This window comes from Desulfovibrio sp. (assembly GCF_035644575.1).
In the GTDB taxonomy this organism is placed as follows: Bacteria; Desulfobacterota; Desulfovibrionia; order Desulfovibrionales; family Desulfovibrionaceae; genus Desulfovibrio.
Map to the genome: position 1 here is coordinate 1 of NZ_DASQOG010000007.1, position 48,147 is coordinate 48,147.

Annotated in this window: 41 protein-coding genes, 1 tRNA gene and 1 riboswitch; of the genes, 17 read left to right on the plus strand and 25 right to left on the minus strand. The window is 57.4% G+C overall.

What is annotated here, in order from left to right; genetic code table 11:
* Window positions 1-2,002, plus strand: a 2,002-nt coding sequence (locus VEZ52_RS00180) for a methyl-accepting chemotaxis protein (RefSeq protein WP_324835016.1), incomplete at its 5' end; no start/stop codon positions are given.
* 179 nt (window positions 2,003-2,181) lie between these two features.
* Here VEZ52_RS00180 and VEZ52_RS00185 read toward each other — a convergent pair.
* Both VEZ52_RS00185 and VEZ52_RS00190 read right to left on the minus strand, forming a co-directional pair.
* Window positions 2,182-2,934 (minus strand): translation initiation factor 2, encoded by a 753-nt coding sequence (locus VEZ52_RS00185; RefSeq protein WP_324835017.1) that lies wholly within the window; start codon window positions 2,932-2,934, stop codon window positions 2,182-2,184.
* Window positions 2,935-2,947: 13 nt separating this feature from the next.
* Window positions 2,948-4,186, minus strand: a complete 1,239-nt coding sequence (locus VEZ52_RS00190; protein WP_324835018.1) for an HD domain-containing protein — start codon at window positions 4,184-4,186, stop codon at window positions 2,948-2,950.
* A 369-nt stretch (window positions 4,187-4,555) separates the two neighbouring features.
* Between VEZ52_RS00190 and rplM the strand changes: the two genes are divergently transcribed.
* The 12 genes from rplM (at window position 4,556) to nrdG (ending at window position 19,173) form a co-directional block, all read left to right on the plus strand.
* Complete coding sequence (gene rplM / locus VEZ52_RS00195; RefSeq protein ID WP_324835019.1) at window positions 4,556-4,990, plus strand: 50S ribosomal protein L13; 435 nt, start codon at window positions 4,556-4,558, stop codon at window positions 4,988-4,990.
* 13 nt (window positions 4,991-5,003) lie between these two features.
* Complete coding sequence (rpsI, locus tag VEZ52_RS00200; protein WP_192111562.1) at window positions 5,004-5,396, plus strand: 30S ribosomal protein S9; 393 nt, start codon at window positions 5,004-5,006, stop codon at window positions 5,394-5,396.
* A gap of 172 nt (window positions 5,397-5,568) precedes the next feature.
* Entirely contained in the window at window positions 5,569-7,383 is a 1,815-nt protein-coding gene (locus VEZ52_RS00205; RefSeq protein WP_324835020.1) for a YcaO-like family protein, read from the plus strand.
* A 117-nt stretch (window positions 7,384-7,500) separates the two neighbouring features.
* Window positions 7,501-8,646, plus strand: coding sequence for an ABC transporter substrate-binding protein (locus tag VEZ52_RS00210; RefSeq protein WP_324835021.1), 1,146 nt, complete (start codon window positions 7,501-7,503; stop codon window positions 8,644-8,646).
* Window positions 8,647-8,769: 123 nt separating this feature from the next.
* Entirely contained in the window at window positions 8,770-9,663 is an 894-nt protein-coding gene (locus VEZ52_RS00215; protein ID WP_324835022.1) for a branched-chain amino acid ABC transporter permease, read from the plus strand.
* The gene (locus VEZ52_RS00220; protein ID WP_291442551.1) at window positions 9,663-10,700 is read left to right on the plus strand and encodes a branched-chain amino acid ABC transporter permease; all 1,038 of its coding nucleotides are present in this window, start codon (window positions 9,663-9,665) and stop codon (window positions 10,698-10,700) included. The genes VEZ52_RS00215 and VEZ52_RS00220 overlap by 1 nt, the downstream gene beginning before the upstream one ends.
* Window positions 10,697-11,518 carry an ABC transporter ATP-binding protein gene (locus tag VEZ52_RS00225; RefSeq protein ID WP_324835023.1) on the plus strand — a complete coding sequence of 274 codons (822 nt, stop codon included), beginning with the start codon at window positions 10,697-10,699 and terminating at the stop codon, window positions 11,516-11,518. The genes VEZ52_RS00220 and VEZ52_RS00225 overlap by 4 nt, the downstream gene beginning before the upstream one ends.
* Window positions 11,519-11,674: 156 nt before the next feature.
* Entirely contained in the window at window positions 11,675-12,397 is a 723-nt protein-coding gene (locus tag VEZ52_RS00230; RefSeq protein WP_324835024.1) for an ABC transporter ATP-binding protein, read from the plus strand.
* 267 nt (window positions 12,398-12,664) lie between these two features.
* On the plus strand, window positions 12,665-15,280 hold the full coding sequence (locus VEZ52_RS00235) for a pitrilysin family protein (protein ID WP_324835025.1): 2,616 nt from the start codon (window positions 12,665-12,667) through the stop codon (window positions 15,278-15,280).
* Between the two features lie 605 nt (window positions 15,281-15,885).
* A riboswitch (cobalamin riboswitch) is annotated at window positions 15,886-16,064 on the plus strand.
* A gap of 122 nt (window positions 16,065-16,186) precedes the next feature.
* Complete coding sequence (locus VEZ52_RS00240) at window positions 16,187-18,442, plus strand: anaerobic ribonucleoside triphosphate reductase (protein ID WP_414649493.1); 2,256 nt, start codon at window positions 16,187-16,189, stop codon at window positions 18,440-18,442.
* Between the two features lie 52 nt (window positions 18,443-18,494).
* The gene (gene nrdD, locus VEZ52_RS00245) at window positions 18,495-18,665 is read left to right on the plus strand and encodes an anaerobic ribonucleoside-triphosphate reductase (protein WP_034605181.1); all 171 of its coding nucleotides are present in this window, start codon (window positions 18,495-18,497) and stop codon (window positions 18,663-18,665) included.
* A complete protein-coding gene (nrdG, locus tag VEZ52_RS00250) occupies window positions 18,658-19,173 on the plus strand; it encodes an anaerobic ribonucleoside-triphosphate reductase activating protein (RefSeq protein ID WP_324835045.1) in 516 nt (171 codons plus the stop codon). The genes nrdD and nrdG overlap by 8 nt, the downstream gene beginning before the upstream one ends.
* A 91-nt stretch (window positions 19,174-19,264) precedes the next feature.
* On the opposite strand, the gene VEZ52_RS00255 is transcribed toward nrdG, so the two are convergent.
* The 8 genes from VEZ52_RS00255 to VEZ52_RS00290 form a co-directional block, all read right to left on the minus strand.
* Complete coding sequence (locus VEZ52_RS00255; RefSeq protein ID WP_324835027.1) at window positions 19,265-20,269, minus strand: bacteriohemerythrin; 1,005 nt, start codon at window positions 20,267-20,269, stop codon at window positions 19,265-19,267.
* A gap of 33 nt (window positions 20,270-20,302) precedes the next feature.
* Entirely contained in the window at window positions 20,303-21,562 is a 1,260-nt protein-coding gene (locus VEZ52_RS00260; protein WP_324835028.1) for an HD-GYP domain-containing protein, read from the minus strand.
* 249 nt (window positions 21,563-21,811) lie between these two features.
* Window positions 21,812-22,966, minus strand: a complete 1,155-nt coding sequence (gene nifS / locus VEZ52_RS00265) for a cysteine desulfurase NifS (RefSeq protein WP_324835029.1) — start codon at window positions 22,964-22,966, stop codon at window positions 21,812-21,814.
* A gap of 5 nt (window positions 22,967-22,971) precedes the next feature.
* Entirely contained in the window at window positions 22,972-23,808 is an 837-nt protein-coding gene (gene nifU / locus VEZ52_RS00270) for a Fe-S cluster assembly protein NifU (protein WP_297147991.1), read from the minus strand.
* Window positions 23,792-24,235, minus strand: coding sequence for an RrF2 family transcriptional regulator (locus VEZ52_RS00275; protein WP_297147990.1), 444 nt, complete (start codon window positions 24,233-24,235; stop codon window positions 23,792-23,794). The genes nifU and VEZ52_RS00275 overlap by 17 nt, the downstream gene beginning before the upstream one ends.
* Window positions 24,236-24,276: 41 nt before the next feature.
* Entirely contained in the window at window positions 24,277-25,212 is a 936-nt protein-coding gene (gene metA / locus VEZ52_RS00280) for a homoserine O-acetyltransferase MetA (protein WP_324835030.1), read from the minus strand.
* Window positions 25,213-25,420: 208 nt separating this feature from the next.
* Window positions 25,421-26,128 carry an ATP-binding protein gene (locus VEZ52_RS00285; RefSeq protein ID WP_324835031.1) on the minus strand — a complete coding sequence of 236 codons (708 nt, stop codon included), beginning with the start codon at window positions 26,126-26,128 and terminating at the stop codon, window positions 25,421-25,423.
* 1 nt (window position 26,129) lies between these two features.
* Window positions 26,130-26,792: an HAD family hydrolase gene (locus tag VEZ52_RS00290; RefSeq protein ID WP_324835032.1), complete on the minus strand. Its 663-nt coding sequence runs from the start codon at window positions 26,790-26,792 to the stop codon at window positions 26,130-26,132.
* A 262-nt stretch (window positions 26,793-27,054) separates the two neighbouring features.
* Between VEZ52_RS00290 and VEZ52_RS00295 the strand changes: the two genes are divergently transcribed.
* From VEZ52_RS00295 to VEZ52_RS00305, 3 genes are read left to right on the plus strand one after another with little or no spacing between them, the layout of a single operon-like run.
* Window positions 27,055-27,948, plus strand: a complete 894-nt coding sequence (locus VEZ52_RS00295; RefSeq protein ID WP_324835033.1) for an ornithine carbamoyltransferase — start codon at window positions 27,055-27,057, stop codon at window positions 27,946-27,948.
* 3 nt (window positions 27,949-27,951) lie between these two features.
* Window positions 27,952-28,854, plus strand: a complete 903-nt coding sequence (locus tag VEZ52_RS00300) for a threonine/serine exporter family protein (protein WP_324835034.1) — start codon at window positions 27,952-27,954, stop codon at window positions 28,852-28,854.
* Complete coding sequence (locus VEZ52_RS00305; protein WP_324835035.1) at window positions 28,851-29,360, plus strand: threonine/serine exporter family protein; 510 nt, start codon at window positions 28,851-28,853, stop codon at window positions 29,358-29,360. The genes VEZ52_RS00300 and VEZ52_RS00305 overlap by 4 nt, the downstream gene beginning before the upstream one ends.
* 201 nt (window positions 29,361-29,561) lie before the next feature.
* Here the strand turns inward: VEZ52_RS00305 and VEZ52_RS00310 are convergent, their stop codons facing one another.
* The 10 genes from VEZ52_RS00310 to VEZ52_RS00355 form a co-directional block, all read right to left on the minus strand.
* On the minus strand, window positions 29,562-30,536 hold the full coding sequence (locus tag VEZ52_RS00310) for a rhomboid family intramembrane serine protease (protein ID WP_324835036.1): 975 nt from the start codon (window positions 30,534-30,536) through the stop codon (window positions 29,562-29,564).
* Between the two features lie 57 nt (window positions 30,537-30,593).
* Entirely contained in the window at window positions 30,594-30,803 is a 210-nt protein-coding gene (gene rpmB, locus VEZ52_RS00315; RefSeq protein ID WP_027180796.1) for a 50S ribosomal protein L28, read from the minus strand.
* A 257-nt stretch (window positions 30,804-31,060) separates the two neighbouring features.
* Window positions 31,061-31,588: a nitroreductase family protein gene (locus VEZ52_RS00320; protein WP_324835037.1), complete on the minus strand. Its 528-nt coding sequence runs from the start codon at window positions 31,586-31,588 to the stop codon at window positions 31,061-31,063.
* A gap of 112 nt (window positions 31,589-31,700) precedes the next feature.
* Window positions 31,701-34,889 (minus strand): chemotaxis protein CheA, encoded by a 3,189-nt coding sequence (locus tag VEZ52_RS00325; RefSeq protein ID WP_324835038.1) that lies wholly within the window; start codon window positions 34,887-34,889, stop codon window positions 31,701-31,703.
* 69 nt (window positions 34,890-34,958) lie between these two features.
* Window positions 34,959-35,327 carry a response regulator gene (locus VEZ52_RS00330; RefSeq protein ID WP_022658680.1) on the minus strand — a complete coding sequence of 123 codons (369 nt, stop codon included), beginning with the start codon at window positions 35,325-35,327 and terminating at the stop codon, window positions 34,959-34,961.
* 111 nt (window positions 35,328-35,438) lie between these two features.
* Window positions 35,439-36,140 carry a chemotaxis protein CheW gene (locus tag VEZ52_RS00335; protein WP_324835039.1) on the minus strand — a complete coding sequence of 234 codons (702 nt, stop codon included), beginning with the start codon at window positions 36,138-36,140 and terminating at the stop codon, window positions 35,439-35,441.
* Window positions 36,134-36,910 carry a ParA family protein gene (locus VEZ52_RS00340; protein WP_324835040.1) on the minus strand — a complete coding sequence of 259 codons (777 nt, stop codon included), beginning with the start codon at window positions 36,908-36,910 and terminating at the stop codon, window positions 36,134-36,136. The genes VEZ52_RS00335 and VEZ52_RS00340 overlap by 7 nt, the downstream gene beginning before the upstream one ends.
* Before the next feature lie 10 nt (window positions 36,911-36,920).
* Window positions 36,921-37,757 (minus strand): CheR family methyltransferase, encoded by an 837-nt coding sequence (locus VEZ52_RS00345; RefSeq protein WP_298997542.1) that lies wholly within the window; start codon window positions 37,755-37,757, stop codon window positions 36,921-36,923.
* Between the two features lie 692 nt (window positions 37,758-38,449).
* Window positions 38,450-40,381: a HEAT repeat domain-containing protein gene (locus VEZ52_RS00350; protein WP_324835041.1), complete on the minus strand. Its 1,932-nt coding sequence runs from the start codon at window positions 40,379-40,381 to the stop codon at window positions 38,450-38,452.
* A gap of 23 nt (window positions 40,382-40,404) precedes the next feature.
* Window positions 40,405-41,469, minus strand: coding sequence for a protein-glutamate methylesterase/protein-glutamine glutaminase (locus VEZ52_RS00355; protein ID WP_240825599.1), 1,065 nt, complete (start codon window positions 41,467-41,469; stop codon window positions 40,405-40,407).
* 126 nt (window positions 41,470-41,595) lie between these two features.
* Between VEZ52_RS00355 and VEZ52_RS00360 the strand changes: the two genes are divergently transcribed.
* Window positions 41,596-41,673: transfer RNA gene (locus VEZ52_RS00360), tRNA-Pro, on the plus strand.
* A gap of 325 nt (window positions 41,674-41,998) precedes the next feature.
* Here VEZ52_RS00360 and VEZ52_RS00365 read toward each other — a convergent pair.
* The 5 genes from VEZ52_RS00365 to VEZ52_RS00385 form a co-directional block, all read right to left on the minus strand.
* The gene (locus tag VEZ52_RS00365; protein WP_324835042.1) at window positions 41,999-43,225 is read right to left on the minus strand and encodes an LL-diaminopimelate aminotransferase; all 1,227 of its coding nucleotides are present in this window, start codon (window positions 43,223-43,225) and stop codon (window positions 41,999-42,001) included.
* Between the two features lie 14 nt (window positions 43,226-43,239).
* Window positions 43,240-44,097 (minus strand): diaminopimelate epimerase, encoded by an 858-nt coding sequence (gene dapF / locus VEZ52_RS00370; RefSeq protein WP_022658687.1) that lies wholly within the window; start codon window positions 44,095-44,097, stop codon window positions 43,240-43,242.
* 325 nt (window positions 44,098-44,422) lie between these two features.
* Window positions 44,423-46,615, minus strand: coding sequence for a glutamine synthetase III (locus VEZ52_RS00375; RefSeq protein ID WP_324835043.1), 2,193 nt, complete (start codon window positions 46,613-46,615; stop codon window positions 44,423-44,425).
* 48 nt (window positions 46,616-46,663) lie between these two features.
* On the minus strand, window positions 46,664-47,002 hold the full coding sequence (locus VEZ52_RS00380; protein WP_022658689.1) for a P-II family nitrogen regulator: 339 nt from the start codon (window positions 47,000-47,002) through the stop codon (window positions 46,664-46,666).
* Between the two features lie 29 nt (window positions 47,003-47,031).
* Window positions 47,032-48,147 (minus strand): ammonium transporter (locus tag VEZ52_RS00385; RefSeq protein ID WP_324835044.1); only part of this gene is annotated, 1,116 nt, incomplete at its 5' end.

Below are 48,147 nucleotides of genomic sequence, written 5' to 3' on the forward strand. Positions count from 1 at the left end.
CGGATCGCTATTCGGCGCGCTGATTACATGCTGTGGCGTTGTGCTTTTTGTCTCAATCTACTTCATGAAAGTTCCGATCGAAGACGAACTGAACAAGGGCATCGTAAGGATGCAGCAGGTCATCAGTTCTGCCAATGAAACCACAGCTCAAAAGTTTTTACAAAGCGCTGACCTTATTGCTGAAGATGACGATTTTGCCCGGGCTGTCGCTGAAAAAAACACTGATGCGGCGGTCAAGCTCGGCTCAGTCCTGATGAAAAAGGCCGGGTCGGATTTTATGACCATCACCGATGAAAAGGGGATAGTCATAGGCCGTGGGCATTCCAAAAAGCACGGCGACAGCGTTACCAATCAGGAAACGGTGGTTATTGCCCTTACGGGCAAGCCAGCCGTGGCCGTGGTGGCTGGTACAGAGGTGCCGTTCACCATCCGGGCAAGCTTTCCTGTAATGCACGATGGCAAGCTTGTGGGCAGCGTATCTATTGGCACCTCGCTTGTCACGCCAGCCTATCTCGACTGGCTCAAAAAGCTTTCTGGCGTCAACGTCACCATTTTCAAGGGTGACACGCGCGTCATGACAACCATCATGCTGCAAGATGGAAAACGCGCCATTGGCACCAAACTGCAATCGCCTGAAATTCTCAAGGCAGTGCTTGAGCGTGGCGAAACGGTGTTCTCCCATAACAATATCCTTGGTATTGATTACAATTCTGCCTACTGGCCGGTCAAAGACGCCAATGGCAAAATCGTGGGCATGTGGTTTGTGGGTATGCCCATTGATGAATTGCAGCGCCTGGAGCGCGTGGCCATAAGCAATTCCATATGGATTGGCGTGGGCCTGCTGGTCTTCCAGCTGATTCTTTCGTTTGTTCTCGGCCTCAAGATCAGTGCCCCCATTCGCAAAATAACCGCCTATGCGCAGGCTGTGGCCGATGGCAACAACGAAGCCCAGCTTGACGTGTACAGCCGTGACGACATGGGCCAACTGGCAGATTCTTTGCGCACGATGGAAGATAATCTGCGCAAACTGGTGCGCGATGCCAGCGAAAAGGCCGACGAAGCCCACAAGATGGGCGAAGAAGCCAAGCTCGCCATGGAAGAGGCCCGCGTTGCCCAGGCACAGGCGGAGCAGGCCAAGCGCGAGGGTATGATCAGCGCTGCGGCCCAGATAGAAGAGGTAGTGGGGCAGCTGAACGCCTCCATCAATGATATTTCCGAGCAGGTGGAAAACACCAGCGGCGCTCTTGACCATGCCGCAAGCCGATTGGCGGAAACCGCAACCGCCATGGAAGAAATGAATTCCACGGTGCTTGAAGTCGCCAAAAATGCCGGCGGGGCGTCTGATATCTCCAACGCCGCCAAGCGCAAGGCCGAGGTCGGTTCCGAGATTGTGTCCAGAGCCGTGGTGGGCATTCAGGAAGTGCAGCGGCAGTCGCAGGCCCTCAGGGACGGCATGACCCAGCTGGACGACCATGCCAAGGCCATCAGCCAGATCATGGGCGTCATTTCCGATATCGCGGATCAGACAAACCTGCTGGCCCTGAACGCGGCTATTGAAGCCGCCCGTGCGGGCGAGGCCGGGCGCGGATTTGCCGTGGTGGCTGATGAAGTGCGCAAACTGGCGGAAAAGACCATGTCTTCCACCACCGATGTGGGCAACGCCATTGCGGCCATTCAGCAAAGCGCCGGTCAGAGCATTCAGCAGGTGGAAAAGGCCGTTGGCAACATTTCTGAAGCTACGGAGTATTCCAACAAGTCTGGTGAGGCTCTGAAAGAAATCGTCGGCATGGTGGATCAGACAGCAGATGAAGTGCGGGCCATTGCCGCTGCAAGCGAGCAGCAGTCTGCCACCAGCGAAGAAATCAACAGGTCTGTTGCCGATGTTAACCACATTGCGGCCAGCACTTCGCAATCCATGCAGGTTGCCATGAAGGAACTGGAATCCCTGCGCGCCCTGGCCCGCAGCCTCATGGATCTTATCGAACATATGAAGAAGGCCTAAGCCCCAGCGGCTTACCCGTCATAACGTATAAAGGCTCTGTTCCCTGAGGAACAGAGCCTTTGCTTTTGAGGGAGGCGTTCTCCGTCCAGTTCTGGCTGTCAGGGCAAAAGAGATTGCAGCGTATGTCGCCGCCTCCCGCTTCCGCTCAGCTTTTCCCGTTAACCTGCGCCTGTCTTGGTCTATTTACGCAGAATTGTTTTCAATGTTTCAGACTCTGCCCCGTTGCAGTTTTTAAGAAACTGCTCAAGGCGGGCTTGCACGGCAGGGTGCCTTGGGGCGAGGTCGTACAGTGAGGCCGCTGCTGCGGCGCTGCCGGAAAATGTGTCGTCATTGCGCAGCCCTTCTGAATTCAGCTTGGCGTAGCGCAGGGCCGCGCGGATAATGGCATCCAGAAATTCATTGCTGCCAGAGGCCATAAAGGCTGCCCAATACATCTGCAATACGGATTTCTCCGAGTAGATGTCCCAGTTGGTCAACGGGGCGGGGCTGTGCCGAATCTGCTGGAGCAGCAGCTTTTCCTCCGGTTGCAACAGGGTGGCAAGCAGCTCTTCCTCATCAGGCAATTGAGCAAGATGGGCCATCCAGGCCAGAGTGCGCCGCCCATCGCGGCTCAGGCCGGGCTGTGGTGGCAACAGGCGTTGCCGGGCAGAGGGATCATCGCGCAGCACCTGCGCCAGAAAGGTTGCCAGCATGATCTGTTTGAGGCTGTCTTTCAGCACTCCTTGCCCGTCAAACGTGCGTAAAATGCCTGGCAGCGTCTCGGTGCGGCGGTGCTGGTAATAATATTCCAGGTCGTTGGCATAAAAGGACAATCCCTTGGAAATGGCAAGCGCATTGCAGGGGCGCGGCCATGCAGCGGGCAACAGGCAGGCAAGGGTTGCCGCCATAAGCAGAAAAACCGCAAAGCGGGCAGGGGGAGTGGCAATTTTCATAGGTGGGGGTGGGTTAATCAAAGTCGGCAAGCAGGGCATCCAGCCCCAGCACATTGGGCGAACTTTCGCGCAGGCGGTTCAGCAGGCGCACGCGGGCTTCCAGCAGGTGGGGGGAGGACACGCCGTTGCGGATGGAACTGTGCGCCTCCAGAAAAGCCGCCAGATTGTCGCAGACCTTAACAAGCTGGCCGTCCTTGGGATCAAGGTCGTCCCGGTTGCATGCGGCAAGAGCCTGAAAGCCCTCAACTGCCCGAACTGTGCCGTTTTCTCGCACGCATTCCTGAAATTCGGAGCCGACTGCCGCGCCAAGGTAGTATTCAATGCGCTCTACCAGCGAGGTGAAGCCCTCAGCGCGCAAGGGGCCATACACACGGCGTTCAAGCTCTTTATCCTCGTATTTCTTGATGATTTTTGGCAGGTCTGAAATGGACTGCTTGACCGGCGAGATAATGTCGCGGGTAAGCACTTCGGGCAGGTCGTGGAACAGTCCGCAGAAAAAGTTGTTGTTGGCGCGCGCCGGGCAGGCATCGACGGCAAGGCTGAAACAGTAAGCGTAGCTGGCAACAATAAACATATGCCCGAGAACAGACGTGGCAGGAATGCGCGGGGCCTGCGTCCACCGCACCTGAAAGCGCAATTGCCCGCACAGGTTGGCAAGGCGCGAGAGGGCCGTGCCCTGACTACGCATGGAGGCAAGGCCGCGCAAATCCGTGAACGTATCCAGCCGATCGGGAAACGACTGGCCTATGTCGCCCATTTCATCATCAAACGGCGCGTTAAGCGGCTCTATGAGTCTGAATTCCCACTGCGAGGCAAAGAGGTGGGCAGCAGTAAGAATGCGGCGCGCAAGGGTGTTGTCATCCGGGCTGGTGTGCCACTGGCGCATTCGTTCCCAAAAGGGGCCAAGAGGCGCAAGCGAAGGCTCAAGCCTGTCGAGCACGTGCTCGGTCAACTGGCGGAACTGCTCGGGGTTTTCCTTGATTTTGTAGAAGATGGGAGGCTTGATGTCGGTGATAATGAGCCGGTAGAAATAATCAAACAGCCCACCCTCAATGATCTCGGTTGCAAGCGCAGTGCGTTCCGGGTCAGCCATGTGGCGGGAGTTTTCGTGCCAGAGCACGCAAGCCAGGAGCATTTTGTGGGCCTGCTTGTCAATTTCAAGCAGCTCCACTGGCCGCAGCTTGTCATTCCAGCGTAACAGGTACGCGCCGGAAAAAATAAGCTGTAGAAGATTCTTGCGAATTACAGGCATGAAAAGCCTCCCCAAAAATGGCTGCGCAAAAAACAGTTTGCACTATAGGGCGGAGTGGGGTAAAGCTCAAGGGCTTCAACGCTGTTGCCGGGAAAAAGCCGCATATGCCAAGGGCATGTGGGGTTGCGCCCCGATTGAGATGAGCGGTTGCGTCTGCAACCTGCGAGTTCTGGTGCTGCGGTGTACCGCCAAAGTCGTCAGTTTTTCATCCCCGCTGGGGGCGGATGCTTGACAGCTGTTGGCGTTTATAGTATTGAGGCTGCCTTTACTGCGATATTGTCGTCATCCCCGTTCGACGGCACATCGCGCAATGGATCTTTTTGCTGCCGTTATGGCCGCTGATATTTGCAGATGTGAGGAGTCACTCCGATGAAGACGTTCAGCCCCACCCCCAAAGACATCAACCGTGAATGGTTCGTGGTTGACGCTCAGGATCAGGTGCTCGGTCGTCTGGCCAGCCAGATAGCCCACCGCCTGCGCGGCAAACATAAGCCCGAATTCGCTCCCCATATGGATAACGGTGACTTTATCGTGGTTGTTAACTGCGAGAAGATTAAAGTTACCGGTAAAAAGTTGACTGACAAAAAGTACTACCGGCACTCTGGCTGGGTGGGCGGCCTCAAGACCACCCAACTCGGCGACATGCTGGCCGACAAGCCCGCCCGCGTGCTGACCGCTGCGGTGCGCGGCATGCTGCCCAAGAATCGTCTGGGCCGCGCCATGCTGAAGAAACTGAAGATCTACGCCGGGACCGAACATCCGCATACGGCCCAGAATCCCCAGCCGCTGACGCTGCCGCATTAAGGAGTAAAGAGCCATGAGCGAGAAATTTGAATACGGCACTGGCCGCCGCAAGACCGCTACGGCCCGTACCCGCATCTACGCCGGTTCCGGCGGCATCACGGTAAACGGCCGCAACTTTGAGGATTATTTTCCTCGCAAGACCCTGCAGATGATCATCCGTCAGCCCCTGGTTCTTGCCAAGCTGTCCGACAAGTTTGACATCCGCGTGAACGTTGCCGGCGGCGGCGTTACCGGTCAGGCCGAAGCCGTGCGCCACGGTATTTCCCGTGCGCTGCTTCTGGTTGATCCGGCCCTGCGCCCCATGCTCAAGAAAGCTGGCTTCCTTACCCGCGATGCCCGCAAGAAAGAACGTAAAAAGTACGGCCTGCGCGCTGCCCGCGCCCGGTACCAGTACTCCAAACGTTAATATGCCTTTATGGAAGCCCTCTTTATGGGAGGGCTTCCTTTTTGCCTTTGAGCGGGTCGCATGTCGGCCCGCTTTTTTTTGGCGGAGTTCCCGAGCAGTTTTGTAGGAATGCTCGTACCGCTCCCGCTTCAATCCCGGCTGCTCTGCGGAGTGCCACATCTGTGGTGGTGTTATGGAAAACGACAATACTTCAAATTTTTCTTCCGCATCAGATGTGTTGCCGATGCTGGATTATGCCTACACCCATGAGCAGACGCAGGCCACTACCGGTTATTTTTCCTGTGTTCCGCCAGAAAATCTGGATTTTGACCGTGCGTTGAAACGGCTTGAAGCCGCGCCGATGGACGATTTTCTGCATCTGCACCTGCTAAAGCTTCTCGCCAGCAAGGCGCAGGATGAGCTGAACCTTCTGGCCGCCAGTTGTTATGACGCTGCCAGCAACGAGTTTACCCGGCCAGTGCTGGCGGCCCTGCTGGCAGAGTGCGCCTTGCTCGGTGCGGAGTCGCCCGAAAAGGGCCAAGGCTTTTGCGCGTCTTTTCCGCCTGATGCCGCAGAGCGGCTGGCAGCTTACAGCCCCGCCGTGTATCTGCGTGCTGCAACCCTGCCTGACCACGCCATTGCCGCTGCCTGGAGCTCCCTGTTCCGCGCCAATATTTGCGAGCACCATTCCCTGCCGCGCCCGGACGAGGCTGGCATAGCACCCCTTTTCAGCGGGGAACTGCTCGATGCCACAGCACGGCGCATGGCGGAGCATGCAGACGCTCTGGCCCGGCAGCATGAAAAACTCAAGGCCGAAGCCTGGGAACCCTGGCAGCGGCCCCCGGCGCAGGAAACATACCTGCGCGCCGTGGACGCGCTGATGGAAAATGGCATCGTGGATGGCCCGGAAATGCGCCATGAGGCTTCGCTTTCGCCCATTGCGCTGCTGCGCGGCTGGCAGTTGGATATTGCCGTGACCAGCGGTTCCGTGCGTCACACCTTGCGGGGCAAGGCCACTGCCTACGGGCGCGGCCTGTCCCTGGCAGCGGCCCGCGCATCCTACGCCATGGAAATTGTGGAGCGCGCCAGCACCTATGTGAGCGTTGGGCCGGGGGACGGCACTGCCGCCCATGCCGGAACAATCCTTGACCGCAAAACAGAACTGCCCCTGACGCTTGCGCGTTTTTCCGAGCTGGCGGAGCAGGGCAGAGCGGCGCTCGACCCCAATCTGCTGCCTCTGGAAGCTCCTTATACTGATGCCCCCCTGCACTGGCTCCCCGCCGCAGACGCGTCAGGCGCGACCGTTCTTGTACCTGCGCAGGCGGTTTTTCTGTTTTGCAATCTGGACGAGCAGGCTCTGTTTATTGCTGGCGGCTCCACCGGTCTTGCATCTGGCAATATTATGGATGAAGCTGTGGTTGCCGCCCTTATGGAAATTGCCGAGCGCGACGCCGAGGCCACAACTCCTTACAGCCGTACACGCTGTTTTATGCTGCGCAGCCGTGATCAGCTCATTCAGTCACTGCTTGACGACTACGCGGCCTGCGGCATCCGCGTGCAGTTTCAGGATCTGACCACGGAGCTTGGGCTGCCTGTGTACCAGTGTTTTGTCACCGGGCGCGACGGTGCTGTCGCGCGGGCCACAGGAGCCAATCTTTGCGGCGCGCGGGCTGCTCTGGCGGCGCTCACCGAAACCCCGTGGCCTTATTCAACGGCGCAAAACAAGCCGCCATGCCCTTCAGCTCCAGGACTAGCGGGACTGCCCGTTCGTGTGTTAGAAGATTTGCCGGATTACAGCCTGCCCTCCCCCCGCGCCAACCGCCGCCTGTTAGAGTCGGTGCTGTCGGCGCACGGCAGAAGTCCTCTCTATGTGGATCTGACCCGCAAGGATTTTGATATCCCCGTGGTCAGGGCCATTGTTCCCGGTCTTGCCCTCACGGCAGAGTGGGACAGGTTCTCAAGGCCGGACGCGCGCCTTTTTGCGCGTTATGCCGCGTGTTGTCTATGAGTTGCCGTAAGTACAGCTAATTACAATTGCAGCCCGGCGGCAACTCGGGTATAGTAGGGAGCGACCGGCCCATAAGTGAACAGGCCGCTCTGAACGCACAACCTTTGGAGGGTTAGGATGAAACTGGGTAAATTTCTTGCCGCGCTGGCTGGTCTGGCGCTGACCTTCGGCGTTGCTGGCCAGGCGCTTGCCGCTGATGCCGGTCCCATCAAAATCGGCGTGTACCTTCCTCTGACCGGGCAGAATGCCTTTGGCGGCCAGCTCGAACTTGAGGGCGTGCGTCTCGCCCATAAGGAAATGCCCAAGGTTCTTGACCGCCCCGTTGAACTGGTGGTGGTTGACAACAAGTCTGACAAGGTCGAATCCGCCAACGCCGTGAAGCGCCTTGTGGAACGCGACAAAGTCGTGGCCCTTATCGGCACCTACGGTTCCTCGCTGGCCATGGCTGGCGCCGAAGTGGCTGAAAAGGCCGCTGTCCCCGGCGTTGGCACCTCCTGCACCAACCCCCTTGTGACCCAGGGCAAGAAGTACTACTTCCGCGCCTGCTTCATTGATCCTTACCAGGGCGCTGCCGCCGCTACCTATGCCTATGAAACCCTCGGCTTCCGCAAGGCCGCCGTGCTCATGGACATGACCAGCGACTACGCCGTGGGCCTCTCCAGCTTCTTTACCCGCGATTTCAAGAAGCTCGGCGGCGAAGTTGTGGCGACTCTCAAGTACAGCTCCGGCGATCAGGACTTCACCGCCCAGCTGACCGAACTTATTGCCAAAAAACCTGACATCGTCTTCATGCCCGCCTACTTTGCCGAAGGTGCCATCATCATGAAGCAGGCCCGCGAACTGGGCGCCAAGTTCCGCCTCATGGGCGCGGACGCCATGGACAACCCCGACACCCTCAAGCTGGGCGGCAAGGCTGCGGAAGGCTTCCTGCACACCACCTTCCCCTACGACCCCGCCATGCCCAACATGAGCCCCGAAGCCAAGCGCTTCACCGAAGCCTGGAAGGCCGCCTATCCTGACAAGGAAACCAACGTTAACGGCGCTCTTGGCTACAACACCTATTTCCTGATTCTTGACGCCATCAAGCGCGCCAACTCTTCTGATCCCAAGGCCATTGCCAAGGCTCTGGCTGAGACCAAGGATCTGCCCACCGCACTGGGCCTGCTGAGCATCAACAAGACCCATGACGCAGAAATGCCCGTGGGCATCATTGAATACAAAGATGGCAAGCGCGTTTACGTGGGCGAAGTTACACCCAAATAAGTAAACAACAGATTAACCCCGCGGCGATATTCGCCGCGGGGTGCTTTTTTCATTTTTTTGCCGCTGTTCGAGCGGAAGGGCCAAGTGTGGCCTTTTGTCCGTTGCGAGGCGCTGAGGTGGCCCATGAGCCTTGATATGTTTTTGCAGCACTGCTTTAACGCCCTGACCCTTGGGTCGCTGTATGCGCTGATCGCCATCGGCTACACCATGGTTTACGGCATCCTGCGCCTGATCAACTTTGCCCACGGCGATATCCTGATGATCGGCGCGTACTTTGTATTTTTCGGCACGTTCGCCTTTGGCTGGCCCTGGGGTGTAGCCGCTGTTGTCGCCGTTCTTGGCGCCAGCGTGCTCGGCATCCTTGTAGAAAGGATAGCCTACAGACCCTTGCGCGACGCCCCTCGTATTTCGGCGCTTATCAGCGCCATTGCCGTATCATTTTTTATTGAAAGCCTCGCCGTGGTGGTCTTTACAGGCCAGCCTCGCCCCGTGTTGCAGCCCGAATGGCTGGTTTCTGAATGGCAGATTGGCGGCCTGCGCATTCTGCCTCTCACGGCCTTTGTGCCGATCATGACCATCGTGCTTGTGGCCGTCCTTCTGTATGTGGTGTACCGCACAAAGCCCGGCCTCGCCATGCGCGCCATTTCAAAAGATATTGAAACCACGCGTCTTTTGGGTGTGCGGGTGGACAACATCATTGCCCTCACGTTTGGCATTGGCTCTGCGCTGGCGGCGGCCTCGGGCATCATGTGGGCCTTGCGCTACCCGCAGGTGCACCCCTACATGGGCATCATGCCCGGCCTCAAGGCCTTTATCGCGGCAGTGTTCGGCGGCATCGGCTCCATTCAGGGCGCGGTTATCGGCGGTGTTGCCCTTGGCTTTGTTGAAATAATGACCGTGGCCTTCATGCCTGAGCTTTCGGGGTATCGCGACGCCTTCGCCTTTGTGCTGCTGGTGTTCGTGCTGCTGTTCAAGCCCACAGGGCTGCTGGGTGAGCGAATGGAGGAGAAAATCTAATGCGCCTGAACAGAAGCACCATTCTGAGCATCATGGTCATGCTGCTGTTTGGCCTTGTGCTCTCCCAGGCAGAAAGCTTTCTCGGCGACTACCAGATTTATATCGCCAAGCTCATTTTCATCAACGCCATTCTGGCGCTTTCGCTCAATCTGATTTACGGATTTACCGGGCTCTTTTCGCTGGGGCATGCAGGATTTATCGCCATCGGCGCGTATGTTTCGGCCCTGTGCATCCTGAGCCCCGAGCAGAAAGAGATGATGTGGATTCTTGAACCCATCATCTGGCCTTTCTCCGACCTGTTCACGCCTTTCTGGGTTTCTGCGCTGGCCGGCGGGCTGGTGGCCACCATCTTTGCCTTTATTATCGCCGTGCCTGTGCTGCGGCTTGGCGATGACTATCTTGGCATTGCCACCCTCGGCTTTGCAGAAATCATCCGCGTCCTCATCGTCAACGCCACCTCCATCACCAACGGTTCGCTGGGCATCAAGGGCATTCCAGGGCATGCCAGTCTGCTTTCGTGTTACATCTGGATGCTCTTTACGCTCATAGTGCTTTCGCGGCTCATATTCAGCAATTACGGAAACGTGATGCGCTGTATACGCGATAACGAAATCGCCGCCAGGGTCATGGGCATCAACGTGTTCCGCTACAAGGTGCTTTCGTTCTGCGTGGGTGCGTTTTTTGCCGGTGTGGGCGGGGCGCTGCTTGGCTCCCATCTTTCCACCATCGACCCCAAGATGTTCAACTTTCTGCTGACCTTCAACGTCCTCATGTTCGTTGTGGCCGGCGGTCTTGGCTCGTTGACGGGCAGCCTGCTTGGCGCCACGGTCATCACCATCCTGCTTGAATGGCTGCGCGCCATCGAAGAACCCATGGATCTGGGCTTTGTTGAAATCCCCGGCATCCCCGGTATGCGTATGGTGGTGTTTTCGCTGGTGCTGCTGGCCATTATTCTTTATCGGCGCGAGGGCATCATGGGAACCCGTGAGCTGACCTGGAAATCAATGGGTGCGTTCTTCAGGAGGGGTAAGGCATGAGCGGTTTTAATCTGCCCAAGGCTCCCAATTACGAGGGCGCACTGCTGCTGGCCAAGGACGTAACCATGCGTTTTGGCGGCGTGACCGCCGTGAGCGATCTTTCCATCGCTCTGCCCAAGGGCGCTATTGCGGGCATTATCGGCCCCAACGGCGCGGGCAAAACCACCGCGTTCAACGTCCTGAGCGGTTTTTACACGCCTCAGGAAGGTGATGTGGTTTTTAACGGCAAGAGCGTGAAGGGCCTTGGCCCCTCGGAAATCTGCCGCATGGGCATGGCCCGTACTTTCCAGAACATCCGTCTGTCGCAGCAGATGACCGTGCTTGAAAATATCATGGTCGGCTGTCATGTGCGCCGCCGCTGCCCCTGGTGGATGGCCCCTCTGGGCATCCCCGCCTTTTATAAGGAAGAAGCGGCCATTGTGGAAAAAAGCAAGCAGCTTGCCGATCGGGTAAACCTGAGCGGCAACCTTAACGATCAGGCGGGCAGCCTGCCTTACGGCGCGCAGCGCAGGCTTGAGATTGCCCGCGCTCTGGCCACCGAGCCAAAACTGTTGCTGCTTGACGAACCCGCAGCGGGCATGAATCCCCAGGAAAGCCTGGATCTCATGCATTTTATCGGCCATATCCGTGACGAATTCGACCTCACCATCCTGCTGATCGAGCATGACATGAAGGTCGTCATGGGCGTGTGCCAGTACATCTGGGTCATGGAATACGGCGCCTTGATCGCCGAGGGCGAGCCGGAATCCATCCGCAACAACCCCGTGGTCATCCGCGCCTATCTGGGTGAGGACGCCACGCTGGAAAAAGTCATTTAGCCGCGGCCCGGGCGGCGGAGCCTCGCTCCGGCTGCCCGTAGCGGCTTGCAAAGGCGCTGTTTGCCGCTCCTGTGCAGGAGTAAACGGCCATTCGCAGCAGATAGACATGCCCGGAAAGCTCTTCCGGCGCAGACCGACATATGGACAGGGTGCATCATGCTTGAAATTCGTAATCTCCATGTGCGCTACGGCGGCATTCAGGCCGTTCAGGGCGTAAGCCTGAATATCCCGCGCGGCAGCATTGTGACGCTTATCGGGGCCAACGGCGCGGGCAAGAGCAGTATCATCCGCTCCATTGCCGGCCTGAATAAAACCATCAGCGGCGACATCCTGCTGACCCGCCACGAGGGCGACGCCCCGGAATCACTCATGGGCCTCAAGCCCGAAGACATGGTGCGCAAGGGCATTTCTCTTTCGCCGGAAGGGCGGCGTATCCTGCCCCATCTGACGGTGGAGGAAAACCTGTACCTTGGCGCGTATTCGCGTAGTGACAAGGCAGAAATCGCCCATGATATCGAGTGGGTGTACAGTTTGTTTCCCCGGCTCAAGGAACGCCTCTGGCAGAAGGGCGGTACGCTTTCCGGCGGCGAGCAGCAAATGCTGGCCGTGGGCCGCGCGCTCATGAGCCGCCCCGATCTGCTCATGCTTGACGAACCTTCGCTGGGGCTTGCCCCGCTGCTGGTGCGCGAGATTTTCGACATCGTCAAGCGCATCAACGAAGAAGGCAAAACAGTCCTGCTGGTGGAGCAGAACGCCTTTGCGGCGCTTTCTGTGGCGCACTATGCCTACATTCTTGAAGTTGGCAGGGTTGTGCTTGAAGGCCCGGGGCGTGAACTGCTTGAAAACCCCAAGGTCAAGGACGCCTACCTCGGCGGCTAGACTTTCTCCTGATTTCAGACCGAGTTGATCTGGTCAGCGCTCAAACCGGCAATCATATGACTGCCGGTTTTTTGTTGCTGAAAGTATCGGCAAATCCCGCAAGTCGCGAGCTCATAAAGCAGACCGCCGGGGCAGGCAAAATGCTGCGGCTTGCCACCCCGTGCCGCGGGTATTAGTATTCATGTTGGTTAAAAACAGTCCGGGGAGCAGGGCGGTTACTGCCTTTGCCTCTGCCTTCTTGCGACTGCAAATCCATAAGGAGCAAACATGCAACGCATACTTCTGTTATTGCCCCTCCTGCTGGCCTTGCTGGCTGGCGCGGCCTCTGCCGCACCGGGCGAACAGCGAACCCTGACCAAACTGCCCAACGGGCTTTCCGTGTATATCATCAAGGACAGCCGCTTCCCTCTGGTAGCAACGCGCCTTTACGTGCGCACCGGGTCGGCCAATGAAGACGTCAAGCAGGCTGGCATCAGCCATTTGCTTGAGCACATGGTCTTCAAAGGTACAGAACATCGGCCCAAGGGTCAGGTGGCGCGCGATGTGGAAGCCCTTGGCGGCTACCTCAACGCAGCCACCAGCTTTGACAAAACATGGTACATGACGGACATGCCCGCCGCCCACTGGCGCATGGGCATGGACGTGGTGAAAGAAATGGCCTTTCAGGCCGCTCTGGATCCCAAGGAACTGGAGTCGGAAAAAGAAGTGGTGATTTCCGAGCTTGAGCGCGATCAGGATTCGCCCATGAGCAGACTGTTTGAAAGCCTGCAGGTATCCACACTCCAGAACACCCCCTATGGGCGGCCCATCATCGGCTTTAAGGAAACCGTGCGCGCCATCACCGCCGACGACCTGCGCGCCTATGTACAGCACTGGTATCAGCCGCAGAACATGATGTTGCTGGTGGCGGGCGATATTGATCCGCAGGCAGTGCTGCAACACGCGCAGGAACTTTTTGGCGGTATGGCCAACACCAACGATGCTGTTACGCCGCCCCAGGTAGATTTGCTCACGGCCCCCGGCGGTCAGCGCGTTGAAGTGGTGCGTGGCCCCTGGAACAAGGTCTATCTGGGCATGGCCTTCCCTGCGCCAGCCCTGCGCGACCTGCGCTCTGTGGATCTGGACGTGCTGAGCTACCTGCTTGGCGGCGACGGCACTTCTCTGCTGAGCCGCAAATACGAGTATGAAAAGCAGCTAGTGGACAGCATCAGCGTGGGCAACATGAGCCTTGAGCGCGCGGGCATGCTGTACATTACAGCCAATATGGCTCCGGAAAAGCTGGAAGCCTTCTGGCAGGGGCTGACCGCAGACCTTGCCAAGCTCAAAGCCGCAGACTTCAAACCCGAGGCCCTCAAGCGCGCCCGTTACAACCTTGAAGACAGCATGGACCGCTCGGCGGAAACGCTCAACGGCCTTGCCTCCTGGCTGGGCAGCGTCCAGTTTGAACTGGGCGGCGATGTGGCGGAACAGAATCTGCGCTTCACCCAGCGTAATGTTTCTCAGCCGCAGGTACAGCAGGCCATTGACCTCTGGCTTGACCCCGGCAGGGCCCGGGTGCGTGTGCTCGCTCCTGAAAATGCCAAACTGCCCGATCTGGAAGCCGTGCTGCAAAAGAACTGGCCCGGCAGTGCCGCCGCCAAGGCTGCGCAGCAGGCTGCATCCACGGCGGGGCAGCAGGAAGTGGTCGACCTGGGGCAGGGGCGTACCGTCATTCTTATCCCTGATGCCACAGTGCCTTACGTGGCGGTCGATCTCATGCTGCCCGGCGGCAACGCCCTGCTGAAGCCCGACCAGCAGGGGCTGGCAGAACTGACGGCCAGCACCCTCGGCGATGGCAGCGGCAAGCTGGACGCCCAGGCCATGGAACGCTATTTCGCTGACCGCGCGGCTTCTCTTTCCGCCAAGGCGGGCCTGCAAACCTTTACCGTGTCTCTGACCGGCCCGGCCCGGTTCAATGCTGATTATTTCTCCATGCTGGGCGAGGTGCTGGGCAAGCCCCGCTTTGAAGCCAAGGAAATCAAGCGTGAAGCGGAAAACATGAAGGCCGCTATCCGCCAGCGGGCAGACAGGCCTACCTCCTTCCTGTTCTCACGCGTGAATCCCTTCATCTTCCCCGGCGGTCAGCCCTACGGCTACGATAGTCTGGGTACGGAAGCGAACCTTTCCAAGTTTACGGCCAAGGATGTGCGCTCGTTCTGGGACAAGCAGCTCGTGCAGCCCTGGGTGCTGGCAGTGGCAGGCGATTTTGACCGCGAGGCCGTGCTGGCCTTTGCCCGCACATTGCCCGCACCAGACAACAAGGATTTCTCCTTGCCCGCCCCCTCATGGGGTGATGCCCGCAACCTTGATCTGCATCTGCCGGGGCGCAATCAGGCCCACGTACTCCAGATGTTCAAGGCTGTGCCCTACACCAGCCCGGATGCTCCGGCGCTCATGCTTTTGCAGTCTGTGCTTTCCGGGCAGAGCGGCCTGCTGTTCAGCCAGATGCGTGACGAGCAGGGCCTCGGATACACGGTCACGGCCTTTTACCGCGCCATGCCTCAGGCTGGCATGATGGCTTTTTACATTGGCACAACGCCTGACAAGGTGGCGCAGGCACGTGAAGGCTTTGCCAAGATTATTGCCGATATCAAGGCAAAACCTTTGCCTGCGGAATTGCTTGAAGCCGGGGCCAACCGCCTGCTTGGCGAATACTACCGCGACAAGCAGAGCCTTGATTCCCGCGCGGGCGTGGCCGCCACAGATGCAGTGCTGGGCCTGCCCCGTGATTTCAGCAAGTCGCTCATCGACAAGGCGGCCAAGCTGACCCCTGCGGATATTCAGGCCGTGGCGCAGAAGTATCTGGACGACAAAAACCTCTACAACATGATCCTGCTGCCGTAGACGGCGTTTCGGGTTTGTTGACGGGCCGCATCGGATATCCGATTACGCTTCCCTGCAAAATGGCGGTGGAAGCGGCGTTGGGCCGATGCGGCCCCTTGTGTTCATTGGTTGTTACGGAATGCTCAAACCCCGTTTGCGTGTACAAAAAAAGTTTTTATAAACGATATCTTCGGCAAGGGGCGGGCAAATAAAAATGTCAAGTCCGAGGTAAGTCCCCTTACGTGGGGGAGGCCGTCTTGAAAACCCGGCGTGGGTAGAGTAAGTTCTTGCCTGCGTTACGGGAACTGCTTTCCGAGGAAAGCTCGCCAGGTGTCGGCTGCGGTCGCAGTGCCGGGGCCTGGGCGGCAGCGCCATGTGGGCATGATGCCTGAATTCATGGCGAAATGTTTCAGCAGCGCCAATCAAAGCCACACATGTTGCGGGTCAGGTTGCCTGATCTGGCTCTAGCCAGGGCGAACATTTTTGTTCACGCCCTCGCTGTTTTGCGGCCTAGATGTAGTGAAAAATTGGGCAGGCAAGAAAATTCAATAGTGAATTCGCAGTGTTGCTACGGCACTAGGAGAGCTTTTTTGCGTGCATTTATTGACAGGGTGTAATTCTTTTGAGATTTTCTAGACATTGAAAGCGCCATGGAGCTTAATAGGGAATTCCCGTGAAATTCGGGAGCGGACCCGCCGCCGTGAGCCTGTTCAACACCGCTTTTCCACGAGTGCCACTGGATAAAACCGGGAAGGCCGAAAAGCGGCAGGCAAGCCGGAAGACCTGCTTTCAACCGTTCTAAGAAAGTGGAGCATCTGCAACGGGCTTTTGCAGATGAACCGTCAGAAAAGGGCCATTGATGGTCTCTCCGCCCGTTTTGTTCGGGCGGCCTTTTTGTTCATAGCCCACACGTTTGGAGCGAAGTTCATGCTCGCCAGCATTATTAAGCGCGACGGCACGGAAGTGCCTTTTGATTCGATCAAGATTCTCAATGCCATCACCAAGGCCAATCAGGCCGTTGGTGGTGAAGACATGTCCCCCACTGACCTGCTGTTTGTCACTGAAAAGGTGTGCAAAAAGCTGGAGTCGCGCAGCCTCAAGCATGTGGAAGAAATTCAGGATGTTGTTGAAGAAACCCTGATTCAGTACGACTACGCCAAAAGCGCCAAGGCTTATATTCTGTACCGGGCCGAGCATACGAAAATCCGTAATGCGGAATCGTATCTCATGGATATCTATAAAAAACTTACGTATTCCCCGGCCCTGCAGGAAGACATCAAGCGCGAGAACGCCAATATCGACGGCGATACGGCCATGGGCACCATGCTCAAGTATGGTTCCGAGGGCTCAAAATTCTTCATCGACAACTACATTCTGCCCAAGGATGCCTCTGCCGCGCACCTTAACGGCGATATCCACATTCACGACAAAGATTTTTACATGCTCACGGAAACGTGCTGCCAGATTGACCTTATCCCCTTGTTTAAAAATGGCTTTTCCACGGGGCACGGGCATTTGCGCGAGCCCAATTCCATTGAGAGCTATTCGGCCCTGGCCTGCATTGCCATTCAGGCCAACCAGAATGAAATGCACGGCGGCCAGAGTGTGCCGCATTTTGACTTTGCCATGGCCGAAGGCGTTATCAAAACCTACCGCAAGGAATATGAGCGCGCCTTTGCCGCATTTTTGCGCATTGCCCAGAACCTGGAAGAACAGGCAGCCATTGACGCCGCCAGAGAAACCATCGCCTTGTTGCCCGAAGGCCCGCGCCTTGGCACCTGCGACGCCTTTGGAGAAGCCCTTGTGGCGGCAGCCCCCGAGGCCCGGCGCGAGCTTGTGACTCGCGCGCATGCCTACGCTGCCGGCGAAGCCCTCAAATACACCGAGCGCCGCACCTATCAGGCCATGGAAGCCCTGATCCATAACCTGAACACCATGAATTCGCGCGCGGGCGCACAGGTGCCTTTCAGTTCCATCAACTACGGCACGGATATTTCTGCCGAGGGGCGCATGGTTGTTAAAAACCTGCTGCGCGCCACCAAGGCCGGGCTTGGCAATGGGGAAACCTCCATCTTCCCCGTGCAGATATTCAAGGTGAAGTCCGGGGTCAACTATAATCCTGAAGATCCCAACTACGACCTTTTCAAGCAGGCCATGGATGTTTCCGCCATGCGGCTTTTCCCCAATTTCAGCTTTCTTGATGCGCCGTATAACCTTCAGTACTACCGCCCGGGCGACTACAATACGGAAGTTGCCTACATGGGCTGCCGCACACGCGTGCTTGGCAACGTGTACGACAAGGACAGGCAGGTTACGTGCGGTCGCGGCAACCTGAGCTTTACGTCCATCAATCTTCCCCGGCTTGGCCTGGATGCGCGCGGTGACATCAGCCGTTTTTACGCCCTGCTGGACGACAGGATCGACCTGGTGTTCCGCCAGCTGCTGCATCGGCTCAAGATCCAGAGCGCCAAAAAAGTGCGCAACTACCCCTTCCTCATGGGCGAGGGCATCTGGCTTGATTCCGACAAGCTTGGTTGGGACGACAGCATTGAAGAAGTGCTCAAGCACGGCACGCTGACCGTGGGCTTTATCGGCCTTGCCGAAACGCTCAAGGCTCTTGTGGGCCAGCACCACGGCGAAAGCGAAGATGCCCAGAAGCTTGGCATCGAGATTGTTACGCATTTGCGCAAGCGGTGCGACGACGAAGCTGAAAAGACAGGGCTCAATTTTTCACTCATCGCCACCCCGGCGGAAAGCCTGAGCGGGCGCTTTGTCAACCTCGACAAGGAAAAGTTCGGCAGCATCCCCGGCATCACTGACAGGGATTATTACACCAACTCGTTCCATGTGCCGGTGTACTGCCCCATCAAGGCCTTTAAAAAGATACAGATCGAGGCTCCGTACCACGCGCTGACCAATGCGGGCCACATCACCTATGTGGAGCTGGATGGCGATACCTGCAAGAACCTTGAGGCCTTTGAGAGCATCATCCGTTTTATGCACGATAATGGCGTTGGCTACGGCTCCATCAACCACCCCCTGGATCGCGACCCTGTCTGCGGCTATGTGGGGGTGATCAACGGCGCCTGCCCCCGCTGCGGCCGTAAGGAAGGCGAAGGCGTGAGCGCCGAGCTGCTTAAAGAACTGCGCAAAAAATACCCGCACACCCCCAAGTGGGACTAGCGGTCATATACAATTCTTATAAACTTTTGCTGATAGAACAAGGAGAGCGAAAATGCTAATGAAATCGCGTCTGTTCGAGGAAACCAAGCCCGCGCAGAAACTTGTGGGCCAGGATGTGGGCTTTGAACGTACCCGCCGCATCACCGGTTACCTTGTGGGAACGCTTGACCGTTTCAACAATGCCAAGCGCTCGGAAGAGCGCGATCGTGTCAAGCATGCCTGAATCCGGTAATGCCGGGGTCATGCGGCTGTCAGGCATTGTGGAGGAATCCATAGTGGACGGCCCGGGCCTGAGGTATGTCTTGTTCACGCAGGGTTGCCCGCATCACTGCAAAGGGTGCCACAATCCGCAGACGCACGACTTTGAGGGCGGCTTTCCGTTTACGGCGGAGGCCGCCCTTGCCCAGATTGGGGAGAACCCTCTTCTGGCGGGTGTGACGCTGTCTGGCGGGGAGCCCTTTGAGCAGGCCCAGGCGCTCTGCGCCGTGGCCGAGGGTGTGCAGGCCATGCGCAAAAATGTGATGACCTACACGGGGTACACATTTGAAGCCCTGCTTGCCCGCAATGACAACTGGACAAACCGGCTGCTGGAACTGACGGATGTTCTCGTGGACGGCCCCTATGTGGAAAGCCTCCGCGATCTTGAGCTGCAGTTCAGGGGCAGTTCAAACCAGCGCCTTCTTGACCGAGCTGCCCGAGAACGAATAGCGGCGGAGTTGTTCAGCCATTGAACTTTTTGCGAGTCCTGACAGGTTGTTTTGCCGGTCACGTCTGTTCCCCGCTTTAAGCGGGGTTTTTTATTGGGGGGTGGCTGCAGAAGGCTTACTGCTCTGGTGTGGGGTTTGTGCCGATCACATAGGAGGCAAAACCCACATCCATCTGCTGTATATGATCCACCAGCCAGGTCTTCAGGTATTCCAGCAGGGCAATATCAATAAAGGCCTTGTCGTCAAGCACTGCCTCCCTGAGTTCTGTCACTGTTTTTCTGAAACCATGGTGCACTTCAATGTGTCGTGCCGTGAGCGGATAAGCCGTGCGGCTGAAGAATATTTCTTCTGTGGCAAAATGGCTGAAGGCATAGCCCGTCAGATCATCAAGAATTTCCAGCAGCAGCTTTTTATCGCAGCCCTTCTGCATGCCACGGTGCAGCTTGTTGATGTACGAAAGCAAGAGCTTGTGCTGGCCGTCAATGACAGGAATGTTCGTGTTGTAACGGCTATCCCAGGGGAAAGCCTCTGCAAGCGTAGTAACTGCTGCATCATTGTCAGTGTCAGCTGTACCCAAAAGCTGGCTGGCGTGCAGCAATATGCATTCGCTATGGTGCAGCACCGCAGAAAGGTCAAGAATTTGCTCCCTGATGTGCGGGCGGTCCACAGGCAGCCCACTGTCCGCATCAGCAGCAATAGCCAGATCATTCAATTCAGATTGGGCTTTGCGTAACGCCTCAAGGACCGTCTGCTGCGTCTGCATGTCCACAACGCGCCTTTCGCGCAGTTCCTGAATTTCCTGCCGGAGTTTGTCTGCTGTTTCGCGCGCCTCGGCAAGATCGTGGCGAAGTGTGGCTTCTCTGGCATTGAGGCTGTCTTCCAGAGCGCGCACAATATCGCAGGCCGTGGGTATGGACGGGATTTCAGCGCAGCCTGGCTGCGCGAGGGCAGCTACGAATGTGCGCAAGGGAAGCAGAAGGTAGCGGTAGAGCAGCACAAGGCCACAGAAGGAAAAAATCAGGGAGAGGACAACAGCAAGCCGGGAAAAGGGCGGGGTGAGCTGCATGGCGATAATGCCAGCCAAGGGAGCAATAATCAGAAAAATGATTGGAACGCCCATGATTCCCCCCGTCAGCGGGTATGGCTACCCAGTTCAAGGTTGCCTGGCAGCCTTTGCCGCCTCATCGCACAGCCTGCGCATAACCACAAAGTTTGCTGCGGCCTTGCGCTGGGCGCGTATGCGCTCTTTGTTGACGCGTAGCACATTATCGGCCAGGAGCGCTACCACTCCGTTGTCCAGATAGCCGAGTTCCGCCATGGATGCGATGATTCTCATGGCTTCGGCCAGAGGCATGCCGTTTCGGTAGGGGCGGTCTTCTGTGAGGGCTGTAAATACATCCGCCACAGCGATGATACGCACAGGAAGCGTCAGGCTGCTTCCTTCGATATTGTGAGGATAGCCTGTGCCGTCAATGCGTTCGTGGTGTCTGCCTCCCCATTCCCGCACGCAGGTAAAACCGGGTATGGAACCCAGCAAATCCATGCTGATTTCAGCGTGCTTTTGAATTTCCTGCACTTCGTCAGGCGTGAGCGCCGCTGGTTTTTCCAGGATTTCGAGCGGCACCGCGAGTTTGCCAATGTCGTGCAGCAGACCGGCCACAAACATGGTTGTGAGATCGTCGGCATCGGCCATGCGGGTCAGCCTGAGCAGCATGCGCGCCGTATAGGCCACGCCAAGGGAGTGGGTGGCGGTAAAGGGGCTTTTGGAGTCAATAGTTTGCGAAAAAAGGCCGCACAGTTCCACAAGCTGCACCGGGCCAAGAATCACAGAGCCAAATGCCGTAGCCAGGTATTCTTCCATGCGCTTGTGGCTACACAGAATTGCTGAAATTTCCGCGTCATGAGCCAATGTGGCCAGCGCTTCAAGGCAAGCTGGGGCGTATTCCCTGTCTCTTGCCTGTAGTGTGAGGCAGATGCTGTGCAGGTCAGAAGCCTGCTTGCCGCGCAGGGCCACATCAACCCGGTCAGCCAGGTGGATGCAGTTGGCTGGCAGTGCGTGCTGGTCGGATGCCTCATAACTGCACCATTCCGTATGGTGATGCAGTACCATGTCGCACACAGGCCGGGGCAGCCCGGCTGTTTTGCAAAATGCCCAGCCAGCCCGGCAGTGCAGGGCCTTGTTGCGCTCAAATATGAGGTCGCGCGTATCACTTTTGAGTGGCACTGCTCCAATATCGTGCAGCATGCTGGCCATTAGCATGTACTTGCGCGTGGTGCGGGATAACCGCATGCGTTCGGCAATAACCTGGCTCAAAAAGGCAACCCGCAGATGGTGTCCGGCAAGAAGCGGCGTAACCATGTCCAGCGCACGCGAAAAACCCATCAGCAGATCAAAAAGGCGAATTGAACGCATGAAACCTCACTCTCACCAATCGGAACAGATATTCAAAGTAAAATAATAGGACAACCGGCCCCCGGAGGCAATAGGCTCATTTGGACAGAGACCGGAAGAAAGAGCACTTTTTTGTGTCATGGGTGCAACAAGAGCCGTATGTTGCAATCTCGCAAAATTTTTGCCGCAGATGTAAATGTGCCGCACCCGGATGAGTGCGGCACATAATCTACAGGCATTGAATCTGCGCCAACTGCTGCTTGAACAGGATTAATCCTTGAAGGGAGAAATCATGCGCAGGGTCTTGATGACATCAGGGAAGTTCTGGATGACAAAGTCCACTTCTTCCTGCGTGGTGTAGCGGGAGAGGGAAAGGCGGATGGAGCCGTGGGCGAATGTAAAGGGCACACCCATGGCGCGCAGCACATGCGAAGGTTCAAGGCTGCCAGATGTGCAGGCAGACCCGGAGCTTGCGCAGATGCCGAGCCTGTCGAGCATGAGCAGGATGGCTTCGCCTTCCACGTTTTTAAATGCAATATTGGTGGTGTTGGGCAGGCGGTTATCCACATCGCCGTTCACCATGCAGTCGGGGATACGTTCAAGCAGGCCCTGTTCAAGCCTGTCGCGCAGCAAGGCCACGCTGACGCGTTCTTCCTGCATGTGCGCAATGGCAAGCTGAGCCGCTGCGCCAAGCCCTGCGATGTAGGGCACATTTTCCGTACCCGCACGGCGTCCCCGTTCCTGATGGCCGCCCCGCAAAAACGGACGGAAGCGCACGCCCTTGCGCACATACAGCACGCCAATCCCCTTGGGGGCGTGCAGCTTGTGGCCGGAGAGCGAAAGCATGTCCGCAGGCAGATGGGCAAGGTCGATGGGCGTTTTGCCCACGGCCTGCACGGCATCCGTATGGAACAGTACGCCGCGCTCGCTGGCCATTTCAGCCATGCGCTGGATGGGATAGATATTGCCCACTTCATTGTTGGCAAACATGATGGATGCCAGCGCCGTATCGGGCGTGAGGGCGGCTGCGTACTCGTCCAGGTCAAGGCGTCCCTTGTTGTCCACGCCAAGGTAGGTTACCCGGTAACCTTGGCGTTCCCAGTGCTGCATGACGCTGAGCACGGCGGGGTGTTCCACGCGGGTGGTGATGAGGTGGCGCTTTTCAGGCTGGGTCTGGATGGCCGACCAGATGGCGGCGTTGTCGCTCTCTGATCCGCAGGAGGTAAAGATGATTTCGTCCGGGTTTGCGCCCAGCAGACTGGCCATCTGCTCACGGGCTGTTTCTACTGCATCGGCCACCTGACCGCCAAAGGTGTGCATGCTTGAAGGGTTGCCGTACAGCTCGTTCAGATAGGGCAGAATGGCATCGCGTACTTCAGGCGCAACAGCCGTGGTGGCGTTGTTGTCAAGATAGATGGTTTTCATGGCGGTTAGGCCTCCTCAACCACGATGTCGGCTTCAACATGTTCGCGCAGCAGACGCTGCACCAGATCGCGGATGGTCACTTCGCTCGAACGGCACTGGGCGCAGCGGCCGCGCAGGGAGACCACAACGCGCAGACCGTCCACATCCACCAGTTCAATATCGCCGCCGTCAGCAGCAAGCTGGGGGCGGATTTCTTCGTCAATGGTCTTGAGCACCTTCTGCATGCGCTGCACGTTGGTGAGACGCGGCTTGGGCTTGAGCTCGACCAGGGGCTTCTGCTTGAGCTGACCAGCCAGAATTTCGGCGATTTCATCAAGGCATTCGCCGCATGCGCCGCCCGCCTTGGTGTAGTTGGTGATCTCTTCAACGGTCTTGAGGCCGTTTTCGGTGATGGCGCGGATAATCTGGGCATCCGTGATGCCAAAGCACTTACACACCAGCTTGCCGTCTTCGTGGGCGTGGGGTACGGGCGGTTCGCCCTTCCACTGGCGGATGGCAGCTTCAAGCGCCTCCTGGCCCATGACGGAGCAGTGCATCTTCTGCTTGGGCAGGCCGCCCAAAGCGTTGGTGATGTCCTTGTTGGTGATCTTGAGCGCGTCTTCAACAGACATGCCCTTGACCATGTCGGTCAGCACAGAGCTTGAGGCAATGGCGCTGGCGCAACCAAAGGTTTCAAAGCTGGCGTCTTCAATGATGTGCTGGTCGTTGATCTTGAGATATAGCTTAAGGGCGTCGCCGCATGTCAGGCTGCCCACTTCGCCGATGGCGTTGGCGCCTTCAAGGGGACCCACATTGTGCGGACGCAGAAAGTGGTCGTGTACTGCTTCAGTGTAATTCCACATGATTGCCTCCCGTTACGGAGCATTTCTCTGAGTCTATGATTTCCTGCAAGGTGCGCTTTTGCAGGAAGGAGCGGATGTGCCCGTCCAGTTCTGTCCAGAAGCCCCGGGTGGAGCAGTGGGATTCGCGTTGACAATGGCGGCCCTTGCTCAGACAGCGCACAGGGGAAATTTCACCCTCAAGATGCTGAAAGACTTCTTCAATGTTAATATCTGCTGGCGATTTGGCAAGTGAGTATCCGCCGCCAGAACCGCGCACAGCACGCAAAATGCCCATGGGGCGCAGTGCCCGCACTATCTGTTCCAGATAGCCCGATGAGATGTTTTCTTCACGGGCAACCTGCCCCAGTTGCAAAAGAGATCCCTGGGGCTGGGCCGCCAGACGCAGCAAAAAGCGCAATCCGTAACGGGTTCTGGTAGAAAATCGCATAGGCATCCTCGTATCCTGTAGGGGTTCAGGATTATGAACTCTTACTTGCCCTGCCGGTCACGGGCAATGGCAGTAAGGCTGAAGGGCGTTTCCTGGTAAACGTAGTAGTTAAGCCAGTTGCAGTAGAACAGGTGCGCGTGCGCCCGCCAGTTCATGTTGGGCAGACGGCTGGGGTCGTTGCCGGGATAGTAGTTGCTGGGCGGTATGGGACTCATGCCCCGTTCCTGATCGCGGCGGAATTCCGCATCCAGGGTGCCCCTGTCGTACTCAAGGTGCCCGGTCATGAAAACCTGCGAGTGATCGCGGCTCTCAACCAGGGCAAGCCCGGCTTCTGGCGATTCGGCAAGAATGCGCAGCACGGACTGTTTGCTCACATCCTCGGCGCGAACTTCCGTATGGCGCGAATGGGGCGCGGCAAAGGTATCGTCAAAGCCGCTGAACAGGCGGCATCCTGGCTGCAAAATGTCGTGCTGGAACACGCCGGAAACCTTGGCAGGCAGGGCGTACTTGGGGATACCGTAAAAATGGTACAGGGCCGCCTGCGCCGCCCAGCAGATGTACAGGGTGGAGTACACGCGGCTTTGGGCAAAGGTCATGATGTCCAGCAGTTCGTGCCAGTAGTCCACATCTTCAAAGGGGAGATGTTCCACCGGAGCGCCGGTCACGATCATGCCGTCAAAGCTGCCGTGGCGAATTTCTGAAAATGTCTTGTAAAAACGCTCAAGATGCTGTGCGGGAGTGTTTTTGGATTCGTGAGCTTCTGTGCGCAGCAGGGTGATGTTGACCTGGAGGGGCGAATTACTCAAAAGCCGCAGCAACTGTGTTTCTGTGGCAATCTTGGTGGGCATGAGGTTGACGATGGCTATTTCTAGCGGACGAATGTCCTGCTGGACAGCGCGATCTTCCGTCATCACAAAGATGTTTTCGCTCTCAAGCGCTGCACAGGCGGGAAGATCAGCAGGAATCTTGATGGGCATGTCGATGATCCTTTACAGCAAAGCAGTCTTACCTGGCAGTGCGTTCACTGCCCCTTACGGCCCGTCTGCGGGTTACGGTTTTTGGGCAAAATCTCAGTTAATAAAAGCCCGCCCCTAAAACATAGCATTACACTATGTTTTGTCAAGGCGGACTTTAGGTATTTCCTACATGGGCATTTCTTGCCCATGTATACTTCTTGTAAGGTGACTACAATTGTACAATATGCGTCTCCGGGGTCAAGGTGCTGCCTGCGGCCTCAATGGCGCGGTGCGCCAGCCTGTCCAGCCCGCCGCAGCAGGGTACGCTCATGCGCAGTACGGTAATGCCCGCAATGCCGCCCTGTTTGATGATGGCTGTGAGCCTTTCGACCAGCACTTCATTGTCTTCAAGCTTGGGGCAGGCAATGATGGGCACGCGCGCGCGCATCCAGTCCGTATGCAGATTGGGCAGGGCAAAGCCTGCGCAATGGGCGGCCAGCAGGATGTTGGCCCCGCGCAGATAGGGCGCTGTGGGCGGAACCAGCCGCAACTGGATGGGCCAGGTGGGCACCTGGGCCCGCAGGTCTTGCGATCCGGCGGGTGCCATGGTTGTTGGGCCGCCGGTCAGCGGGGTGAACGTGCGCGCCATGCTGCCGGGGCAGCCGCCGCCGTGCGGGCGGTGGGGCTGGGCGATCCCGTCCCTTTTTGCCTTGGCGGCAAGGGCCGCTTCTTCATCAAATTCGGGCGCTTCCCTTTCCACAAGGCGCAGCGCGCCCTCGGGGCAGTTCAGACACGCGCCGAGGCCATCGCAGTAAACATCGCTGACAAGTTTGGCCTTGCCGTCAATGATGGCAAGCGCGCCTTCGGCGCAGTCGAGTACGCATTGCCCGCAGCCGTTGCACTTTTCTTCGTCAATCTCAATGATGGGACGTTTCATATTATGCCTCCTTTGCCAGGCGCGTCAGCGCCACGGGGGAATCGATGACATGATCGGCCTGAGCTGCGCGCAGTTCGTCCGCGCCGCGAAATCCCCAGGCCACGCCGATTGAGATCATGCCCGCGTTGCGGGCGGTGAAGATATCCACGTTGCTGTCGCCCACGTAAAAGCTGCGTTCGGGCAAAAAGTCCATGTGCCGCAGCATGTCGAGCGGGGCGTCCGGCTCCGGCTTGAGGGGTACCCCCTCCCTGCCGCCGCGCACAAGGGTAAACGGCACATCAGGAAAGTAGCGGCGCACCAGTTCAACCGTGAGGTCGTCCGGCTTGTTGGAAAGGACGGCCAGGGCGTGGCCGTCAGCTGCCAGTGTGTGCAGCGCCTCGGTGATTCCAGCATAGGGCTTGGTGCGCACGCACATGTTTTCGCCATAGCGGGCGCGGGCCTCTGCAATCAACGCTGCCAGCTGGTCTGAAGAAAGCTTTGCTGCTTCACCCTCGGGGAGGGCGTCATTCACAAGTTTGTGAAAGCCTCGGCCCACATAGAACCTGTACGCTGGCAAGGGGTGGACTGGATAGCCGTGACTGGCCAAAATATCGTTGCAGGCCTGACCAATGTCTTCCAGGCTGTCAACCAGTGTTCCATCCAGATCAAAAATGAATGCTCTCATGTATGCTCCTGTGGGCCCTGCAAGCGGGCACCCGTACTGTAGCTGAAAAGTGGATTAAATCACAAGTATTCAATGGGTATTAATGCGACAAGATCCACTATTCTCTTTTTTTTCAGCATGTTAAAAGTTTGTTTCGCAAAAAGCACATAAGGGGTTGTGATGCCTGTTGCTTTTTGTGCTTTGCTGGACAGAATTTTCACGCATTGATAGAACAGTATCGCGGGCTCAAGATGCTGTATGTGACGACCGTCACGGAGGATCTATGGCAAGACATATTTTAAATATCAAGAGTCTTGGTGAAAAGGCGTCCTGGCTGCTGGTGCAGCAGGCATTGGGCATGCCGGAACCGAAGCTGCAAACAGACTTTATGGCCCAGCGCGTGGCCCTGCTGATGTTTTCGCAGCACTCCCTGCCCGAGCGACTTTGCGTTTCTGCCGCTGTGCGGCAAATGGGCGGAGCTGTGGTGTACGAGGGCAGCCGGGGCAGCTGGCGCAATGAAATGAATGATTATCAGGAACAGCTCCTGCCCGTTTTCAGCTACTACATTGACTGCATGTACATGTACGGCATGCCCGTGGGCGGGTGGGACATGGAGGCATCGTGCCTGCGCTTCCCGCTTATCAATGCTGGCAGCCCGGATGCGCACCCGGCGCATGCGCTGGCCGACATCGCCTGCATGTTGCGCAATTCGCGCTATCTTGACGGCGTGACCTGCGGCTGGCTGGGATGCGTCAACGGCACGCTGCATTCATTGATGGCGGCAACGGCATGGTTTCCCTTTTCACTCCGCATTGCCGTGCCGTCCCGCGTGGACCCCGCGCCGCTCAAGGATGCTGCGGAGCGCTACGGGTCGCGTATTACCATTGTGGAAAATGTGGAAGAAGCTGTGCGCGGTGCCAACTATGTTTTTGCGGGCTGCCGTAGCGGCCTGACGGACGAAGAGCGCGAAAGCTGGAGCGTGACGCCGGAACTGCTCGCCAAGGCGGCGCATGACGCGCATCTTATGCTGAGTGCTTCGCCCATAGCGGCGATTCGTGTTGACGATTCCATTCTGGCCAGCAAGGCCTCACTGTTGGTGCAACAGGCAGAATACCGTTTGCGGGTTCACAAGCGCATGCTGCACTGGGTTTTTCTTGATAATGAAAGCGGGATCTAGTTTATGGGTTTGCAAAACGGGCAGGGCGGTCTGAATACGCTGTCTGCATTGGCGGCGGATTTGACTGTTGCGGGCGAGGCAGAGGCCAGTACCGAGAAGGCCGACGCCGCTTGCGGAACAGAACATAGCGTTCTGACTGCCAAAGAGCTTATTGAGTTCATACAGGTTTATGCTTCCACATTGCTTGCGGCGGGCGGGCAGACTTCCCGAGTAGACCGCACCGCCTGCCGCATTGCACAAGCATATGGTTTTGAGGTGGAACTGGCCATATTTCCCAAGCACCTCATGCTTTCGGTCATCAAGCCAGCCGAAGGGGGCATTCCGGCGGAGCGCCGCACTGCGGTCAGCTCCATAGTGTCTGGTGCGCCCAATTTTCAGCGGGTGGCGGCGCTCAATGCCCTGAGCTGGAGCATTGCCGATGAAAACCTCAGTCTTGCCACGGCGCGCGAGCATTTCAGCGCCATCTGCGCGGTGCCCACGCTTAATCCCGTGCTGCTGCGTTTTCTTGTGGCCTGCGCCAATGCCGCTTTTTGTGGATTGTTCAACGGCGATATGGTGGCTATGGGGCTGGTTTTCTGCGCAACCTTTCTGGGCTTTTATCTGCGGCAGAAACTGCTGCACTGGGGCCTTGACCTGAAGGTCACGTTTTTTCTCTGCTCGTTCGCGGCTTCTCTAGTAGCGTCGTTGGGCGTGCTGCTGCATCTGGGCAACACGCCGCAAACGGGCATGGCTGCAAGCGTGCTGTTTCTCATCCCCGGCATCCCCCTGATCAACGCCATGCTGGATATTCTTGACGGGCATGTGCTTATGGGCGTTTCGCGGCTGATTCAGGCCAGCACGCTCATTATCTGCATTGCTCTGGGGCTGGCTACAACCATGCTGCTGATGGGGGTGGATTCGCTATGATGCTGGTTGACTGTCTTGCGGACGGAGCGCTTGCAGCTGTTGCCGCAGTAGGCTTTGCGGCCATATCGCGGCCCACCAAGCGGATAGCCGTCATGGCTGGCCTGCTTGCCGCCACTGGTCATATGAGCCGTTTTTTACTGTTGCAGGCCAGTATGGGGATTGCCAGCGCATCGCTCTGCGCCGGGTTGATTATTTCCTTTTGCAGCATGCCCATCGCGCGCCGCTGCCATACCCCGGCGGAAATGTTTGTGTTCCCCGCGCTGTTGCCCATGATTCCCGGCATGTTTGCCTATAAGGCCATTCTGGCTACCTTGCAGTTTCTCAACACAGCCGGGACGCCTCAGGGCCAGACTGTGCTTGTCAGCGTTGTCTACAACGGACTCACCGCATTTTTTATCATGTGCGCTCTGGCCATCGGGGCCATACTGCCCCTGCTTCTTTTCCACCGCGAAGCGCCGCTTGGGCGCACGCTGCACAAGCTGAGCAAGGGCGGCAATGCGGTCTGAATCAGGCGCTTGCTGCAGGAACAGTGTTGCCGCGCGGCTCAGGGCTGGTATACAGAGGATGGGAGCAGGTCTGGCGGAAAGATAGTGGCGAGAGAAGGCGCTGGTCTGCTCTGATTTGGGCAGATATGCGGCGATTAAAAAATACAGACTGAAATCATGATCCTGATGTGCGTGTTCACGTCAGGATCTTTTTTTGCTCAGTCAGTTGCGCATGACGGCAAAGGCCCACCACCATGCAGCGGTGCAGATCAGGGCCGTGAGTGCCCCCGCCGTCCACTGGTTCAGCCTCTTGCGGCAGTTTCGCACCTGCCAGGCTTCAAACGCGCCCAGCGCCAGCCCACAGCCAAGCCCGGCCAGATGCGCGGCATAGTCGGTATTTTCGCCTTCTGTGCCGAGCATTGCCAGCAAGGCGGCTGCGGCAGCCACTGGCAGCATGGCCTTGCGTTTGCCTTGCTGCTGGCAGGCCATGTAGCCGGAAATAGCCCCAATGCTGGCAAACAGTGCTGTGGAAAATCCCATGCTCAAAACCGGGCGGGGCCGCAACAGCACGGTCAGGGCATTGCCCAGTGCGCCCCCAAGCAGGGTGAGCCACAAGGCTCTGCCAACGCCTGTCATGCGGGCCAGCAGGGTCATAAATATAGCCCCGAAGGCTATGTTGCCGCAAAGGTGGGTAAGGCTGGCATGGAGGGTAAGCGCGGTGACGGTTCTGTACCATTCGTTGAAAACGCGCACCCGCACGGCGTCAAGAATGCCCGCGCTGCTCCACATGTCTGGCGGAGGCAGTACGGCGGGAACAGGCCACCAGCCCACGCGCCAGCCGTGCCAGAGAATAAGCGGCAGCAGCGCCAGTATTGCCACGTAGGCGTGAGGAAAAACTCGCAGCGGCGGGGGTAGGGCAACTGGTGCGGCGTTTTCGCGTGCAAAGTCCCCCAGTTCCATGAGGGCAATGTTTTCAAACAGCGCGGGCACATAAATGTATTCCCTGCCGTTCATCTGGACGGTCTGGTGCGGGATGTTGCAGGCATTGAGCACAAGCAGCCATTCACGAAAGCGGGCGTAACCCGCGGTGCCTTGCAGGCTGGCAACCGGACGCCAGTCGAGAGGCAGGCTGTTGGGCCTGCGGCGGGCGCGCCAGTTGCGCGAAAAGGCAAAAATTCTTGGCGGAATTGTGCGCATATGCAAAAAAGCCCCGGCAGAAACCTGTCGGGGCTTAAAGCTGCAAAAGAAGGTCAGTTAGGCCTGCTTACGCACCGTGGGCTTAACAACAACGCCAGAGCGCAGGCAACGGGTGCAAACGGAAAGGGTCCGCACGCTGCCGTCGGGGAACTGGTGACGCACGCGCTGCAAATTGGGATTGAAGCGGCGCTTGGTCTTAATGTTGGAGTGGCTCACAAGATTGCCGACCTGGGGCTTTTTGCCGCAAAAGATGCATTCCTTGCTCATACATTCCTCCGTATATGCAAAAAAATAGTTCAATTCAAATGCGGCAAGAACAAAGCCCGCGCCGAAAAATGACAGCGTTGCATGTGGGCATAACCGCGCGAAAAGGTCATATAGCTCATGCAGCATGGAAAGGCAAGAAAATTTCTCAAAAAAAGGCGACTGCGCTTCAAGTGCGGGTTTGCCAGCCCATCATTGAGCCGGGCAGACCTTAACGCTCTGGAAAAACGCAATTTTTCAAGCCAATCTGCATGATCTGGTTACTGTGCAACTCGGAAGTAATCCCGGTGAGTACGCGCCCAGTCAGACGCATCAAGCTCCCGTGGTTTTTTTACTTCGTCCTTGTGCCCAATGGCCACGAGGCAAAGTACGCCATAATGACTAGGAATGCCAAGTGTTTTTCTTACTTCTGCCTCGGCGGAAGCAGCGCCGTTGGTGCGCAGGCGCATCTGCACCCATGTGGAGCCAAGGCCCAGACGCTCCACTTCCAGTTGCACCAGGATGGCAACAATGGAGGCATTTTCAACCCACACGTCCGATTTATCGGTATCGGCCACCACAGCCAGCACCAGAGGGGCTGTGCGCAGGGGCATGGTGCCTGAATCACGACAATCTGCCAGCGCGGCAATAACAGCCTTGTCCCTCACGGCCACCAGTTCCACCGGGCGGGTATCCTTTGACGAAGGGGCCAACAGCCCGGCCGAAAGCAGTTTTTCCAGATGTTCATCGCTTACGGCTTGATCGGTGAATTTGCGTATGCTGCGGCGGTTGCTCAACAGTTCCAGCATGGCTTTATCCTTTTGTGGCAGGTGCGGCGTAGCGACGCTGGCTGAAAAACGGCACAGTTAGCCGTGCAGCGTCTCCAATGGAAAAGGGGGGCCTTGTGGCCCCCCTGTAGCGTTACATTCTCACTGAAACCGGCTGTTTGCCCTGTTCGCCCCCAGCGCCGATGGAAGGGGCCTTGGAGGTTGCCAGTATGTATATTTCGTGCGGGTCAAGAATCAGGATGACCGAACCATCGCCCATGATGGTTGCGCCCGAAATACCCTTGAGGTCGCCAAGATACGCGCCAAGGGGTTTGATAACGATTTCCTGCCGCTCCAGAAGCCGATCGACCACAAGGCCCAGGCGGCGATCGTTGTCGTGGATGACAACCACGGAAAGCACATCTGGCAAAGGATCGGTGCGGGGCAGGCCCAGCATTTCTGAAAGCTCCACAACACCAAGCACTTCGCCGCGCAGGGTTACGGCCTTGCGTCCCTTCACATCCGTGAGGCGTTCAGCTTCAATCTTGGTGGTTTCAGAAACTGCATCAAGGGGGATGGCATACATCTGACCGGAAACATTGACCATAAGCGCGTCAATGATAGCCAGGGTCAGGGGCAGGCTCAAGGTGAAGCGAGTGCCCTTGCCCACCTCTGAATACGTGCTCACGCTGCCCTTGAGGTTCTTGATGTTGGTGCGCACCACGTCCATGCCCACACCACGGCCTGAAATATCAGTGATTTTTTCAGCCGAGGAGAAACCGGGGGCAAAGATGAGCTCCAGCGATTCGCGGTCATCAAGCTGCGCTGCTTCCTCGGGCGTGATGACGCCCTTGCGGATGGCAACTTCGCGCATTTTTGCGGGGTCAATGCCCTTGCCGTCGTCTTCAATTTCAATGGCGACAGAGTTGCCCTTGTGGAAGGCGCGCAGCACAACCTTGCCCTTGGCGGGCTTGCCCGCAGCGAGGCGCTGGTCTTCAGGTTCAATACCGTGGTCAACAGAGTTACGGATAAGGTGGACAAGCGGATCGCCGATGACTTCAACAACGCTCTTGTCCAGTTCCGTTTCTTCACCTTCCATGACCAGATCCACTTCCTTGCCGCTTTTGCGCGATAGGTCGCGCACCAGCCGGGGGAAGCGGGAAAAGACCGAAGAAACCGGAACCATGCGCACCTTCATGATGGTGTCTTGCAGATCGTCAGAAATGCGCGCCATGGCGTAGGTGGTTTCAGAAAGGCTCTGGGCGACCTGAGAAATATCCACGTCATGCCCGGTGTCTTCAAGCGAACGGGCGATGAGGGTGTACCTGTTACGGTTGATGATGAGTTCGCCAATGAGATTCATCAGGTGGTCAAGACGCTCATGGTCAACGCGGATGGTGGAAGAACCCTTGTGGTTCTCGGCAGCCGGAGCCGCAGCTTGCGCCGCAGGCTTTGCCGCAGCCGGCGCAGCAGGTTTTGCAGGTGCAGCGGGCTTGGCTGCTGGTGCCGCTGGTTTTGCGGGCGCTGCGGGCTTTGCCGCAGCCGGAGCCGCCGGTTTGGCAGGTTCGGCGGGCTTGGGAGCCGGGGCATCCTGCTTTGGGGCAGCCGGAGCCGCCGCAGGCGCGCTCGGCGCTGCAGAGCTGACCGGGGCTGCGGGAGCCGGGGCGGCCTGTTCTTTTTCGGCCTTGGGTTCAGCCTTGGTCTCGGCTCCAGATCCTGCAGGCTTTTCGTCCGCCGGGGGCGAGGCCGGGCTGGGAGCCGCAGCAGGCGCAGCCGCCGGGGTGGCGGCCTTGGCCGGGCCGTCCAGCGCAAGCTGAACCATATCCTTGATGATGGAAACTTCCTGATCCAGCAGGCCAACCATCAATTCAAAGTCAATGCCGCTGATGCGCCCCTGATCCACTATGCCAGCCGTGCGCTCGGCGTAAACCTTGATGTCTTCAAATTCCATGAAGGCGCAGGCGTTCTTGACCGCAATCAGGCAGCGGTACAGGGCATCAATGGAATCTTTGTGGCTGCCGTCTTTCTTGAGAGTTTCCAGGGCGGCATGAATAATTTCAAACTGCTGGCGCACCGTGACGCGAAAGGCCTCGGTATCGTCGTTTTCAGCGCCAACGGCAAAAAATGTCGGCGTGACCACTTCAACCGGAGCGTGGGGTTCTGCGGCGGCAGGGGCTTCCTGCTCGCTGGTCTCCTGCTCTGCGTCTTCCTGGTTTTCAACAGCATCGTGCCCGCCGTTGCCGTTCTGGCTGGCCTGAGCATCAAGAAGTTCCTGCGGCAGCGAAATGGGGCCGCCTGTCTGCGCTTCCTGAAGCTGTTTGACCACGGGAGAAATGTTGAAAGGAGTGGCTGAACCCGCTTCAATATTGATGCGCTGCACTAGGGCTTCCAGCACGTCAACCACAAGAAGCAGAAGGTCGATCAGCTCGTGGGTGGGCGTGATCTTGCCCTGGCGGACATTGTTGAGCAGGGTTTCTGCTTCGTGCGTGAGCGAATTCAGTTCGCTGTAGCCGATAATGCCGCTGTTGCCCTTCATGTTGTGGAAAAACCGGAAAATATCGTTGACCAGTTCATCACGGCCAACGGGATTTTCTTCCAGATCCAGCAAGGAGCTTGTGAGGTTTTCGATGGTGTCGTTGGACTCATCGATAAAATCTTTCAGGTGCCCTTCGCCAAAGGCGGTGAGGGTATACGTAGGCAGATCGGGCAGCGTCTGCACCCAATCCTTGCCAGACATGGCCGGAAACTCTTCTTCGTTGCCGTCGGTAGGTGCAGGGGTGTCGGCTGCGTCATCGTTGCTGCTTTCGCTGTACGCTTCAGCAGCTTCATCCGCCGTGGGCAGTTCATCACTGGTGGCAGGTTCTTCAACAACAGAGGCAGGTTCGACAATCTCTTCTTCTGGTTGCGGCGCTGCTTCAGGCTCAGCCGCCACAGGCTGCGGCGCTGTTTCGCCAGCCATGATGGCATCGATCTGAGCCATGATGTGCCCAATCTCCACTTCGCCTTCTGCGTTGGTGGATTCAAGATTGTCGATCATCTGGCGCAGGGCATCGGTGGATGCCAGAATGACATCCATGATCTCCGAGGTCACAACCATGGTGCCCTTGCGCAGTTCGTCCAGAATATTCTCAGACTTGTGCGCAAGCTGATTGATGCGGTTCAGCCCCAGAAAACCCGATGCGCCCTTGAGGGAGTGCATGGGCCGAAAGATATCATTCAGCAGAGCAAGATTGTCCGGCGCCTTCTCAAGCTCAAGAAGGTTAGGCTCGATGGTTTCGAGATGTTCTTTGGCTTCCGCGATAAAATCGGCGAAAAGTTCCGGATCAAAAAATTCCTGGCTCATAACCTGTACCTTTATATGGCTGAAAGCACACTATTGCCCGAATTGGACACATACTGTCTTTCTTATCGGCTATCCCAGAAGCATCTTTATATTACGGACCATTTTTTCAGGCTGCGCCGGTTTTACCATGTACAGGTTGGCGCCAAGGCTCATGCCGGTCTGGATGTCCTTTTCCTGCCCTTCGGTTGAAAGGACAATAATAGGAATATCCTTATAGGCATCCTGAGCGCGGATGGTCTTGATAAACGTGAAGCCGTCCATGCGGGGCATGTTCACGTCCGAAACAATCAGGTCGACCGGCTCAAGGCTGTAAAGCTTTTCAATAGCGTCAAGGCCGTCCTCGGCTGTGCTGACCTTGAAACCTTCGCCCTTGAGAACAAAGGCTACCAGGTTACGGATAGTCTTGGAGTCGTCTACGACCATAATATGTTTTTTCATAGGTGATCCTGTCCGTCTGTTGTTGGCTGCCGTACAAAATTTCACCGAACTCTAGAGATTATTCAGACTATTGGCAAGTCAGACCGTATGCTTTTCAAACTGGCCAGGCGATCAGACTTCAATAAGTTTGTCGACAATCAGTTCCGGGTCGATAATGCCGTGGAGGCGTTCCTTGATATTGGCGAGGCCGCACAGAAAATCTGCCCCCTCGCCGAGTTGCGCCTCAATGTTCCAGCTGATGCTGTCTTTTGAAACCATGTACATGGTATGTATTTTGTCGATAATGAGACCAAGCTGCATATCTTCTGTGCCGCAAACAATAATAAAGCTTTTTTCTGTATAGCGCTTTGTCTGGTCTGTGGTCAGCAATGCATCCAGGTGCAGCAGTGGCGTAACCTTGCCGCGCAAGTTGACAACGCCAGCAATAAAGGGCGGGGCCATGGGCAGCCGGGTCAGCGGCATGTAGCGCAGCACCTCAACAATTACCGGTACTGGCAGCAAAAAAACCTGTTCGCGCACATAGAACGAAACCATCTGTACCTGTTCTTCTGCCGCAAGCCGCGTGCGCAAGGAAGGATGGGCGGTTTCCGCCTCTGCATGCCCGCCGTGAAGGGCAGGGCGTGCATGGTCTTTTGCTTCTCCTGCTGCGCCAGCCATCACCTGTTCCGGCTCAAGCACCGGCATGGTCTGCAACGCATCGCTGCCCAGATATTTTTGCACAAAGGCCTGTTCCGCAGCGCTCAGCGTTGCGTCTGCCGCCTGAGGCACGGCCAGGCACTGGTCTGCAAAGTACTCTTCGGGCGTTTTTACCATAGCTTTACCACTTCTTCTGCAAGCGAATTATACCCGAGCGCACCCTTTGAGCGGGCGTCGATATCATAAATGGTGCACCCCTGGGCGCTGGCCTCGCGAAAGTGCGTGTCCACCCCAATGACCGTTGAAAACATGGATTGCCCCATTTTGCGCCGCATCAGTTCAAGCACCCGTGTGCAGGCTTTTGCTCTTCTGTCGTACATGGTGGGCACCGCCCGGTAGCGTACGGGCCTGCCCAGGGCCTTGTTCAACGTGTGCAGCGTATCAAACAGCAGCTTGAGCCCGTGCAAGGCCAGAAAATCTGTCTGGATCGGAATTATCAGCAGGTCTGCGGCAACCAGTGCATTGACCAGCAGAATGCCCACATGGGGCGGACAATCCAGAACTATGTAATCGTATTCATCGCGCACATGCGTGAGGCTGCGGAGGAGCACGCTTCCCTTGGCCTGGCGCTCGCGAAAGTCAACTTCAAGCTCTGAAAGCCGTATGCTCCCCGGCGCCACGTCCATTCCCGGCAGCGCCTGCACATGGATAAGATCGGGCCAGATCACGGGCCAGGCATCTTCCTGCGCAAGAAAAAGATCGTGCAGGCTGCAAGTGATGCCCTCGGGGTATATTCTCGCATGCAGCGTGGCGCAGGCATGGGGGTCAAGATCAAGAACAAGAACTTTTTTCCCCATGCGGGCAAGCGCGCTGCTCAGCGAAATGGATGTCGTGGTCTTGCCGACGCCCCCTTTTTGATTGGCAATAGCCAGAACTTTTGCACACATGGTATCAGCATCAGCTCATTTTTCTGTAAACAATGGTTCCCTTGTGGTGTTCAAGCTGGAACGCGCGGCTGATGTTGTGCAGGGATTCGGAGTGCCCGATAAGCAGAGCGCCGTTGATTTCAAGATTGTCGTAAAAGGCGTTGATGACCTTGCGCTTCATTTCATCGTCAAAGTAGATGATAACGTTGCGGCAGAAAACAATCTGCGATTTTTCAATGCGCTTGAGCTGTTCCCTCTCATTGAGGTTAATGGGCCCAAAGGAAATGAGCGATTTCAGTTCCGGCTTGACCCTGTACTGCGTGTCTTCCTTGATAAAGTAGGCGTCCACAATTTCCTTGGGTGTCGTGCGCAGGGCGTAATCGTTGTAAACACCCCGACGGGCAGCGGCCAACACGGCCTCGGAAAGGTCGTTTGCTGTGATCTTGATGTCCCAGCTGGACAATTCGCTTTTCAGAACCTCACACAATATGATGGCAAGCGTGTAGGGTTCTTCGCCCGTGGAACAGCCAGCCGACCAGATACGCAGCTTTTTGCGCCCGGCCTTGCGGCACTGGTCAAGAATGTCGGGCAGCACACTTTTTTGAAAAACTTCAAGCTGCGGCGGATTGCGGAAAAAGCTTGTTTCGTTGGTTGTCACCACTTCAAAAAGCTTGGTAAGCTCTGTGCGGCGGCTGCCGTCAAAGCGCAGAAAGTTGTAATAGTCGCTGTAACTTTTGAGGTTCAGCTCCTTGATGCGGTTTGAAAGCCGGTTTTCAACAAGGTACTTTCTGTTTTCAGCAATGAAAATACCGCACTGCTGATAGATGAAATCTCGCAGTTGCAGAAATTCTTCGTCAGATATCTGCAAATCCTTGCGGAAGGGCGATGCTGCGCGGGCGTTGTCTGTCGCTTGCGTGGGCGAGCGAAAAGCCGCAGCCGGGGTGAGCGGCGGGCGCATGGCGCTGGTTGCTGGTGCGGTTTGCGTGGGCCGTGTGGCTCCAAAACCGCCCGCAGCAGGCGCGGGGTTTGCAGTGCGCGGGGGCAGGGCAGACCCCAACGGGGGCCGTGCTGTTTGCCCGAGACCTGACTGGCCTAGCCCTGATTGTCCAAGGCCAGTTTGCCCGAGAGGAGGCCGAGTTGCCGTACCAGACAGACCGCTTGCAGCCTGACCAAGACCGGATTGACCAATTCCAGATTGTCCAAGGGGCGGGCGCGTTGCTGCAGGCGCAACGGGGCTGGTGGAGCCGCCTGCTGGCGATGTGCCCCCCAAACCCGTGCCAGCGCCTGCACCCGCAGGTGTGCGGAATGCAGAACCTGTCAGGCCTGCGCCTTGCGCCGGGCTTGCAGGGGCCGGAGCCGTCGTCCTGAATGGCGAGGCCGGAGCGGGCGCAGCGGGTTTGGCAGCCGGAGCGGCCGGCGCTGCCCCGGGCGTTGGCGTCACGCCAAGCCGTGGACGTTGCTCTGCGGGGGTAGCCGCGCCGCCAGCAGATGAGCCGTTGCCGCTATTCTGGGCAGAGCCGAGCGGGCTTTTGGGAAATAACGTAGGGGGCTGAGACATACCTACTCCTGTTCGGCCTGGATCGTTGCCACCGCTTCTTCTGCCGCATGCTGGATATCTGGGTCTTCATGATTCATCAAACCCAGCAGCACGCTAAAGGCCACATTGCCGCCGATCTTACCAAGAGCCTCAATAATTTTGAGGGCCACCATGGGGCTTGAACTCTCAAGCATTTGCGCCAGTTGCGGAACGGCATTGGCAACCTTGTGCATGCCCAGCGAATCAACGGCGCGAATGCGAACCCATTCGTTTTCGTCATCAAGCCCATTGAGAATATAGGGCAGCACAGTTGGGGAAGCGATCTGCCCAAGCAGGTCAATTACTGCAAGGCGAACATCCTTGTCTTCATCTGAAAGGCGGGGCAGCAGCAGGGGCAGGTATTCCTCGGTCTGCTCGCCGAGACTCAGGAAGGATTCCACCGCCACTTGCCGTGTACGGGGTGATTCATCTTCAAGCGCTGCCGTTATTTCAGGCAGATTTTCCAGAATGCCGTAACGTCCAAGGGCGTATACGGCCATCATGCGCTGCATGGGGTCTTCGCTCTTGGCGCGCTCCTTAAAGCGTTCGTTCAGCTTGGCGCTGTGCAGGTTGATGCAAGCTTCCAGCGCCATTTCCTTAACGTCCACATAGCGGTGATCCAGCTGGGCGAAGACAAGATCTTCCACGTCAGGGCAGGTGGGCTGGTTGCCAAAGAAGACCAGTGCGCTCTTGAGAACCTCTGCGTCTTCTGAATCATTCATGATGGTTATAAAGAACGGAGAGTCGGCGCAGTCGCCTAGCTGGGCCAGTTCCGCTGCTGCCATGCGTTGCAGTTCCGGGCTGGCATCCCAGAAAATATTCTTGAGATCAGGCACGCAACGGCGGTCTGCCATAAGATGACAGGCCTCCATTGCCAGCAGGGTGCGCGATTCATCAACGCTGTTCAGGGCATCGCGCACGGAGTCATTGTAGCCGATGGCGGCTATGGCCTTGATGGCGGCTTCATAGAGTTCATCCTGGCGTTCCCTGTCGAGGGTGGCGGCCATGTTGATGATGTCTTCGGTGCACGCGTCCGAGCCGATGGCGCTCAGGCCTTGCAGGGAGGCCAGCAAAATGTCTTCATCATTGTCTGTAAGGGCGTCGAGCAGGTAGGAACGCAGCCTCTCCTGCGATTTGCCAGCCAGCAGCGACAAGCCGCGCCCATTGAGAATCTGCACGATAGCTTTGACAATCTTGTGGCGCAGGGCTTCGCGAACATTTTCAAGCGAACTGAAGAGCAGGGGAATGGATTTTACATCGCCCATATCGCCAAGGGCGTCCACAATGGCCGAACTCACAAGGGACGAGGCCTGGGAAAGCAGTTTCACAAGGGCGCTGGCGGCGGAGTAGTCCTTGATTTTCGCAAGGGCTTCCACCACGGCAAACTGCACCCATTCTTCATCGTGCATGGCCTGGCACAGGGAGTTGACGGCTTCGGGAAAAGCCAGTGTGCCAAGGCTCACAGCAGCCTGATAACGCACGTTAACTTCCGGATCTTTGAGCAGGGCGCGGCAGAGCAGCAGGCAAGACTGATGCGTGCGGCAGTATCCCAGAATATCTGTGATAAATATCCGCAGATCTGCATCGTCGTGCTGCAGGTAGGGCTGAATGCTCTCAATGCTGTCCGAGCCGATTTCGCGCAGAATGTCCATGGCCACGTTGCGCACGGGGGCTTCGTCGCTGCTCAGGAGCGGCAGCAGAGCAACAACCACCTGCGGCCCGCGAATTTTGCGCAGGGCGTATTCCGCTGCTTCCTGTACGCCCACACTTGGGCTTTTGATATGTTCGCAGAGCATGGGAACGGCATCCTGGAGGCCCTGATCGCCAGCGCTGAATGCCGCGTCGCGAATCGCGTCATTTTCGCCCGACTTCAGGGCTTCAAGAATTGCTTTGTGCTGTGGATTTTCCATGTTCATAGTCATGTCCTGCTACGGTGGGGTCAGCCTCTGACCGTTGTTATGATGGCGTTGGCAATATCGTCCACATCAAGAATGAGGTTGGCGAGCTTGTTGTCTACAATCGCCTTGGGCATACCGTAAACGACACAGGAAGCCTCATTTTGCGCTATAAGGCAGCCGCCCTTCTCTTTAAGAACCTTGGCCCCTTCGCATCCGTCTGAACCCATTCCAGTGAGAATAGCGCCAAGCGTGCGTCTTCCCATTGCTTTGCCCGCAGTTTCAAAAAGCACGTTTGCCGAAGGTTTGTAAAGGGCATCGCGTGGTTCTTCTGCCACAAAGATTTCTGGCAGCGGACCGCGCATGCGAATGCCCAGGTGTTTGCCGCCAGGGCAGACATACGCATGGCCGGTTTTGAATTTGTCACCGTCCTGCGCTTCGGTAACGCCGATCTTGCAAACACTGTCGAGGCGCTTGGCAAACGGATTTGTAAAAGCCGCCGGCATATGCTGCGCAATAAGTATGCAGGCCGGAAGATCCGCAGGCAGTGCTGAAAGAATCTTTTGCACCACTGGCGGCCCGCCTGTGGATACGCCGATTACAACCAGATCGCGCGGCCCGGTGCAGGGTGTTTGCACATAATCCGCAGGTTGCGACGGCTGAGGGCGTGGAACTGGAACCTGAATCTGGTTGATGCGTCTGTATTTGAGTTTGATGATGGTTTTGCGTCGTGCAATAGCCCGCACCTTGCGCTGTAGCTCCGCCCCAAAACACTCCCGGTCACAGCTCATGGTTTTGGGAATAAAATCAAGAGCGCCGTACTCTAATGCCTTTAAAGTGCTTTCAGCGCCGCTCTGTGTGAGAGAGCTGACCATCAGCACGGGAATAGGAGTCTTTTTCATCAACTGCTGTAAAACTCCAAGGCCATCAAGCCTTGGAAGGTCAACGTCAAGCGTCATTACGTCCGGATCGAGTTCTTCGGCTTTTTCCAGGGCCTCCTGACCGTTACGGGCTGTGCCCACAACCTTGATTTCAGAATCCTGCTCCAGAAGTGAAGTAATGGTGTTGCGCATAAAGGTTGAATCATCAACCACGAGGACACTGATCATAGGATAAGCTCACTCCAAAAAATTCTCTCTCTATCTAGTGTTTGTATGCTACGTCAGGCATTATTTTTTTACAAATAAAAAATTACTTGCCAAACTACTCAGTCTCGCTTATGTTCCCTCTCTCAACGGGATGTGGCTCAGCTTGGCTAGAGCGCAGCGTTCGGGACGCTGAGGCCGCGCGTTCAAATCGCGCCATCCCGACCAGCAAAATCAAGGGTTTACGGTAACCACCGTAAGCCCTTTTTTTGTTTTTACATCATGCGAATCTTTTTTTTTAAAGATAAAGAGGGTGTTCCATTGAAGACGGCGGCAAGTCGGAAGCAGGAATAATGCATTAGCGACTGGCCGTTTTTGTCTCGCCACGATGTCCCACAAAAATAATTTTGCGTGAATCTTGTGCTTTCTTATCGGCAAAAAAGCCCGTTTCAAAAGGGATGTTCATCACATCCCCCAGAAACGGGCTTTCTTCTATTTTGCGGTAACCTCAGGCTTTGGCCTGGGAAGCGCGATTTTGTTGCTCTAGGCGCGGTTAGCTCAGTGAGGCAAGACGCTTGATGGCTTCTTCCGTATCGGCAGGGGAGCCAAAGGCCGTCAGGCGCACATAGCCTTCGCCAGAAGCGCCAAAGCCAGCGCCGGGCGTGCACACAAGAGCCGTGTTGTTCAGCACGTGGTCAAAGAATCCCCATGAGGTCATGCCGTCAGGCACGCTCACCCAGATGTAGGGAGCATTGACGCCGCCGTAAACGGAAAGGCCCATGCCGGTGACAGCTTTGCGCAGGCTTTCTGCATTGCGCTGGTAGCCGTGGATAACATCCATGACCTGCGCCCGGCCTTCCGGGCTGTAGGTGGCGGCAGCGGCCCGCTGCACAATGTAGGGGCAGCCGTTGTACTTGGTGCACTGGCGGCGGTTCCAGAGGCCGTTGAGCGCAACCTTGCCGCCCTTGCCATCGCTGACCTGGAGCGCCTTGGGCACAACCGTGTAGGCGCAGCGCAGGCCGGTGAAGCCAGCGGTTTTGGAAAAGCTGCGGAATTCCACGGCCACTTCCTGCGCGCCCTCAAGCTCGTAGATGCTGTGGGGAACAGAGCTGTCGGTGATGTAGGCCTCGTAAGCGGAGTCATACAGAATGACGCAGCCTTCGCGGCGGGCGTAATCCACCCAACCCTGAAGCGCCTGACGCGAAAGCACGGTGCCCGTAGGGTTGTTGGGGTAGCAAAGATAGATGATATCGGGCCGGGTTTTGGGAAAGTCCGGCACAAAGTCGTTTTCCTTGAGGCAGGGCAGATACACGAGTCTGTCCCACTGTTTGCCGTCAAATTCGCCGGAACGGCCCGCCATGGCGTTGGAATCCACATAGACGGGGTAGACTGGGTCTGTCACGGCCACAATGCTGTCAGCGGCAAAAAGCTCCTGAAAATTGCCCACGTCCGACTTGGCGCCATCGCTGACGAACACTTCGTCGGGGCTCAGGTCAACACCGCGCGCCTTGTAGTCGTGTTCCGCGATGATTTCGCGCAAAAAGGCATAGCCTTGTTCCGGGCCGTACCCGTGAAACGTGGCGGCGTCGCCCATGTCGTCCGCAGCCTTGTGCAGCGCCGCAACCACGGCGGGAACAAGAGGACGGGTCACATCGCCAATGCCCAGGCTGATGACGCGCTTTTCGGGGTTGGCTTCCTTGAAGGAGGCGACCTTGCGGGCTATTTCCGCAAAAAGATAGTTGCTTTGCAGCTTGAGAAAATTGCTGTTTACGCTGGTCATCACATTCCTCTGAATCAGATGTGGTACGTGCCGGTGAAGACGGTGACGGCTCCGCCGGTCATGTAGACATGGTTGGAAATTTCGTCCCAATGGATGTGCAGGGTACCGCCCTTGAGTTCCACATCAAGCTCGCGCCCGGTGAGGTTGTTGAGCACGCAGGCAACAGCAACGGCGCACGCGCCGGTGCCGCAGGCCAGGGTTTCGCCCGCGCCGCGTTCCCACACGCGCATTCTCACCTTGGTGGAAGAGATCACTTCCACAAATTCGGTGTTGGTGCGCTGCGGAAACAGCCTGTGGTGCTCAAAGCTGGGGCCGATCTTGGGCAGATCAAGGTCGTCTATGCCTTTCATGAACACAACCGCATGCGGGTTGCCCATGGAAACAGCGGTAATATCGTAGCCAGCGCCGTCAACTTCGACCGGGCGGGCCACAAAGCGCTGGGCGCTTGTGTCGCCCTCGACCAGCACGGGAATGTTGGCCGGGGTCAGCACGGGTTCGCCCATGTCAACTGTAGCGCCGCAAACCTCGCCGCCTTCAAACAGCAGACGGACGATCTTTTCACCGGCGCGGGTTTCAACGCGGATAACATCCTTGGAAAGAATGCCGTGGTCGTGAACATATTTGCCCACGCAGCGGATGGCATTGCCGCACATTTCAGCCTCGGAACCATCAGAATTGAACATGCGCATGCGCACGTCTGAAGTGCCGGAAGGCAGAATCAGTACAAGGCCGTCAGAGCCGACACCGAAATGGCGGTCGCTGATCTGTCGGGCAAGGTCGTTGGGGTTCTCGACACGTTCTTCAAAGCCGTTCACATAGACATAATCGTTGCCGATGCCCTGCATTTTTGTAAAGCGCAGTGTTGCAGCCATATATACTCCTTATCATACGGGGGGCCGAAACAGGCTGCCCATAATTATCTTGGCAGTATCACAAATAAGTATTTATTCTGATTCAAGGCAAAAGTAAACACAGTGCGGCGCACCTGCCGCGAATCCAATGTGCGGTGGCGGTTTTAGGCGCAAAAAAAGCGGAGAGCCGCCAGACTCTCCGCTTGATGACCACTGGCCTTCGCCGTCCGTTGCGGCGAACGGCGAGGCCTGTGGCTCCCTGCGGCAGAACCGCAGGGGCCGGAGGCAAGGGGACCATCTTCCCCCCCGGGATGAGACCCCCTGCCCCCAACTATTTCTTAACGACCTAGTGAGCCCAGAGCAGTTCTGCGTACTTGGGCAGAACCCACAGGTTGTCATCAACCAGGCGCTCAAGAGCGTCGGCATGGGTGCGGCATTCGGTCATGGCGGGCAAGATGCCGTCACGGGCGGCCTTGGCCTGTTCCAGCGCGCCTTCGGTGCACAGGGCTTTTTCCACGGCCTTTTCCAGCACCGCCACACCCTTCTGGAGTGCAACAATGTGGCCGCGCAGTTCGTTAAAGTATTCCTCTTCGCTTGCAGCGCCCTTGTCGCCAAGCACGGCGCGGGTTTTAACCACCGCATCGGCGGCCCTGGTCTGGGCTTCCATGCTGGGCGGCAGCACGGAAGAGCGGATCATGTCGGCCAGCAGGTTGCCTTCGATGCACACGGTCTTGCTGTAGTTTTCCAGCAGGATGTCCTGACGTGAGAGAATTTCACGCTCGGTCAGGATGCCGTGACGCAGGAAGACGTTCATGACGTCGGGATCGCTGTAGTGTTCAAGAGCGGTAACGGTGTTGTTGTAGTTGGGCAGGCCGCGGCGGGCGGCTTCTTCAGCCCAGGATTCAGCGTAACCATTGCCGTTAAAGACGATGGGCATGTGTTCCTTGAACAGGCGGGGCAGCAGAGACTGCAGGGCCGTGTTCAGGTCGGTGCCGGCAGAAACCGAAGCTTCAAGTTCGGTGGCAATGTCGTCCAGGGCGCTGGCAACAGCCGCGTTCAGGGCGATATTGACCGGAGCCACGGACTGCGAGGAGCCCACGGCGCGGAATTCAAACTTGTTGCCGGTGAAGGCAAAGGGGCTTGTGCGGTTACGGTCGGAAAGATCCACGGGCAGCGGAGGCAGGGTGGAAACGCCCACTTCCATGACCGCGCTCTTCTTGTTCTTGGAACCCTTGCCGTTGACGATGGTGTCAAGCACGTCGGTAAGCTGTTCGCCAAGGTAGACGGACAGGATGGCCGGCGGGGCTTCGTTGGCGCCAAGGCGATGGTCGTTGCCAGCGCCCACGGTGCCGAGGCGCAGGGCCGCGCTGTGCATGTGCACGGCGCGCAGCACGGCGGCCAGGAACACCAGGAACTGGGCGTTGTCCACCGGCGTGGAGCCGGGATTGAGCAGGTTGGAGCCATCAGAATCGCTGATGGACCAGTTGTTGTGCTTGCCGCTGCCGTTCACGCCCGCAAAGGGCTTTTCGTGCACCAGGCACACAAAACCGTGCTTGCCAGCCATGTGACGCATCATGTTCATGCAGAGCATGTTGTGGTCGCAGGCGATGTTGGCTTCTTCGTACACAGGGGCGATTTCAAACTGACCAGGGGCCACTTCGTTGTGGCGGGTCTTGGCCGGAATGCCCAGCGAACGCAGCTCGTTTTCCAGATCCTGCATGAAGCTCATCACGCGGGGAGGAATGGAGCCGAAGTAGTGGTCTTCCATTTCCTGACCCTTGGGCGAGGTGGCGCCGATCAGGGTACGGCCAGCCATCAGAAGGTCAGGGCGCAGGGCGGCCAGGTTTTTGTCCACCAGGAAGTATTCCTGCTCGGGGCCGACGTTGGCGCGCACATAGCTGGCCGTGGTGTTGCCGAAGAGCTTGAGAATACGCATGGCCTGACGCGACAGGGCCGATATGGAGCGAATGAGCGGGATCTTGCGGTCAAGAGCTTCGCCCGAGTAAGAGTAAAAGTACGTCGGAATGTGCAGGGTGGCCCCGTAAGGAGCGGGGATGATGAACACCGGCACGGAGGGATCCCACGCGGTATAGCCGCGGGCTTCAAACGTGGAGCGGATGCCGCCGGAAGGGAAGGAAGAAGCGTCCGGTTCACCGCTGATCAGCATCTTGCCAGAGAATTCGCTGATAACCTGACCATCAATGGTGGGCGACAGAAAGGCGTCATGCTTTTCGGCAGTGAGGCCGGTCATGGGGTGGAACCAGTGCGTGTAGTGCGTGGCGCCGTTCTCGATGGCCCAGTCCTTCATGGCATTGGCGACAACATCAGCGATTTCGGGGTTCAGGCGTTCGCCGTCGCGGATGGTCTTGGCCAGCTTCTTGAACACATCCTTGGGAAGGCGCTTACGCATGGTGGCCAGGCCAAACACGTAGCGGCCAAAGATGTCTTCCGCGCTGCGGCCTATTTCATCAGCGCTGGTGGGGATGACCGGTGCAGTGTTCACTGCTTTGAACAAAGCCTTTTTACGGGGGGAACTCATACCCTCGTCTCCTTTCTCAAGTTGTTGCTAGTATCAGGCACAGCCCGACTAAAGGGCCTCATCGCCGCGCTCACCAGTGCGGATGCGGATGGCATCCATCACATCACTGATGAAAATTTTTCCGTCGCCAACCTGTCCTGTGCGGGAGATGGACACCACAGCATTCAGAACAGTTTCCAGCATGTCGTCGTGCAGCACGACCTCGACCTTGATCTTGGGCAGGCAGTCCACCTGCATGGTGGTGCCACGATACACTTCAGTGTGCCCACGCTGGCGACCAAAGCCCTTGATTTCAACATAATTCAAGCCGTGGATGCCCATGTCGGTAAGCGCGTCCTTAACCTTGTCAAACATGCTGGGCCGGATGATGATTTCAAGCTTTTTCATAGGTCGTTCCTTTGCTGTTTCCCGTTGGACTACAAGGAGTAGCCGCGTTCGTTGTGCTCGCTCAAATCGAGACCGGTGAATTCCTCTTCAGGCGTAACCCGCAGGCCGACAACCGCGTCAACCACATAGAGGATTATCCGGGAAACTATGTAGCAATAACCCCAGGTAGCCACAATGGACACGATCTGGATCCAGGCCTGCTCAGGATTGCCGTAGAACAGTCCGTCCGAGTTGTTGATGGCCGCGCAGGCGAACAGGCCGGTGGCAAGCGCACCCCAGGTGCCGCCAACGCCGTGAATGCCGACCACGTCAAGGGCGTCGTCATAACCGAACTTGTTCTTCAGGAGCACGCCGCCGTAGCAGATGATGCCGCCAACAAAACCGATCAGCATGGCGGGCAGCACTTCCACAAAGCCCGCGCCGGGGGTGATGGCCACGAGGCCCGCCAGTGCGCCGGAGATAGCGCCAAGGCTTGTGGGCTTGCCGGTGCGGATCCATTCAACGAGCATCCAGCCAAGAATACCGCAGGCGGAAGCCATGTGGGTTGTTACAAGGGCCTGACCAGCAAGAGGACCGGAAACCAGGGCGCTGCCAGCATTGAAGCCGAACCAGCCGAACCACAACAGGCCGCCGCCAAGCAGGGTAAGGGGCAGGTTGTTGGGCGTGGCATGCGAGCTGCCAGTGGAAAGCCGCGGTCCAAGAGCCTGGGCACAGGCAAGAGCCGCCGCGCCGGAAGACATGTGCACAACTGCGCCGCCAGCAAAGTCCAGAGCGCCCATCTTGCTCATCCAGCCGCCGCCCCAGACCCAGTGGGCCATGGGCGAGTAGACGAAGAGCAACCACAAGCCGGAGAATACAAGCATGGCGGAGAAGCGGATGCGCTCAGCGTAGGCACCGGAAATAAGGGCCACGGTAAGAGCGGCAAACATGCACTGATACCCCATAAAAACCGTGTGGGGCAGTTGGGTGGCGGCAGGAGCCGACTCGCCGCCCACGCCTTTGAGGAAGAGGTAAGAAAGATCGCCGATTATGCCGCCCACATCTTCGCCAAAGGCCAGTGTGTAACCCACAACGGCCCATAATACAGAGATGAGAGCCAGCGCGCCGTAGCTGTGCATGTGGGTGGACAGGATATTGCGGGAGCG

What these genes read in the sequence shown, in the direction of transcription:
- VEZ52_RS00240 (WP_414649493.1), top strand. Translation starts at nt 16,187, where the DNA reads ATGCTCGCCAGCATTATTAAGCGCGACGGCACGGAAGTGCCTTTTGAT.
- VEZ52_RS00190 (WP_324835018.1), bottom strand. Translation starts at nt 4,186, where the DNA reads ATGCCTGTAATTCGCAAGAATCTTCTACAGCTTATTTTTTCCGGCGCG.
- VEZ52_RS00225 (WP_324835023.1), top strand. Translation starts at nt 10,697, where the DNA reads ATGAGCGGTTTTAATCTGCCCAAGGCTCCCAATTACGAGGGCGCACTG.
- VEZ52_RS00295 (WP_324835033.1), top strand. Translation starts at nt 27,055, where the DNA reads ATGGCAAGACATATTTTAAATATCAAGAGTCTTGGTGAAAAGGCGTCC.
- VEZ52_RS00305 (WP_324835035.1), top strand. Translation starts at nt 28,851, where the DNA reads ATGATGCTGGTTGACTGTCTTGCGGACGGAGCGCTTGCAGCTGTTGCC.
- VEZ52_RS00375 (WP_324835043.1), bottom strand. Translation starts at nt 46,615, where the DNA reads ATGAGTTCCCCCCGTAAAAAGGCTTTGTTCAAAGCAGTGAACACTGCA.
- nrdG (WP_324835045.1), top strand. Translation starts at nt 18,658, where the DNA reads ATGCCTGAATCCGGTAATGCCGGGGTCATGCGGCTGTCAGGCATTGTG.
- VEZ52_RS00230 (WP_324835024.1), top strand. Translation starts at nt 11,675, where the DNA reads ATGCTTGAAATTCGTAATCTCCATGTGCGCTACGGCGGCATTCAGGCC.
- nifU (WP_297147991.1), bottom strand. Translation starts at nt 23,808, where the DNA reads ATGTGGAATTACACTGAAGCAGTACACGACCACTTTCTGCGTCCGCAC.
- VEZ52_RS00210 (WP_324835021.1), top strand. Translation starts at nt 7,501, where the DNA reads ATGAAACTGGGTAAATTTCTTGCCGCGCTGGCTGGTCTGGCGCTGACC.
- VEZ52_RS00335 (WP_324835039.1), bottom strand. Translation starts at nt 36,140, where the DNA reads ATGGTAAAAACGCCCGAAGAGTACTTTGCAGACCAGTGCCTGGCCGTG.
- VEZ52_RS00340 (WP_324835040.1), bottom strand. Translation starts at nt 36,910, where the DNA reads ATGTGTGCAAAAGTTCTGGCTATTGCCAATCAAAAAGGGGGCGTCGGC.
- rpsI (WP_192111562.1), top strand. Translation starts at nt 5,004, where the DNA reads ATGAGCGAGAAATTTGAATACGGCACTGGCCGCCGCAAGACCGCTACG.
- VEZ52_RS00330 (WP_022658680.1), bottom strand. Translation starts at nt 35,327, where the DNA reads ATGAAAAAACATATTATGGTCGTAGACGACTCCAAGACTATCCGTAAC.
- VEZ52_RS00285 (WP_324835031.1), bottom strand. Translation starts at nt 26,128, where the DNA reads ATGAAACGTCCCATCATTGAGATTGACGAAGAAAAGTGCAACGGCTGC.
- VEZ52_RS00290 (WP_324835032.1), bottom strand. Translation starts at nt 26,792, where the DNA reads ATGAGAGCATTCATTTTTGATCTGGATGGAACACTGGTTGACAGCCTG.
- rpmB (WP_027180796.1), bottom strand. Translation starts at nt 30,803, where the DNA reads ATGAGCAAGGAATGCATCTTTTGCGGCAAAAAGCCCCAGGTCGGCAAT.
- VEZ52_RS00235 (WP_324835025.1), top strand. Translation starts at nt 12,665, where the DNA reads ATGCAACGCATACTTCTGTTATTGCCCCTCCTGCTGGCCTTGCTGGCT.
- VEZ52_RS00320 (WP_324835037.1), bottom strand. Translation starts at nt 31,588, where the DNA reads ATGCTGGAACTGTTGAGCAACCGCCGCAGCATACGCAAATTCACCGAT.
- VEZ52_RS00220 (WP_291442551.1), top strand. Translation starts at nt 9,663, where the DNA reads ATGCGCCTGAACAGAAGCACCATTCTGAGCATCATGGTCATGCTGCTG.
- VEZ52_RS00185 (WP_324835017.1), bottom strand. Translation starts at nt 2,934, where the DNA reads ATGAAAATTGCCACTCCCCCTGCCCGCTTTGCGGTTTTTCTGCTTATG.
- VEZ52_RS00205 (WP_324835020.1), top strand. Translation starts at nt 5,569, where the DNA reads ATGGAAAACGACAATACTTCAAATTTTTCTTCCGCATCAGATGTGTTG.
- VEZ52_RS00275 (WP_297147990.1), bottom strand. Translation starts at nt 24,235, where the DNA reads ATGCGATTTTCTACCAGAACCCGTTACGGATTGCGCTTTTTGCTGCGT.
- rplM (WP_324835019.1), top strand. Translation starts at nt 4,556, where the DNA reads ATGAAGACGTTCAGCCCCACCCCCAAAGACATCAACCGTGAATGGTTC.
- metA (WP_324835030.1), bottom strand. Translation starts at nt 25,212, where the DNA reads ATGCCCATCAAGATTCCTGCTGATCTTCCCGCCTGTGCAGCGCTTGAG.
- VEZ52_RS00380 (WP_022658689.1), bottom strand. Translation starts at nt 47,002, where the DNA reads ATGAAAAAGCTTGAAATCATCATCCGGCCCAGCATGTTTGACAAGGTT.
- VEZ52_RS00255 (WP_324835027.1), bottom strand. Translation starts at nt 20,269, where the DNA reads ATGGGCGTTCCAATCATTTTTCTGATTATTGCTCCCTTGGCTGGCATT.
- nifS (WP_324835029.1), bottom strand. Translation starts at nt 22,966, where the DNA reads ATGAAAACCATCTATCTTGACAACAACGCCACCACGGCTGTTGCGCCT.
- VEZ52_RS00355 (WP_240825599.1), bottom strand. Translation starts at nt 41,469, where the DNA reads ATGATCAGTGTCCTCGTGGTTGATGATTCAACCTTTATGCGCAACACC.
- VEZ52_RS00215 (WP_324835022.1), top strand. Translation starts at nt 8,770, where the DNA reads ATGAGCCTTGATATGTTTTTGCAGCACTGCTTTAACGCCCTGACCCTT.
- VEZ52_RS00300 (WP_324835034.1), top strand. Translation starts at nt 27,952, where the DNA reads ATGGGTTTGCAAAACGGGCAGGGCGGTCTGAATACGCTGTCTGCATTG.
- VEZ52_RS00260 (WP_324835028.1), bottom strand. Translation starts at nt 21,562, where the DNA reads ATGCGTTCAATTCGCCTTTTTGATCTGCTGATGGGTTTTTCGCGTGCG.
- nrdD (WP_034605181.1), top strand. Translation starts at nt 18,495, where the DNA reads ATGCTAATGAAATCGCGTCTGTTCGAGGAAACCAAGCCCGCGCAGAAA.
- VEZ52_RS00365 (WP_324835042.1), bottom strand. Translation starts at nt 43,225, where the DNA reads ATGACCAGCGTAAACAGCAATTTTCTCAAGCTGCAAAGCAACTATCTT.
- VEZ52_RS00325 (WP_324835038.1), bottom strand. Translation starts at nt 34,889, where the DNA reads ATGAGCCAGGAATTTTTTGATCCGGAACTTTTCGCCGATTTTATCGCG.
- VEZ52_RS00310 (WP_324835036.1), bottom strand. Translation starts at nt 30,536, where the DNA reads ATGCGCACAATTCCGCCAAGAATTTTTGCCTTTTCGCGCAACTGGCGC.
- VEZ52_RS00350 (WP_324835041.1), bottom strand. Translation starts at nt 40,381, where the DNA reads ATGAACATGGAAAATCCACAGCACAAAGCAATTCTTGAAGCCCTGAAG.
- dapF (WP_022658687.1), bottom strand. Translation starts at nt 44,097, where the DNA reads ATGGCTGCAACACTGCGCTTTACAAAAATGCAGGGCATCGGCAACGAT.